The organism is Streptomyces sp. NPDC096339 (assembly GCF_044762985.1).
Lineage (GTDB): Bacteria > Actinomycetota > Actinomycetes > Streptomycetales > Streptomycetaceae > Streptomyces.
Genome location: NZ_JBIWFI010000010.1, coordinates 49,833 through 93,536 on the forward strand (window position 1 = coordinate 49,833; position 43,704 = coordinate 93,536).

Sequence of the window (43,704 nt, forward strand, 5' to 3'; positions counted from 1 at the left end):
CGGCCCCGGCCTCCCGGCCCCGGCCTCCCGGCCCCGGCCTCCCGGCCCCGGCCTCCCGGCCCCGGCCTCCCGGCCCCGGCCTCCCGGCCCCGGCCTCCCGGCCCCGGCCTGGCTGGCCTGCCCGCCCGGTCCGGCCCGCCTGCCCGCCCGGTCCGGCCCGCCTGCCCGGGGCGGGACCGGCAGGTTGGGGCGGTGGCCCTCCGGAGGGTCTCCTCGTCCTCGCGCCTGCGGGCACCGCATGACGCGGAGGGCGGTTGCGCGCTCGTCCTGCGGGACCCTCCTGCGGACCCCCGCCCCGGGCCGCCTTGTGCGGCGGGCCGGGTCGGGCCGGCGCGGGCCCGGGTCGGGGAGGGAAAGGGGCTCACCGGCCGGGCGGGGCCGGATGGCCCTGTAGATTCGTCCTACCGCACCCGTATGCCGCAAGGAGCCCCAACATGACCCAGCGCACCCTCGTCATCCTCAAGCCCGACGCCGTCCGTCGCGGCCTGATCGGCGAGATCATCGGCCGTATCGAGCGGAAGGCCGGCTGGACCATTCCCGCACTGGAGCTGCGCACGCTGGGCCAGGAGACCCTTGAGGCCCACTACGGCGAGCACAAGGGCAAGCCGTTCTACGAGCCCCTGATGGGCTTCATGGCGAGCGGTCCCGTCGTCGTCCTGGTGGTGGAAGGGGAACGCGCGATCGAGGGTGTCCGCCGGCTGGCCGGACCCACCGACCCGATCGCCGCGGCGCCCGGCTCCATCCGGGGGGACTTCGGCAGCATCGTGCGTGAGAACCTCATCCACGCCTCGGACTCCGAGGAGTCCGCGGAGCGCGAGCTGAAGCTGTTCTTCCCCGCTCTCTGAGCCCTCATTCCTGACGAGACATCAGCCAAATAGCGCTCTCGACCTGGGGCGACCGAAGTAATTTCGGTCGCCCTTCGGTATTCCGGAGCGGAAGCGGGAACGCCTGGGCAAGACCCGTCGTCACACCTAAGGGGGCGGGTTTCCGATCCGGCGGGATTGCCGGAGTCCCGTCGCGCGGTCTCCGTACTCGCGGCACTACGATGGGGCCTCCACCCACACACCCACCTCGCCGACCTGACAGCAGCCGCTATCAACTGGAAGGCCAGACGCTCCTCATGGGGAACAAGGGGAACAACATGTCGTTCATCGGCCGTGACATGGCGATCGACCTCGGGACCGCCAACACGCTGGTGTACGTGAGGGGCCGGGGGATCGTTCTGAACGAGCCGTCCGTGGTCGCCATCAACACGAACACCGGCGGCATCCTGGCGGTCGGCTCCGAGGCGAAGAAGATGATCGGGCGCACGCCCGGCAACATCGTCGCCGTACGGCCCCTCAAGGACGGCGTGATCGCCGACTTCGAGATCACGGAGCGGATGCTCCGCTACTTCATCCTCAAGATCCACAAGCGCCGCTACCTGGCCCGTCCGCGCGTCGTGGTCTGCGTTCCCTCCGGCATCACGGGAGTCGAGCGCCGCGCCGTCATCGAGGCGTCCACGCAGGCCGGCGCCCGCCAGGTGCACATCATCGAAGAGCCCATGGCCGCCGCCATCGGCTCGGGCCTGCCCGTCCACGAGGCCACCGGCAACATGGTCGTGGACATCGGCGGCGGCACCACCGAGGTGGCCGTCATCTCCCTCGGCGGAATCGTCACGGCACAGTCCATCCGGGTGGCCGGCGACGAGCTCGACAACGCGATCATCCAGCACATCAAGAAGGAGTACTCGCTCCTCCTCGGTGAGCGGACCGCCGAACAGATCAAGATCACCATCGGGTCGGCGTACGACCTCGACAAGGACGAGCACACCGAGATCCGCGGCCGGGACCTGGTCTCCGGCCTCCCGAAGACGGTCGTGATCTCCGCCGCCGAGGTCCGCAAGGCGATCGAGGAGCCCGTCAACGCCATCGTCGACGCCGTCAAGACCACCCTCGACAAGTGCCCGCCGGAGCTCTCCGGCGACATCATGGACCGGGGCATCGTCCTGACCGGCGGAGGCGCCCTGCTGCGCGGCCTCGACGAGCGGCTGCGCCGCGAGACGGGCATGCCGATCCACATCGCCGAGGACCCGCTCGACTCCGTGGCACTCGGCTCGGGCAAGTGCGTCGAGGAGTTCGAGGCCCTCCAGCAGGTCCTGGACGCCCAGCCCCGTCGCTGACCCGTCGTCGATCCGTCTCGGAAACACGCCCCTCCCCTGCCGGAGGGACCATGCGGAACACACAGGGATCCGCCGTACGGGTGCTACCGGGCCCGTGCGGCGGATCGTTGATATACAGGCAAAAGAGAATTCCGACGAGGAAGGCACGGCCGCCGCACGTGAGGGACACACGAGAGAGCCGGCTGCTCCTGGTGCTTCTGATCGCCATCGCGTTCGCACTGATCACGGTGGACATCAGGGCAGGCGAGGAGTCACCGGTCGACGGTGCCCGACAGGCCGCCGCGGCGGTCTTCGGACCCGTCGAGAAGGGCGTGGCGACGGCCGTCGACCCGGTCGCCAACGCCATAGGGGCCGTACGGGACTCCGGGAGCCGCCACAACCGCATCGCCACGCTGGAGCGGGAGAACGCGGCCCTGAAGGCCAAGCTCGGCAGCGACGACCAGACCCGCAGCCGCATCCGCGAACTCGACGAGATGCTCAAGCGCGCCGGAGCCGGACAGTACGGCATCAAGGGCGCCGAGGTCATCGCCATAGGAGCGGCCCAGGGCTTCTCCTGGACCGTCACCATCGACGCCGGCAGCAAGGACGGCATCGAGCGCGACATGACCGTCCTCAACGGGGACGGCCTCGTCGGCCGCGTCACCACCGTCGGCCCCGACACCGCCACCGTCGTCCTCGCCAACGACCCCGACTTCACCGTCGGCACCCGGCTGGAGAAGACCGGCGAACTCGGCTTCGCCACCGGCCAGGGCGACCGCGCCCTGTCCGTCCAGATGCTCAACGGCAAGGCCAAGATCGGCCCCGGCGACCGGCTCGTCACCTTCGGCTCGCGCGGCAACAAGCCCTTCGTGCCCGGCGTGCCGATCGGCGAGGTCGTCAAGGTCGACGACGCCCGCGGCGACCTGACCCGCACCGTCTGGGTGCGTCCGTTCGTCGGCTTCTCGCGCCTGGACATCGTCGGCGTCGTCGTGATGCCGCCGCGCGAGGACCCGCGCGACGCCGTCCTGCCGCCCAAGCCCGAAGCCCCCAAGCCCACCCCGACCGTCACCGTCACGGTCACCCCGTCGGCGAACGCCACCGGCAAGCCGGCCGACGAGTAGGAGCAGCCCCCATGCCCTTCAACCGGATCCTGCTCTCCGCCACCCTCGTCGTGGTGGCCCTCGTCGTCCAGGTCTCCGTCCTGGGCCGGCTCCAACTGCCCGGCGCCGTGCCCGACCTGGTGCTGCTGACCGTCGTCGCCCTCGCACTCGTGTACGGGCACGTCAGCGGCGCGCTCATCGGCTTCACCGCGGGCCTCCTCGCCGACCTCGCCCCGCCCGCCGACCACGCCGCCGGGCGGTACGCGCTCGTCCTGTGCGTCATCGGCTACCTGGTCGGGCTGGTCCGCCCCGACAGCGGGCGGTTCCGCTCCGCCTGGGGCCCCATGCTCACCGTCGTGGCCGCCGCGATCGGCTCCACCCTCCTCTACGCCGGCGTCGGCGCGCTCGTCGGCGACACCGCCGCCCGCCACGTGGGCCTGGTCGGACTGCTGTTCACCGCGACCCTCTACGACCTGCTGCTCGCGCCGTTCACGGTGCCGTTCATCATGGCCCTGGCCCGGCGCGCCGAGAGCGACCCGATGGCCGTCGAGGCCGGCGGAGGCCCCGCCAACAAGGCCGCCGACGTCTCCGCCGGCTGGCTGGCCGGCGGCACCGGCCTGCGCATCGGCAGCCAGCGCGGCGGCCTGCGCCTGAAGACCGCGCGCTTCCGTGCCGACAAGGCCGTCCGGATAAAGGGAGTCAAGGCAGCCAAGGGCGTGAAGAGCATCAGAAAGCTGTAGGGAGGAGCAGGCGTGACGAACATTCCCGAGACCGGCCGCACCTCCCGCGTGCAGATCCGGCTCATCATGATCCAGGTGCTCGTCTTCTCCATGTTCATCACCCTCGGCGGGCGCCTCTGGTACCTCCAGATCCGCAACGGCGACGAGTACTACCACGAGGCGAAGAGCAACCACGTGCAGCGGGTCGTCCGGCCCGCCGTGCGCGGACAGGTCCTCGACGCCCGCGGGGTCGCGCTCGCCGACAACGAGACCCGCCTGGTCGTCTCGGCCAGCCGCACCGCCCTGATGAAGATGCAGGACAAGGGCAAGGGCGTCATGACCCGCCTCGCCGGCGTCCTCGACATGACTCCCAAGGCGGTCATGGACAAGGTCCGGCTCTGCGACTCCCAGACCCCCAAGCCCTGCTGGAACGGTTCCCCCTACCAGCCGATCCCCGTCACCCTCGAAGCCACCACCCAGCAGGCCCTGACGATCCGCGAACGCCCCGAGGACTTCCCCGGCATCACCGCCGAACCCACCGCCGTGCGCCGCTACCCGGCGCCCGGCGGGGCCCGCACCTCCCAGGTGCTCGGCTACCTCTCGCCCGTCACCGACGACGAGATCCAGAAGGCCAAGGACACCGACTCGCCCCACCTGCGCTCCGACCAGGTCGGGCGCTCCGGGATCGAACGCACCTACGACCGACAGCTGCGCGGCAAGGCGATGGTCACCTCCTACGAGGTCGACAACCTCGGCCGGGTCATGCACCAGACCCAGTCCGACTACGGCGTCCCCGGCTCCACCCTCGTCACCAGCATCGACGCCCGGGTCCAGGCCGTCGCCGAATTCGAGCTCCAGCAGGCGATGAAGACCGTCCGCCACGAGGTCGACAACATCACCAACCGCCCGTACGAGGCCGACTCGGGCGCCGTCGTCGTCATGGAGGCCAAGACCGGCCGCGTCGTCGCCATGGCCTCCCAGCCCGACTACGACCCCAACGCCTGGGTCGGCGGCATCAACGCCAAGGACTACGCCAACCTCACCAGCAAGGGCTCCAACTACCCGCTGCTCAACCGGGCCATCCAGGGCCAGGCCCCCGCCGGCTCCATCTTCAAGGTGGTCTCCGCGAGCGCCGCCGTCCGGGCCGGCTACGACTTCGACGGCAAGTACAACTGCAGCGCCTCCTACGACATGGGCGGCCGCAGCTTCGCGAACTTCGAGTCCAAGGGCCACGGCCCCATCACCCTCGGCGAGGCCCTCAAGTTCTCCTGCAACACCGTCTTCTACGCCCTCGGGCACAAGGAATGGAAGAAGGACGGCGGCCTCACCCCCAAGAAGGACGCCCACGACTGGTTCTACCGGACCGCCCGCGAATTCGGACTCGGCGCCGAGACCCACATCGACCTGCCGAACGAGGTCACCGGCCGCATCCCCGACCGCCGGTGGAAGCAGAACTTCTGGAAGGCCAACAAGGGCGCCTGGTGCAAGCAGGGCAAGAAGGGCGGCACCTACGTCGAGCAGATCGCCTACGAGAGCTGCCTCGAAGGCAACCAGCTGAAGGCCTACGACAGCATCAACTTCGCCATCGGCCAGGGCGACGTGCTCGTCACCCCCATCCAGATGGCCACCGCCTACGCCGCCATCAGCAACGGCGGCACCCTCTACAACCCCACCGTCGGCAAGGCCGTGATCAGCGCCAACGGCAAGCAGGTCGAGATGATCCAGCCCCAGTCCCACGGCCGGCTGCCGATCGACGCGAAGACCATCGCCGACCTCGACAAGGGCCTGCGCATGGTCGTCGAGCCCGGCGGCACCGCCGCCTGGCGGTTCACCGGCTGGCCCATGGACAAGGTCCCGATGCACGCCAAGACGGGCACCGCCCAGGTCTACGGCAAGCAGACCACCTCCTGGCTGGCGACGTACACCAAGGACTTCGTCATCGTCATGACGATCTCCCAGGGCGGCACCGGCTCCGGAGCCTCCGGCCCCGCCGTCCGCAACATCTACAACGCGATGTACGGCTTCGACATGGAGGGCAAGCCGGACCCGAAGAAGGCCCTGCTGCCCCGCCCCGAGGCCCAGCTCCCCAAGATCCGCCCCGACGGCTCCATCGACGCCCCCGAGATCCGGCCGTACGTGCCGCCGTCCCCGGAGGTACCGGAACCGCCCGCACTCGCCGGGCCGCCTGCCGCGCGCCCCGCACGGCCAGACTGAGGACCGAAAGACATGCAGACCGCCAACAAGTTCTCCGTCTCGCGGTACGCGCCCGAGCGCGGGGCGCTGGCCAAGCTCACCGCCCGCGACTCCGTCGTGCGCCGGCTCGACTGGCCGATACTCCTGTCCTCCGTCGCCCTGTCCTTCATCGGCGCCCTGCTGGTGTGGTCGGCGACCCGCAACAGGACCACCCTGAACCAGGGAGACCCGTACTACTTCCTGGCCCGGCACGCCCTGAACACCGGCATCGGCCTCGTGCTGATGATCGGCACGATCTGGCTCGGCCACCGCACCCTGCGCGGCGCCGTGCCGATCCTCTACGGGATCTCGCTCCTGCTGATCCTCGCCGTGCTCACCCCGCTCGGCGCCACCATCAACGGTGCCCACGCGTGGATCGTGATCGGCGGCGGGTTCTCCCTCCAGCCCTCCGAGTTCGTGAAGATCACGATCATCCTGGTCATGGCGGTGCTGCTGGCCGCCCGGGTGGACGCGGGCGACCTCGTCCACCCCGACCACCGCACCGTCGTCAAGGCGCTCTGCCTGGCCGCCGCCCCGATGGGCATCGTCATGCTGATGCCCGACCTCGGCTCCGTGATGGTCATGGTCGTCATCGTGCTCGGCGTCCTGCTCGCCTCCGGCGCCTCCAACCGCTGGGTGCTCGGCCTGATCGGCGCCGGCGCGGCCGGCGCCATCCTGATCTGGCAGCTCGGCGTCCTCGACGAGTACCAGATCAACCGCTTCGCCGCCTTCGCCAACCCCGAGCTCGACCCCGCCGGCGTCGGCTACAACACCAACCAGGCACGCATCGCGATCGGCTCCGGCGGGCTGCTGGGCTCGGGTCTCTTCAAGGGCTCGCAGACCACCGGCCAGTTCGTCCCCGAGCAGCAGACCGACTTCGTCTTCACCGTCGCGGGGGAGGAGCTGGGCTTCGTCGGGGCCGGGCTGATTCTCGTACTCCTCGGCGTCATCCTCTGGCGCGCCTGCATGATCGCCCGCGAGACCACCGAGCTGTACGGGACGATCGTGTGCGCCGGGATCATCGCCTGGTTCGCCTTCCAGTCCTTCGAGAACATCGGCATGACCCTCGGGATCATGCCCGTGGCCGGGCTCCCACTGCCGTTCGTCTCCTACGGAGGGTCCTCGATGTTCGCCGTGTGGGTGGCCATCGGACTACTCCAATCGATCAAGGTGCAACGGCCCCTGTCGGCCTGACCTTCCCTGACCCGCCCTGATCCGGCCTGACCCGCCCTGATCCGGCCCGATCCGCCTCGATCCGGACCGATCCGGACCCGATGTCGCCCGAATCCGCCGTTCACCCTGCCGACGTGATCCGTTCAGGACTACGGTCGATCCATGGTGGACACGAAGCGCGAGATCGAGCGGAAATTCGAGTTCTCTAAGGCCAAGAACGCCCGGCGCGGGGTGCCGGACCTGACGGGGACGGCCGCCATCGCGGCCGTCACCGACCAGGGCACCGTCGACCTCGACGCCGTCTACTACGACACTCCCGACCAGCGGCTCGCCGCCGACGGACTCACCCTGCGCCGCCGCACCGGCGGCGCCGACGAGGGCTGGCACCTCAAACTGCCCGTCTCCCCGGGCGTGCGCGACGAGGTCGCCGCCCCCCTCGGCGACACCATCCCGCGCCCGCTCGCGGCCCTGCTGCGCTCCCGCGTACGCGACTCCGACCTGGAACCGCAGGTCAGGCTCCTCTCCTCGCGCAAGGTCAGCCACCTCCTCGACGCCGACGGGGCCCTGCTCGCCGAACTGAGCACCGACCAGGTCCGCGCCGAGCGCGGCGAGACCGCCGTCGCCTGGACCGAGGTCGAGGTGGAACTCGCCGACGGCATCGACCCCGCACTGCTCGACGCCGTCGAGGAAACCTTCCGCAAGGGCGGACTGAAGGTCTCCGACGCCCCCTCGAAGCTCGCCCGCGCCCTCACCGAGACCGGCACCGCACCCCCCGCCCGACCCGCCGCCACCGCCGAAGACGACACGGCCGGCGCGCACGTGCTCGCGTACCTGCGCGAACAGAGGGACGCCCTGATCGCCCAGGACCCGGCCGTCCGCCGCAACCTCCCGGACTCCGTCCACCAGATGCGCGTCGCCTCCCGCCGCATGCGCAGCGCCTTCAAGACCCACCACAAGGTCCTCGACCGCGCCGCCACCGACCCCATCGGCGAGGAGCTGCGCTGGCTCGCCGGCGAACTCGGCGTCGACCGCGACCAGGAAGTACTGCTGGAGCGCATCCGTACCCGCCTCGACGAACTCCCGCGCACCCTGCAGCTCGGCCCCGTCCGCGCCCGGCTGCGCGTCTGGAACACCGCCCGCCGCTCGGCGTCGCGCCGCCGGGCCGTCGCCGTGCTCGACACCCCGCGCTACCTGGCCCTGCTCGACACCGTGGACGCCCTGCTGACCGAGCCGCCGCTGCGGGGGCGCGCCGCCGACCCCGCCCCGAAGGTGCTGTCCAAGGCGATCCTGCGCGACTACGAACGGCTCGCCGGCCGGGTCGACTCCGCCCTCGCCCTGGAACCCGGGCACGAGCGGGACCTCGCCCTGCACCAGGCCCGCAAGGCGGCCAAGCGCGCCCGCTACGCGGCGGAGGCAGCGGTACCCGCCCTCGGCAAACCGGCCGAGCGCATGGCCAAGGCCGTCAAGAAGGTCCAGGGCCTGCTCGGAGACCACCAGGACGGCGTGGTCGCCCGCGAGGCCCTGCGCGGCATCGGCGCCCAGGCGGCGGGCGGCGGCGAGTCGGCCTTCACCTGGGGCGTGCTGTACGCCCGCGAGGAGACCCTGGCCGAGCAGCGGGAGCGGGAACTGCCCGACGTGTGGGCCGCCGCCTCGAAGCCGGGGCTGCGGGCCGCCCTGAGGTGATCATGTGAGTGGGGGCGGCTGGGGCTCGGGGTACGCTAGATAGCTGCCCCCTGCCCGCTTCACGAAAGTCGCGTGATGGCCGAGTCGGTCTTCCCTCAGCTTGAGGCCCTGCTTCCGCATGTGCAGAAGCCCATTCAGTACGTCGGCGGTGAACTCAACTCCACCGTGAAGCCGTGGGAGTCCTGCGACGTCCGCTGGGCTCTCATGTACCCGGACGCGTACGAAGTCGGGCTGCCCAACCAGGGCGTCATGATCCTCTACGAAGTGCTCAACGAGCGCGAGGGCGTGCTCGCGGAGCGCACCTACAGCGTCTGGCCCGACCTCGAAGAACTGATGCGCAAGCACAACGTGCCGCAGTTCACCGTGGACAGCCACCGCCCCGTCTCGGCCTTCGACGTGTTCGGCCTGTCCTTCTCCACGGAGCTGGGCTACACGAACATGCTCGCGGCCCTGGACCTCGCGGGCATCCCGCTGGAGGCCAGGAACCGTACGGTCGACCACCCGATCGTCCTCGCGGGCGGCCACGCGGCCTTCAACCCCGAGCCGATCGCGGAGTTCATCGACTGCGCGGTCATCGGCGACGGCGAGCAGGCCGTGCTCGACATGACCGAGATCATCCGCACCTGGAAGGCCGAGGGGCGGCCGGGCGGGCGCGAGGAAGTCCTCTTCCGGCTGGCCAAGACCGGCCAGGTCTATGTGCCGGGCTTCTACGACGTCGACTACCTCCCGGACGGCCGCATCGCGCGCGTCGCCCCGAACAAGTCCGGCGTCCCCTACCGCGTGTCCAAGCACACGGTCATGGACCTCGACGAGTGGCCTTACCCCAAGCAGCCGCTGGTCCCGCTCGCCGAGACCGTCCACGAGCGGATGTCCGTGGAGATCTTCCGCGGCTGCACCCGCGGCTGCCGTTTCTGCCAGGCCGGCATGATCACGCGCCCCGTGCGGGAGCGAAGCATCACCGGCATCGGCGAGATGGTGGAGCGGGGTCTGAAGGCCACCGGCTTCGAAGAGGTGGGCCTGCTCTCCCTCTCCTCCGCGGACCACACCGAGATCGCGGACATCGCCAAGGGCCTCGCGGACCGCTACACGGACGACAAGGTGGGCCTGTCCCTCCCGTCGACCCGCGTGGACGCGTTCAACGTGGACCTCGCGAACGAGCTGACCCGCAACGGCCGCCGGTCGGGCCTCACCTTCGCCCCCGAGGGCGGCTCCGAGCGCATGCGCAAGGTCATCAACAAGATGGTCTCGGAAGAGGACCTGATCCGCACCGTCGCCACCGCCTACGGCAACGGCTGGCGCCAGGTGAAGCTGTACTTCATGTGCGGCCTGCCGACCGAGACCGACGAGGACGTGCTCCAGATCGGCGACATGGCGGTCAACGTCATCGCCAAGGGCCGCGAGGTCTCCGGCCAGAACGACATCCGCTGCACCGTCTCCATCGGCGGTTTCGTCCCCAAGCCGCACACCCCCTTCCAGTGGGCCCCGCAGCTGTCGGCCGAGGAGACGGACGCCCGCCTGGGCAAGCTCCGCGACAAGATCCGCGGCGACAAGAAGTACGGCCGCTCCATCGGCTTCCGCTACCACGACGGCAAGCCGGGCATCGTCGAGGGCCTCCTCTCCCGCGGCGACCGCCGCATCGGCGACGTGATCCGCGCGGTGTACGAGTCGGGCGGCCGCTTCGACGGCTGGCGCGAGCACTTCTCGTACGACCGCTGGATGGAGGCGGCGGAGAAGACGCTGCCCGCGTACGGCGTGGACGTGGCCTGGTACACGACGCGCGAGCGCACCTACGAGGAGGTCCTGCCCTGGGACCACCTGGACTCCGGTCTCGACAAGGACTGGCTCTGGGAGGACTGGCAGGACGCCCTCGACGAGACCGAGGTCGACGACTGCCGCTGGACCCCGTGCTTCGACTGTGGCGTCTGTCCTCAGATGCAGACCGAGATCCAGATCGGCCCCACCGGCAAGAAGCTGCTGCCGCTGACGGTCGTGAAGTAACCCTTGGGTCACGACAGGCCCCCGCCCGCAACGGGTGGGGGCCTTCGTCGTGTCCTTCACGGCATGGAACCGGACAAGCGGCACCCCGTCGGCGACGGTGAGGGCGGTGACGGGTGCCTGGTGGGTGTCATCAGGATCCCCGTGAAGGTCGTCGCCGTACTCGTCGTGCTGCCCGTACGAGTGGTTTGGGAACTCCTCGTCGCCGGCGGCCGGGCCCTGCGCCGGCACGTCCTCGGGCCGTTGTACGCGCACGTCGTCGAGCCGGTGCTGCGCGGGCTGGGATGGCTGCTGGGCACCCTGCTCAAGCTGGTGTTCGTGTGGCCGTGGGTCGGGCTGTGGCGATACGTGCTCGTGCCCGTCGGGCAGGGCGTCGCGTGGCTGTGCCGCGGCACGTACGACCACCTGCTCGCGCCGGCCGGGCGGTTCCTGGGCGCCTACGTGTTCGGTCCGCTGGGGAAGGCGTTGGCCTGGCTGGGCCGGGGCGGCATGAGGTACCTGCTCGCACCGCTCGCCAAGGGGGTCGCCTGGGTCGGGTGGGTGCTGGGCATGGCGCTGTTCGTGTGGCCGTGGGTCGGGCTGTGGCGGTACGTGCTCGTGCCGGTCGGGCAGGCGATCGGATGGCTGGCCGCCGCCGCCTACCGGTACGTGCTCGTGCCAGTCGGGCAGGGGCTGGTTTGGCTGGTGCTGGCGGTCTACCAGTACGTGTTCACCCCGATCGGGCACGGTCTCGTATGGCTGGTCGTGGCCCTGTTCCGGTATGCGCTGCGGCCCGTCGGGCTGGGGATCGCGTGGCTGGTCGTGGCGCTGTACCGGTACGTGCTGCGGCCGGTGGGGATCGCCGTCGGGTGGGTGGCAGGCGTCCTGTACCGGTACGTGCTCACCCCGCTCGGGCAGGTGCTCGCCTGGGCCTGGCACGTGGCCGGGGTCATCGTCGGGGCCCTGTGGCGCGGGCTCAAGTGGGTGGGGTGGGTGTTCGTCGGGTGGCCCGCGTCCTGGGTGTACCGGCACGTGCTCACCCCCGTCGGGCACGCCGTGCGGGAGGTGTGGCGGACCGGGCGGCAGGCGGTGCGCGAAGTGTGGGCCGTCGGGCGGCAGGCGGTTCGCGAGGTGCGGGCCGGTGTGCGGCAGGCGCTCTTCGGTACTCCTCCCCGGGAACCGGCGAGGTCACGGGCGCGTACTCTGGGTAGTACGACAGCCGCCGACGCGGCACCTGCTGCCGAGATCTCCCTGCGCAAACGCCAGGGGTGAGCCGCAGCGGGTCGACAGACCTCAGGGCGACGCGCGAGCCGCGGAGCCCCGCACAAGGAGAAGAACCACTGGGCAAGCGACAGCCCGAAGGCCCGCCTCCCGCACCGGTGGTGCAGCGCATCCGACTGCGCTACACCAAGCGCGGCCGCCTCCGGTTCACCAGCCACCGTGACTTCCAGCGCGCGTTCGAGCGGGCCCTGCGCCGCGCGGAGGTGCCGATGGCGTACTCGGCCGGCTTCACCCCGCACCCGCGCGTCTCGTACGCGAACGCCGCGCCCACCGGCACCGGCAGCGAGGCCGAGTACCTGGAGATCGGTCTCGCCGAGGCCCGCGACCCCGAGAAGCTCCGTGAGCTCCTCGACGAGTCGATGCCCGTCGGCCTCGACATCATCGACGCCGTGGAGGCCCGCACCTCCGGCCTCGCCGACCGGCTGACCGCCTCCGTGTGGGAGCTGCGCCTGGACGGCGTGGAGCCCGCCGATGCCGAGCGGGCCGTGGAGGCCTTCCTCGCCGCCGAGACGGTGGAGGTGCAGCGCCGCACCAAGAACGGCATGCGGACCTTCGACACCCGTGGTGCCGTGGTGAGTCTCGAGGCGCTTCCTGCCGCTGGTGATAGGCCCCTGGACAATGCCTGTGCGATACTGCGGCTGGTTGTTCGGCATTTGACACCTGCCGTGCGACCCGACGACGTCCTGTCCGGTCTCCGAGCTGTGGCCGACCTGGCGCCGCCGGTCCCCTCTGCGGTGACCAGGCTGGCGCAGGGGCTCTTCGACGAGGAGTCCGGCACGGTGACCGACCCGCTCGCGCCCGACCGCGAGGCTGTCACGGCCGCCCCACCCACGGCCGCCGTAGCCGCCGACGCGAAGGCGCCGGAAGGTCCCGCCGCGTAGGGATCGTCGTCGTAGCGCAGCCCTGGCACTCGGGAGCCACCTGGGCCGGGCCGCGCACAGACCTGAAGACTTCCGCCAGGCCGTACGGAGAATACGTACGGAACCGGCGGCCATGAACTGAGCTCCCGTGTGGCGAACGCGCCCCGGAGGCCGGTTCCGCGTACATCGCGCGGGCCGTGCCGGACCGGATGTCAGCCGCGGCGCCCGGGAGCGTGACGGGAGAACCGCCCGCAATGCTCAACAACGAAAACGACACCACCAACAACAGCCCGAGCGACAACCTGCCCCCGCGCAGGCGTCGCCGCGCCGCTTCCCGGCCCGCCGGTCCGCCCGGTGGGACCACCGCCGAGACGACTCCGGTGACCGAGGCCGCGCCGGCCGCTCCCGCCCCCGAGGCCACTCCGGACGCCGCCCCCGCCCGTCCCCGCCGCCGCGCGACCCGCGCCGTGGCCGCGCCGGTCACCGAGGCCGCGCCGATCGTGGTGGAGACCCCCGCCGCCCCCGTGGCCGAGGAGCCCGCCGCTCCCGCGCCGCGTACCCGCCGCCGCGCCACCCGTGCCGCCGCCGCGCCCGAGGCCCCGGCCGCCGAGGCCGCCCCCGTGGTCGAGGCCGCCCCCGCGGTCGAGGAAGAGGCTCCGGCCGCTCCCGCCCCCCGTACCCGCCGTCGCGCGACCCGCGCCGTGGCCGCGCCGGTCACCGAGGCCGCCCCGGCCGTGGAGACCGCCCCCGCCGTCGTGGAGGAGCCCGCCGCCGAGGAGCCGGTCGCCGAGGAGCCCGCTGCTCCCGCGCCGCGTGCCCGCCGCCGTGCGACCCGCGCCGTGGCCGCGCCGGTCACCGAGGCCGCGCCGATCACCGAGGCCGCCCCGGCCGTCGAGGTCGAGGAGCCCGCCGCCGAGGAGCCGGTCGCCGCCGTCGCCGAGGAGCCCGCCGCTCCGGCCCCGCGCACTCGCCGCCGCGCGACCCGCGCCGCCACCGCCCCGGAGGCTCCGGCCGCCGAGGCCGAGCCCGCCGCCCCGGCCCCCGTCGCGGAGGAGGCCCCCAAGGCCGCCACCCGGACCTTCACCGTCGCCGACGCGCTGGACTCCCCGAAGCGCGGCGGCCGCCGTCGCGCCACCCGTTCCACCACCGCGGCCGCCCCCGCGCAGCCCGCCGCCCAGCCCGCCGAGAGCGCCGAGCCCGTCGCGCCGGCCCGGGCTTCCCGCCGCGCCGCGCGTCCCGCCGTGGCCACCTTCCAGGCCCCGGTCTTCGCCGAGCCGATGTTCCAGACGCCGGAGACCGCCGCCATGGCCGCGGCCGCCGCGCGTGCCGCCGCCCCGGCCGAGGAGCTCGAGGAGGAGGAGCTGGAGGCCGAGGTCGTCGAGGCCGAGGTCGCCCCCGCCCCGCAGCCTGCCGGCCGTCGCCGCCGCCGCGGCCGTGGCGCCGCCGAGGCCGCGCCCGTCGCCGAGACCGCGCCGGTCTCCCTGCCCGAGGTGCTCGCGGAGGAGGAGCCGGAGGCAGAGCTGGAGGAAGAGGCCGCCGAGTTCGAAGAGGGCGACGAGTCGGGCGAGCGCCCGTCGCGCCGTCGCCGTCGCGGTGGCCGTCGCCGCCGCCGTGGCGAGGCCGCGGAGCTCGACGAGGCCGCCGAGGAAGAGGCCGAGGCGGAGGCCGCCGAGCAGGAGGCCGAGGGCGAGGAAGAGGGCGCCGAGTTCGACGAGGCCGAGGATGCCGCTCTCGGTTCCAGCTCCAGCCGGCGCCGTCGTCGCCGTCGCCGTCGCAGCGGTGAGCCCGCCGACATCACCGCCGAGGCGGGCGACGAGGACGGCGTGCGTACCGTCGTCAAGGTCCGCGAGCCCCGCCCGGCCCGCAAGGAGGCCGAGCCGTCCGACGAGGTCCAGTCCATCAAGGGCTCGACCCGCCTGGAGGCGAAGAAGCAGCGCCGCCGCGAGGGCCGCGAGCAGGGCCGTCGCCGCGTGCCGATCATCACCGAGGCCGAATTCCTGGCCCGCCGTGAGGCCGTCGAGCGCGTGATGGTCGTCCGCCAGTCCGGTGAGCGCACCCAGATCGGCGTCCTGGAAGACAACGTGCTCGTCGAGCACTACGTCAACAAGGAAGAGGCCACCTCGTACGTCGGCAACGTCTACCTGGGCAAGGTCCAGAACGTGCTGCCGTCGATGGAGGCCGCCTTCATCGACATCGGCAAGGGCCGCAACGCCGTCCTGTACGCCGGTGAGGTCAACTTCGAGGCGCTCGGCATGGCCAACGGGCCGCGCCGCATCGAGTCCGCCCTGAAGTCCGGCCAGTCGGTCCTGGTGCAGGTCACCAAGGACCCGATCGGTCACAAGGGCGCCCGCCTGACCAGCCAGGTCTCGCTGCCCGGCCGCTACCTGGTCTACGTGCCCGAGGGCTCGATGACCGGCATCAGCCGCAAGCTGCCCGACACCGAGCGCGCGCGTCTGAAGACCATCCTCAAGAAGATCGTCCCCGAGGACGCGGGCGTCATCGTGCGCACCGCCGCCGAGGGCGCGAGCGAGGACGAGCTGCGCCGCGACGTCGAGCGTCTGCAGGCCCAGTGGGAGGACATCCAGAAGAAGTCGAAGCAGATCACGACGTCGTCGCCGAGCCTGCTGTACGGCGAGCCGGACATGACCGTCCGCGTCGTGCGCGACATCTTCAACGAGGACTTCTCCAAGGTCATCGTCAGCGGTGACACCGCCTGGGAGACCATCCACGGCTACGTCTCGCACGTGGCCCCGGACCTGGCCGACCGGCTGTCGCGCTGGACCTCCGAGGTGGACGTCTTCGCGACGTACCGGATCGACGAGCAGCTCGCCAAGGCGCTCGACCGCAAGGTGTGGCTGCCCTCGGGCGGTTCGCTTGTGATCGACAAGACCGAGGCGATGATCGTCATCGACGTCAACACCGGCAAGTTCACCGGTCAGGGCGGCAACCTCGAGGAGACCGTCACCAGGAACAACCTGGAGGCGGCCGAGGAGATCGTGCGCCAGCTGCGGCTGCGCGACCTCGGTGGCATCGTCGTCATCGACTTCATCGACATGGTCCTGGAGTCCAACCGCGACCTGGTCCTGCGGCGCATGCTGGAGTGCCTGGGCCGTGACCGTACGAAGCACCAGGTCGCCGAGGTGACCTCGCTGGGCCTGGTCCAGATGACCCGCAAGCGGGTGGGCCAGGGTCTGCTGGAGTCCTTCTCCGAGACCTGCGTCCACTGCAACGGCCGCGGTGTGATCGTGCACATGGAGAGCCCGACCTCGATCGGTGGCGGCGGCAACGGCGGCAAGCGCGCCAAGCGTCGCGGCGGCCGGGCGGAGTCCGACCACCACGAGCACGAGCACGAGGTGGTCGAGACCGTCGAGGCTGAGGGCTTCGAGACCGAGGCCGAGGTGGCCGCGGAGATCGCGGCGCCGGTGGCGCTGCCCGAGCCGGAGTTCGTCGCGGGCGAGGAGCTGTACGGCAGCCCGGCCGAGGCGGAGGCGGCGGCGGGCCTGAGCGGCCGTCGCAACCGGCGCCGTGCGACCCGCAAGGCGACCGCTCCGGCGGGTGCCCCGCGCGGTGCGGTCGTCCCGACCCCGGCGCCCGTGGCCGAGGCGGCCCCGGTGGCCGAGGCCGAGCCGGTGACCGAGCCCGCCGACACCGTTCTGGAGCCGGCCGCCGAGGTCGTCGCCCAGGTCGAGGTCGAGGCCGAGGCCGAGGTCGTCGCGGAGCCGGTGGTGGAGGAGGCCCCCAAGGGTCGGACCCGTCGTCGTGCGACCCGTAAGGCCACCGCCCCGGCGGGTGCCCCGGCCCCCGCGGCCGAGGTGGCCCCGGAGGCCGAGGCCGAGGCCGAGCCCGAGCCCGAGCCGGTCGTCGAGGCCGTCGTCGAGCCGGAGCCGGTCGTCGCCGAGGCCGTCGTGGAGGCCGAGCCCGTGGTCGAGGCCCCCGTGGCCGAGGCCGCGCCGGCCCGTCCGCGCCGGCGTGCCACCCGTAAGGCCACCGCACCCGCCGGCTCCCCGGCAGGCGCGGCCGAGGCCGCCGTGGTGGTCGTCGAGGCCCCGGTGACCGAGGCGCAGCCGGAGCCGGAGGCCCCGGTCGAGGAGGCCGCCCCGGCGAAGAAGGCCGCCAAGAAGGCTCCGGCCAAGAAGGCGACCGCGGCGAAGAAGGCCACCACCGCCAAGAAGGCGACGGCGGCCAAGAAGACCGTGGCCAAGAAGGCGGCCACGACCAAGAAGACCGTGGCGAAGCGGGCGACGAAGAAGACCGCGGCGGCGGAGCAGCAGACGCCTCCGTCCGTCTCGGCTCCGACCGAAGGCTGACCTGCGGATCCTGTTCCATCCGGCCCCGCCCGGCACCGGAAAGGTGCCGGGCGGGGCCGTTTTCGCACGGCGCCGTGGGACCCGGTTTGACCTCGTCGAGCCGGGGCCCGTAGTCTTGACCGTCGACGTGTCCTGGACGCGTCGCGCTCCTGAGCACCTTCCTCCCGCTGAGCACCACTGCGGGAGAGGCCGCTCGTCCAATCCGGATCAGTTCGGGCTCCGGCCCGCCTGAGCGGCTGGCTTCAGGAGCATCCGTCCCGAGTGAGAGAGAGATCCGCGTGTACGCCATCGTGCGCAGCGGTGGTCGCCAGCACAAGGTTGCTGTCGGCGACATCGTTGAGGTTGACAAGATTTCCACTGCCAAGGTTGGCGACACGGTCGAGCTCTCGACCCTGCTCGTTGTCGACGGCGACGCCGTGACCAGCGACCCGTGGGTCCTGGCCGGCATCAAGGTCACGGCCGAGGTCGTGGACCACCACAAGGGCGCCAAGATCGACATCCTGCGCTACAAGAACAAGACCGGCTACCGCCGTCGCCAGGGTCACCGCCAGCAGTACACGGCGATCAAGGTCACCGGTATCCCCGCGGCTGCGAAGTAAGAGGGACTGAGACATGGCACACAAGAAGGGCGCATCGTCCACCCGGAACGGGCGCGACTCCAATGCCCAGCGGCTCGGCGTGAAGCGCTTCGGCGGTCAGGTCGTTTCCGCCGGCGAGATCCTCGTCCGCCAGCGCGGCACCCACTTCCACCCGGGTTCGGGTGTCGGTCGTGGTGGCGACGACACGCTGTTCGCGCTGCAGGCCGGTTCGGTCCAGTTCGGCACGCACCGTGGCCGCAAGGTCGTGAACATCGTTCCGGCCGCCTGATCTTCTTGATCTAGGCGTTCGCAACACCTTCGAGGGCGGATCTCAGCTCTTCCCGGCGAAAGCCGGGAAGAGAGGTCCGCCCTCGGCGCGTTGTCACATAGACACGTTTAATGGGCAGTGAGCGCGATCCGCTCGGCCCGGGACATTCCCGTATGTATCTGGAGGAACAACCATGACCACCTTCGTGGACCGCGTCGAGCTGCACGTCGCCGCGGGTAACGGAGGCCACGGCTGCGCCTCCGTTCACCGGGAGAAGTTCAAGCCGCTCGGCGGCCCCGACGGCGGCAACGGCGGCCGTGGCGGTGACGTGATCCTGGTGGTGGAGCAGGCGATCACCACCCTGCTGGACTACCACCACAGCCCGCACCGCAAGGCCACCAACGGCAAGCCCGGCGAGGGCGGCAACCGCTCCGGCAAGGACGGCCAGGACCTGATCCTGCCCGTGCCGGACGGCACCGTCGTCCTCGACAAGGAGGGCAACGTCCTCGCCGACCTCGTCGGCCAGGGCACCACCTACGTCGCCGCCGAGGGCGGCCGCGGCGGACTCGGCAACGCCGCGCTCGCCTCCGCCCGCCGCAAGGCCCCCGGCTTCGCGCTCCTCGGCGTCCCCGGCTCCACCGGTGACATCGTCCTGGAGCTCAAGACCGTCGCCGACGTGGCGCTGGTCGGCTTCCCGAGCGCCGGCAAGTCCTCGCTGATCTCGGTGCTCTCCGCCGCCAAGCCGAAGATCGCCGACTACCCGTTCACGACGCTGGTCCCGAACCTGGGCGTCGTCACCGCCGGCTCGACGGTCTACACGATCGCCGACGTCCCCGGTCTGATCCCCGGCGCCAGCCAGGGCAAGGGCCTCGGTCTGGAGTTCCTGCGCCACGTCGAGCGCTGCTCCGTGCTGGTGCACGTCCTGGACACCGCCACCCTGGAGTCCGACCGCGACCCGGTCGGTGACCTCGACGTCATCGAGGAAGAGCTCAAGATCTACGGCGGCGGCCTGGAGAAGCGCCCGCGCCTGGTGGTGCTGAACAAGGTCGACATCCCCGACGGCCAGGACCTCGCGGACATGGTCCGCCCGGACCTGGAGGCCCGCGGCTACAAGGTCTTCGAGGTCTCCGCGGTGGCCCGCACCGGCCTGAAGGAGCTCTCCTACTTCCTCGCCGAGGTCGTCGCCAAGGCCCGCGCCCGCAAGCCCAAGCAGGAGGCGACCCGTATCGTCATCCGCCCGAAGGCCGTGGACGACGCCGGCTTCACCGTCGCCTACGACGAGGCCGAGGACGTGTACGTGGTGCGCGGCGAGAAGCCGGAGCGCTGGGTCCGCCAGACCGACTTCAACAACGACGAGGCCGTGGGCTACCTGGCCGACCGCCTCAACCGCCTCGGTGTCGAGGACGCGCTGAGGAAGGCCGGCGCCCGTGCCGGTGACGGCGTGGCCATCGGCTCCGACGACAACGCGGTCGTCTTCGACTGGGAGCCGACCATGATGGCCGGCGCCGAGATGCTGGGCCGCCGCGGTGAGGACCACCGCATGGAGGCTCCGCGCCCGGCCACCCAGCGCCGCAAGGAGAAGGAAGCCCGTCGCGGGGACACGGCGCAGCAGGAGTACGACGAGTTCCGGCCGTTCTGATCTTGATCGTGGCGTGCGCTACCCGGGCGTAGCTCTGCCTTGAGGTCCTGTTTACCCGGGTCGCCTAGGATCCACCGGGTGAGCAGCACGAACCCCCCCTCCGTTTCCGTTGTGGTGATCGCGTACAACGACGCCGGGCTCGTGGGCGAAGCCGTCGAATCGGCTCTCGCCCAGGGCCCGGTGGTCGCCGAGGTCATCGCCGTGAACGACGCCTCGTCCGACGGCACCGCGCGGGTGCTGGACGAGCTGGCCGCCCGCCACCCGCGTCTGAAGGTCGTGCACCGCACGGAGAACAGCGGCGGGTGCGGCACCCCGCGCAACGACGGCATCGCAGCCGCGACCTCCCCGTACGTCCTGTTCCTGGACAGCGACGACGTGCTGCCCCCGGGGGCGGCCGACGCCCTGGTGCGGGCCGCCGAGGAGCACCGCGCCCCGGTCACGGTCGGCGCGTGCGTACGCCGAGAGCTTCCGCTCCACCACGACGTGCCGTGGATGCCCGGGCTGTACACCGCGGGCGATGTGATCGAGCAGCCCACGGACCGGCCCGATCTCGTCCGCGACACGCTCTGCGTCAACAAGCTGTACGACCGGTCATTCCTGGATAAGCATTCGATCCGCTTTCCCGACGGCCGCTTCGTCTACGAGGACTTCGCCTTCACCGCGCGCGTCCTGGCAGCCGCCCCCCGCGTCGCGGTGATCGACGACCTCGTCTACGTGTGGCACGTGCGCCGCGACGCCGCGCAGGTGTCGATCTCCCTCGACCGCAAGGACGTCGGCAACTGGCGCGCCCGCATCGAGGCCCACCGCACCGCCGCCCGGACACTCGCCGCCGCCTCCCCGGCGCTGGGCCACGCCTGCCACGTGAAGTTCCTCGAGTACGACCTGCGCATGTACCTGCGCGAGCTCGGCAAGGACCCCGAGTACCAGGCCGCCTGGTGGACCCTGACCCGCGAGTACCTCGACACCTTCGACGACGCCGCCGTCGAGGCCGCCGCCCCGCACGCGCGCTGGATCGTACGCGTGCTGCGCGCCACCCCCACCCCGCCCGCCGACGTGGAGCGGCTGACCAGCTTCGCCGCCGAGCCGCCGAGGCTGCTGCCCCCGTACGCGACCGCCCCCGACGGGGCGCCGGTGTGGAGCGAGGAGCTCCCGGTCGAGCTGGACGGCCTGCGCGAGCTGCCGACGGCCGCGCTGCCGGTGACCATGGACGCCGAACCCGCGGGCAACGCCGCCGTGCGGCTGCGGCTGCACGACCTGTACGGGCGGCTGGCCGCGGCCGGCCCGCGCACCGTGCGGCTGCGCTTCCTGCCCCGCGCCGGCGGAGAACCCGTACCGGCCAAGGCGGTGGAGCTGACCCCGGACGAGGACGGCGGCTGGTCGGTGGTGCTTCCGTTCCGCCTCGGGGACCTGGCCGCCACCGGCCGCAGGATGGGCCTGCGCCGACTGCAGGCGTGGCACGTCGAAGCGGTCGTGGAGTGCGCGGACGGGAGCTCCCTGAAGACCTCCCTGCGTCCGCGGGGAGGCCTGCTGCGCCGCCGCGCCCTGCCCAGCAGCCGGTACGGTGTTCTGCTGACGCAGCCGTACCGCACGGGTTCGGGCTCGCTCGCCCTGCGCCTCGCGCCGGGCGCCGCGGGCGCGATGTTCCTCGTACGGAACCGGATCGACCGCGCCAGGGCAGCGTGCGCGTCGCACTGAACACCGCACACGAAAACGACAGGACAGGGAGTTACACATGACCTTTCTGATCACCGGTGGCGCCGGATACATCGGATCGCACGTCGTCCGCTCGATGGTGCTCGCGGGGCAGAAGGTCGTCGTCTTCGACGACCTCTCCACGGGCAACGAGGACCGTGTGCCGGAGGGCGTCCCGCTGGTGGTCGGATCGGTCCTGGACCGCCTGTCCGTGGACGCGGTCATCCGCGCACACAAGATCACCGGCGTGGTGCACCTCGCGGGCAAGAAGCAGGTCGGCGAGTCCGTCGAGAAGCCGCTGTACTACTACCACGAGAACGTGCAGGGCCTCACGGTCCTGCTCCAGGCCGTGGCCGACGCGGGCGTGCGCAACTTCCTCTTCTCCTCCTCCGCCTCCGTCTACGGCATGCCCGACGTGGACCTGGTCACCGAGGACACCCCGTGCCTGCCGCTGAGCCCCTACGGCGAGACGAAGCTGGCCGGCGAGTGGCTGGTGCGCTCCGCGGGCAGGGCGTACGGCATCTCCACCGCCTGCCTGCGCTACTTCAACGTGGCGGGCGCCGCTACCCCCGAGCTCGCCGACACGGGCGTGTTCAACCTCGTCCCGATGGTCTTCGAGCGGTTCGACAAGGGCGAGGGCGCCCTCATCTTCGGCGACGACTACCCGACGCCCGACGGCACCTGCATCCGCGACTACATCCACGTGGAGGACCTCGCGGAGGCCCACGTGGCGGCGGCCCACAAGCTCGCCGAGTGGGCCGCGGCCGGGGAGTACAAGGACCTCACCGTCAACATCGGGCGCGGTGAGGGCGTCTCCGTCGCCGAGATGGTCGACCTCCTGAACAAGGGGACCGGGCACACCCACGCCCCGGTGATCAGCCCGCGCCGCCCCGGCGACCCGGCGAAGGTCGTCGCCTCGGCCGACAAGATCACCCGTGTGCTCGGCTGGCGGGCCAAGCACGACGTCGAGGAGATGGTGACCTCCGCCTGGGCGGGCTGGCAGGCCAACAAGGAGGCGGCGAAAGCCGGGCACAAGGACCGCCACAAGGACGTCCACGAGCTCTGACCGGGCCCGGTACCACCTCTCGCAGAGCGAAGCCGCCCGCCCCGGGATTCCTCCGGGGCGGGCGGCCTCATGTGCGCGGGGCGGTGTCGGCGCTCGTGTCGGCGCTCGTGTCAGCGCTCCAGGAAGGAGAAGAGCTCCTCCCACCGGTCGGTGATCTCGGCGCTGGAGTAGCGCTTCACCGAACGGAACGCCGTGTCCCCGAGCCGGTCGCGGAGCTCGCCGTCGCTCATCAGCGCGTCCAGGTGCCCGGCCAGCTCCATCGTGTTGCCCAGCCGCGCGAGCAGTCCGTCCTCACCGTGCCGGACGATCTCCCGCACACCCGGCGCGCAGTCGAAGGCCGCGACCGGCAGACCCGCCGCCATCGCCTCCAGCAGGGTGATCGGGAAGCCCTCGGCCCGCGAGGCCTGCGCGAAGACCGAAGCCTCGCGCAGCACGCCCAGCACGTCGTCGGTGCTGCCCATCCACTCCACGGTCTCGTCCAGCCCCAGAGAGGAGCAGTGCGCCCGCAGCGCCGGCTCCTCCACACCCGCCCCGTAGATCCGCAAGGTCCAGTCGGGGTGCTGCGGAGAGGCCTCCGCCCAGGCGTCGAGCAGCAGGTCGACACCCTTCTCGAAGGCGAGACGGCCGACGCACGCCACGACCTTCCCGGTGCGCGCGGCGGGGGAGTCCGGCATGAAGGGCAGCGGGTTCGGCATGCTGCCCACGTTCTCCATGCCCGACCGGATCCAGAGGTCCGCGTCCTCCGGGGTCAGCACCAGCAGCCGGTCGACCTCCGGGTAGTGCCGGCGCACGCGCGCACCGCGGGTGGACTTCTGGCTGGCCTCGAAGGACTCGTGGCTCATCCCGATGACGGTGAGCCCCTTGGTGTCGGCGAGGGCCACCCACTCCATCGCCCAGACCTGGGTGACGATGACCACGCTGCCCGGGCGGGCCGCCCGGAACAGCTCGCTGAGCTTCTCCGCCTTGACCCGCATCTTCGCCCGCCGGGCCGCCTGCCGGCGCCGTTCGGGCGCGTTCAGGCGGCCCTTGATCCCGTGCAGCCTGCGCGCCGCCGGCGGGTGGGCGTCGTACAGGGTGGTCATCCCGTACGGCAGGTCCTGCGGCAGCTTCTGGCGGATCTCCTCGGGGACCGGGGCGATGCCGACGATGTGCACCTCGTGCCCGCGCTCGGTGAACAGCCGGGCCATCTGGTGGGACCAGGTGGTCACGCCGCCGAGCTCGTCGACGTTGTTGGAGACGATGAAGATGTCCCGGCTCACTTGCCGCTCCCGGTGAAGAACTTCTCGACGATCTGGCGGGCGGCGTCCCCGCGGTCGTACTCGCCGAACTCGGTCAGGAAACGCTGCCGGGCCTCCGCGTACTTGGCGTCCGCCTCCTCGAAGGCCGACAGCGCCTGCAGCAGCTCGTCCGCCGTGGCCACCACCGGGCCCGGAGCCTTCTCCTTCAGGTCGAAGTAGGTGCCCCGGATGTCGTTGGCGTACTTCTCGTAGTCGTACGCGAAGAACACCATCGGCCGGTCCAGCACGGCGTAGTCGAACATCACGGACGAGTAGTCGGTGATCAGCCCGTCCGCGAGCGCCAGCAGCGGAGTGATGTCGTGGTGCCGGGACACGTCGATGACGCGGCCCTCGACCGACGGCGGCAGCGAAACGCTGTTGAGGTAGTGCGTGCGCACCAGCAGCGTGAAGCGGTCGCCGAGCCGCTCCGCGAACTCCTCCACGTCGAAGGGGAACACGAACCCCTCGACCGTGCCGTCCGCGGCCGCCCGGAAGGTGGGCGCGTACAGCAGCACCTTCTTCTCCGGGTCGATGCCGAGCTCGGCCGCCAGCGGCCCGCGCACCCGCTCACCGCTCTGCGCCTCGCCGAGCTGCGCCTCGACGAGGGCGTCGTTGCGCGGGTAGCCACTGCGCAGCAGGACCTCGTCGCGCAGCCGGAAGCCCTTGGCGAGGGTGCGGGCGTCGTGCTCGGACCGGATCAGGAAGTGGTCGAAGCGGTCGACGGCCGCCTGGAACTTGTCCTGCCCGGCCTTGCCCTGCGCCTTGGTGCGCGGCTCGTGGAAGCCCATTCGCTTGAGTGCGGAGCCGTGCCAGGTCTGGATGTACGTGGTCCCCGCGCGCTTGGTCAGCGCCAGCGGGAAGCCCTGGTTGTCCACCCAGTACTCGGCCTGGGCCAGCGCCCGCAGGTAGGCCCAGCTCCAGCGGCGCACCAGGGTGGCCTCCTTGGGGAAGCCGGTCGGCTTGCCGCCCGCGTACGACCAGATCGCCTCGAAGGCCACGCCCTGGCGCACCATCTCCTCGTAGATCGCCTTGGGGCTGTCGCTGTACTGCTTGCCCATGTGGCTCTCGAAGACGACCGTGCCCTTCTTGATCGGCAGCTTCGAGAAGACCTCGTGGTAGACCTTCACCTTCTGCTCGCCGGAGCCGATGTTCCGGCGGACCCGCAGGGCCTTGCGCAGGCCCCGCTTGACCACGTTCGCCGCCTTGCCCTGTATGGCGTTGTTGATCAGCGACTGGGTGCGGACCGCGGCGGCGCCCTCGGCGGTGAGGACGTAGGACAGGTTGCCCTTCTTGGTCACCTCGGGCTCGAAGCGGTCGGAGACCAGCCGGGTCAGCCGCGGCCGCACGCGCAGCCGGGCCGCCTTCTCCAGGTCGACCCCGCCGACCGAGACCCGGGTGGTGATCTTGGTGCCCCCGGCGGTCAGCTTGAGGCGGACGTCCCAGACGGCGTCGATGATGCCGAGCGGGCGGACGGTCGAGCCGATGTCGGCGCTGCCGCTCCACTCGATCGTGTCACCGGCGTGGCGCACGGTTGCCACCGGGAAGCTGAAGGAGCGCACGCCGATCTGCCGGCGGGCCCGGAACTCCAGGGAGGCCTTCAGCTCCGCGTCGGCCGGGATCTTCCCCAGCGGGTTCACGACGGCGCCGGACAGGGTGACGGTGCCGCGCCCGTCGTCCTCGTAGGAGGTGAGGCGGTTGCCCAGCTGGAGGGAGGCGAGCGGGGTGGTGTGGAAGCCCTGCTCGGTGACGTCCAGTATCCGCCGGGCCTCCGCCGCGTCGGCCTCGTCGGCGTCGTCGATGTGCCGCGCGCACCAGTAGACGCGGCCGTCGCGCTCCGCGAGGGGGGAGGAGAGCCGGCCCTTGTTGGTCATGGCGTCGGCGGCCGGGAGCAGGTTGTCCCAGTCCTCCTTGCCCAGCAGGTAGGCGCAGATCGCCTGGAGGTGGGTGACGTGCTCGTACGCCGCCGGGTCGATGCCCGCCAGATAGCCGTTGGCGAGCCGGGCGAACTCCTGCCGGTACTCGTCGCTGAGCAGGGGCAGGTCACGCAGGTGCAGCACCAGGTCGTGCTTGAGGAACTTGGCGTCCTTGGCGGACTTGATGTCCGTGTGGCCCTTGGAGGCGAGCAGTTCGTCGACGCGGCGGTGGATCTCCATCCGGTGGACGAAGTTCGCGATCTCGTGGCGCCGGTTGCTGATCGACTTCGCCGCCGCCTTCTCCATCACGTTCCAGAAGTAGACGTGGTTCGGGATCAGCGTGATGCGGCGGGCGGCCACGTAGGCCTGCGCGGAGAACAGCAGGTCCTCGTAGTGGATCCCGACCGGGAACTCCAGGCCCTGCTCCAGCAGGAACTCGCGCCGGTAGCACTTGTTCGTGGAGAGGGTGTCGTAGACCAGCAGGTCCGGGAAGTCGGTGATCGACTCCAGGGTGCGCGTGCGCGAGTAGATCCAGGGGTACCACTCGGTGGTCTTGCCCCAGCGGTTGTCGAGGTGCACGCGGACGCACATGCCCGAGACCAGGTCGGAACCGGTGCGCTCGGCCGCGTCCAGCATGTTCCGGCAGGCGTTGCGCTCGAGCACGTCGTCGCTGTCCAGGAACATGACGTACGTGCCGGTGGCCTGCTGGATCCCGTGGTTGCGGGGCGCACCGCAGCCGCCGCTGTTCTCCGGCAGCCGGAAGGCGCGCACTCTCCCCGGATGCGCCGCTTCCAGCTCCTGGGCGACCGCGTACGAGCGGTCCTTGCTGCAGTCGTCGACGATCACGACTTCGACCCCGTGCAGGGTCTGGTCCAATACCGACTGGACTGCTGTCGACAGACGCTCTGCGTCGTTGTAGACGATGACGACCACGGAGACGTCGGGCACGTGCACCTCGATCCCTTCGTTTCGTTTCGTTCAGCTCATTCCGCTTATCTCGTCAAAGCTACCGTGTGCCGCCCTCCACTCCCGCAGGCCGACCCGACGGCCGGCCGCCCGCCGACCGTCGCCGTGCATACTTCTAAGGAAGAGGTGAGTGGCGGGTCCGGTCGCCCACAATCACCCGTTCGGAGCCAGCAGGAAGTGTCCATGACGAAGCTGTCCGTAGTTGTCCCCTGCTACAACGAAGAAGCCGTCATCGACAGCTTCGACGCCGAGATCCGCAGGGTCCTGGACTCCCTGCCCGTCGAGTACGAGGTCTGCTACGTCGACGACGGCAGCCGCGACGGCACCCTCGACAAGCTCCGGAAGATCGCCGCCGAACACGGCGAGCGGACCCGGTACGTCTCCTTCAGCCGGAACTTCGGCAAGGAGGCCGGCATGCTCGCCGGCCTGCGCGAGACCACCGGCGACGCCGTCGTGATCATGGACGCGGACCTCCAGCACCCGCCGGAGCTCATCGCGACCATGCTCGAATACCACCAGCAGGGCCACGACCAGATCATCGCCCGCCGCACCCGCGAGGGCGACAAGAAGCTCCGCAGCGCGCTGAGCCGCCTCTACTACCGGGGCGTGAACCGCTGGGTCGATGTCGAGCTCACCGACGGGGTCGGCGACTTCCGCATGCTGTCGCGCCCTGCCGTGGACGCCCTGCTGTCGCTGCCGGAGTACAACCGCTTCTCCAAGGGCCTCTTCTCCTGGATCGGCTTCGACACCGTCCACTTCGACTACCAGAACGCCCAGCGCGAGGCCGGCGAGACCAAGTGGAAGTTCGGCTCCCTGCTGAACTACGGCATGGACGGCCTGATCTCCTTCAACAACCGGCCGCTGCGCATCGGGATCTGGCTCGGCGTCTCGCTGGTCGCGCTGACCTGCCTTTACGCGCTGTGGATCACGGTCATGGCGATCACCAACGGGGTCGAGTCGCCGGGCTACGTCACCCTCGTCGCCATAATCACGGGCCTGGGCGGCGTACAGATGATCATGCTGGGTCTGATCGGCGAGTACATCGGACGCATCTACTACGAGACCAAGCGGCGGCCGCACTTCCTGGTGAAGGAGTCCCACGGGGTGGACGCGCTCGCCCGGCCCGCCGCCGCGGTGACGCAGCCGAAGGCCGTGGAGCCGACGGTCGTGGAGCGCAGCTCCCGATGAGCAGAAGAGAAAAACTGGGCCAGGTGTTCCGCTTCGCGCTCGTCGGCGGGGTCAACACCGGCACCTTCTTCGGGCTCTACCTGCTGCTGCACCCGTGGATGCCGTACTTCGCCGCCTACTCGCTGGCCTTCGTGCTGGCGATGGTCGGCTCCTTCTTCATGAACACGTACTTCACGTACCGGACCCGACCCACGTGGAAGAAGTTCCTCCTCTTCCCGCTGACGAACGTCACGAACTACGTGATCCAGTCGGTCGGCCTCTACGCCCTGGTGGCCTGGGCCGGGATGGACACGCGCATCGCCCCCCTGGTCGCGGCGGTCGTGGCCATCCCCTTCACCTTCGTCATCTCCCGCAAGATCCTCATCCCGGGCGCCGCCGGACAGGCCGGGGAACGCGAGCCGGTCGGGACCTCGTCCACGGTCTGAAACCGCCGAGCGGCGGCCCGGCGCGACACCGTAGATTGAGACGGCATGCATTGACGGCAGGTGCATTCCGGCAAGGGGCAAGGGGACAAGACGTGTCAGCGGCTAGGCAAGGTGTCGTGGACGCCCGCAGGATCGTGGTCAAGGTCGGCTCCTCCTCCCTGACCACGGCGGCCGGCGGACTCGACGCCGACCGGGTGGACGCGCTGGTCGACGTCCTGGCCAAGTCCCGCAGCGGCGGCGAGAAGGAGATCGTCCTGGTCTCGTCCGGTGCCATCGCCGCCGGACTCTCCCCGCTCGGCCTGGCCCGCCGCCCCAAGGACCTGGCCCGCCAGCAGGCCGCCGCCAGCGTCGGCCAGGGCCTGCTCGTCGCCCGCTACACCGCCTCCTTCGCCCGCTACGGCGTCCGCGTCGGCCAGGTGCTGCTCACCAGCGACGACACCAGCCGCCGCGCCCACTACCGCAACGCCTACCGCACCCTCGACCAGCTCCTCGCGATGGGCGCCCTGCCCGTCGTCAACGAGAACGACACGGTGGCCACGGACGAGATCCGCTTCGGCGACAACGACCGGCTGGCCGCCCTCGTCGCCCACCTCGTCCGCGCGGACCTCCTCGTCCTCCTCTCGGACGTGGACGGCCTCTACGACGGGGACCCGTCCCTGCCCGGCACCACCCGCATCGACGAGGTCCGCGGGCCCGAGGACATCGCGCACGTCTCCATCGGCAGCGCCGGCAAGGCGGGCGTGGGCACCGGCGGCATGGTCACCAAGGTCGAGGCCGCCCGGATCGCCGCCGCGGCGGGCATCCCCGTCGTCCTCACCTCGGCCAGCCAGGCGGCCGACGCCCTGGCCGGGCGGGCGACCGGCACCCACTTCCATGCCACCGGACGCCGCTCCGCGGACCGGCTGCTGTGGCTCCAGCACGCGTCGACCCCCCAGGGCCACCTCGTCCTCGACGAAGGCGCCGTCCGCGCTGTCACCGAACGCGGCAGCTCGCTGCTGCCCGCCGGGATCGCGGCCGTCGAGGGCGACTTCGCGGCCGGCGACCCGGTCGAACTGCGCTCCGCCGACGGCCGGCCGATCGCCCGCGGCCTGGTCAACTTCGACGCCAAGGAGCTCCCGCAGCTCCTCGGCCGCTCCACCCGCGAGCTCGCGGCGGAACTCGGACCCGAGTACGAACGGGAGGTCGTCCACCGGGACGATCTCGTCCTGCTGCAGGGCTGAGCTTCGGCAAAACCGCCGCGCGGCGGCCCGTGGACTGGTCAACTGTGAGGGGCCCGGGCCCCGGGCGGACACGCGTGGCGGAGACAGGAGGCGGCTGGTGAGACGAGCGCTGACCAGCGTCGGCACGGGGGACGGTGACGGCGGAGACGGGAACGGGCGGGACGAGAACAGCGAACCGAAGGCCGAACCGTCCCGCCTCTGGCACGTCACCCTGAGCGTCTCCGGCAAGCCGGCGCCGCTGTCCGAGGTCCGGCGCGGGCTGGAACAACTGGCCCACGACCACCCCTTCCTCCTGACCAGCCGCTACGCCGACGACCACGCGGAGATCCGCTACTGGGAGGAGGCCCGCGACCTCCACGACGCGGCGGCCGTCGCCCTGCGGCTGTGGGGCGAACACCGCTCCTCGGCGCAGCTGCCGCCGTGGGAGATCGTCGGCCTGGAGGTCATCGACCGCGCCACCTACCACCAGCGGGTCGCAGAGGGCTACGGCCCACCCCCGGCCCACCCGGTGGGCGTGCACCCGTACTAGCCGCTCCGCGCAGCGGCACCCGCCGGCCCGGGGCAGAGCCCCGGGCTCGCGCCCTGCCCCCGGCCGGGGGCCGTCTCGCGAGGTGGAAAGCCCGTCGGCGGGGGGCCGCCCGGGGACTACCCTGGGCGGCATGACCTCGCTCGACGACGCCACCGCCACCGCCACCTCCCCCGTCCTCACCACCGCGGCAGCGGCCCGCACGGCCGCCGCCGCCATCGCCCCACTCCCGCGGTCCGCCAAGGACACGGCCCTGCTGGCGATCGCGGACGCGCTGGAGGCCCGTACGGCCGAGATCATCGCCGCCAACGCCGTCGACACGGACAAGGCCCGGGCCGCCGGCACCAGCGAGACGGTCATCGACCGCCTCACCCTCACCGCGGAGCGCGTCGCGGCCATCGCCTCCGACGTCCGTGACGTCGCGGCCCTGCCCGACCCCGTCGGCGAGGTCGTCCGCGGCAGCACCCTCCCCAACGGCATCGACCTCCGCCAGATCCGCGTCCCCCTCGGCGTCGTCGGCATCATCTACGAGGCCCGTCCCAACGTCACCGTCGACGCCGCCGCCCTCTGCCTCAAGTCCGGCAACGCGGTCCTCCTGCGCGGCAGTTCCTCCGCCTACGCGTCCAACACCGCCCTCGTCGCCATCCTCCGCGACGCCGTCGAGAGCGCCGGCCTGCCGGCCGACGCGGTCCAGCTCGTCCCCGGCGAGTCCCGCGACTCCGTCCGCGAGCTGATGCGCGCCCGCGGTCTCGTCGACGTACTCATCCCGCGCGGCGGCGCCTCGCTCATCAAGACCGTCGTCGAGGAGTCCACCGTCCCGGTCATCGAGACCGGTACCGGCAACTGCCACGTCTACGTGGACGCCCAGGCCGACCTGGACATGGCCGTGGACATCCTCATCAACTCCAAGGCCCAGCGGCCCTCCGTCTGTAACGCCGCCGAGACCCTCCTCGTGCACCGCGACATCGCCGACGCCTTCCTGCCGCGCGCCCTGGACGCCCTCGCCGACGCCGGCGTGACCGTCCACGCCGACGACCGCGTCCTCGCCGCAGCCGAGAACTCCAAGGCGAAGACCCTCCCCGCGACCGACGAGGACTGGGCCGCCGAGTACCTGTCCTACGACATCGCCGCCGCCGTCGTGGACTCCCTCGACGACGCCGTCGCCCACATCCGCCGCTGGACCTCCGGCCACACCGAGGCGATCGTCACCACCTCGCAGGCCGCGGCACGCCGCTTCACCCAGCTGGTCGACTCGACCACGGTTGCCGTGAATGCCTCCACCCGGTTCACCGACGGTGGTCAGTTCGGCTTCGGCGCCGAGATCGGCATCTCCACGCAGAAGCTGCACGCCCGGGGCCCCATGGGCCTTCCCGAGCTGACCTCCACCAAGTACATCGTCACCGGCGACGGTCACATCCGGTAACCACCCGGCGAACACGGTGTGGCCGGATTTGGGCGCACACCCTGCCCAAAGGTGCCCCCCAGGTCTAGGCTGTTCCTGTGCCGGACGACGTGGGGGGCAAGCCGTTCCCGGACGACGGGGAGCCCGACGACGACCGCGGAGGCGCGGATCAGGACTTCGCCTCCGTGGTGTTCGACGAGGCCTTCGTCCGGAACGCCGAGATTCATGAACCGAGTGCCGCCGAGCGACAGCGGGCGGCCGACCGGGCGCGTGCCGAGGCCGAAGCGGCCCGTGCCGTCGCCGGTGGCTGGACGGGCGACGACGACTACGACGGTTACGGCTACGGCCGGCCCGACGGGTACGACGACGCCGACGAACACGGCTGGGACGACGAGCGGGGCCGGTTCCACTACGACGGCCCGTACGGTGCCTACGGCGGCAGCCTGCGCCCGTACCGCGGCCGCTCGCCCTGGCTTCGCCCGGTCGCCTGGGTGCTCGCCTTCGTGATGGGCCTCGGCATGATCGCGCTCGCCTTCAGCGCCGTGTACCGCAGCGCCTCGGGCGAGGCCGACCCCGCTCCGGCGCCCGCCAGCACCCCGCTCAAGGAAGTCACGGGCGTCGGCGCGTTTACGTACCCCTCCGGCCGCCAACCCTGAAGGTACGACCCCACTTGCATCTGCCGGAGCTGGGGGCTTCTCTGAAGCGGGGACAGCGGGAGAAGCGATGGCCGTTCCAGGAGATCCACCCAACGGCACCCCCGACGGCATGGGCGGGGGCGACGACGAGTTCCGCGCGGACGAATACCGGTCCGTCGTGTTCGACGAGGACTTCGTAAGGGCCGCACGGCTCCAGGAGTACTCCGCCCAGGAACGCATGGGCGAGCACGCCCGGGCCGTGCGCAGCCGCTCCATCTGGTCGGGGAGCGGCTCAGCCTCCGGCACCGGCACGCCCGGCAGGGGCGCCCGGCAGGGGATGCTGCTCGTGCTGCTCATCGCCTGTGCCTTCGCGGTCGCCGTCTACATGGGGCTGCGCAATCCGTACGTCCCGCCGCCCGGCGGAACCGCGGAGCCCCTCAGCAGCACCGTCGTCCCGCTGGCGCCCGCGACGGCCGTGCCCGGCGGCCGCCCGGCGGACCTGTACGCGAGCAGCCCCGCGGCCGACTACCGCGTCGGAGCGGCCGGCATCACCCTGCCGGCCGTGCGCCGCACGGACCATTTCACCGAGAGCGAGGTCGTCGCCGCGCTGTCCATCGCCAAGGACTACCTGGTGCAGTCCTCGCTGGACCCGGACATCCTGTCGGGCTCCGCCTCGCGGCCCGTGCGGGTGCTGCTCGACCCCGACCAACTGGACCAGTTCGACCGCAGCATGGGCTCGCCCTCCGGCGACGGCCGCCACGCGGCCACCGGCTGGCTGGTCCGCTTCGACCCGGGCACCGCCGTCATGGCCGACTCCCGGGTCCGGGTGAACGGAACCCTCGCCTTCGCGGAGGTGGCACCCGACGTGCTGGAGGTGATCACCGACCACACCTTCGTCTACGCCGTACGACCCGCCACCGGAGCCCCGGCCGCCGCCGAGGGCGCCTCGCTCTTCACCGTCCGGCGCGAGCTGCGGCTGCGCTTCGACCGGGTGGACCTCACCGCCCGCCGGGCGGAGCTGGTCTCGGCCTATGTGATGGCCGGGCCGCAGGACTGCTCCCAGGACCCGGCGGCAGCCTTCCGCCCCGTCCTCGCCGGAGCCGGCCCCACCACGGTGGGACCGGCCGCCAGCGACCCGTACGCCAGCGGCCATCCCAGGCGTTCCGCCGGGCTGTGCGGCGTACTGGCGCAGCCCTCCCAGGCACCCGCCCAGCCACCCACCCAGGCACCCTCCCAGGTCAGTCCCGGCCCGTAGCCCCGGGCTCGTCCTTGCCCCCGGCGTCGTGGCCCGCCTTGCCGTTCGGACCCGTGCCCGCGGACGACCCGCCCCCGGCTGCCGTGGCGAACTTGTCGCGCAGCTTGCCGCCCAGGTCGTTCGCACCACCCGCGAGGTCGCCGACCAGCTTCATCAGCGGATCCTTGCTGGTCCGCACCGAGTCGGCGTAGTGCGAGGCGGACTGCCGGAAGGAGTCGGTCACCGAGGTGTCCTTGTCCTCCTCCCGCCGCGGGTAGTGGCCGTCCATGATCCGCTGGAAGTCGCGGTTCTCGGACCACTTCTTCAGCTCGGCCGCCCGGACCGTGGTGAAGGGGTGCGTGCGGGGCAGCATGTTGAGGATCTTCAGCACGGAGTCGCGCAGGTCGCCGCCCGCCTCGTACTCCTCGGCCTGGGCGAGGAAGGCGTCCACGTTCATCTCGTGGAGGTGGTTGCCGCCGGCGATCTTCATCAGCCCACGCATCGACGCCTGCACGTCCTGTCCCACCAGCAACCCGGCCCGGTCCGCCGACAGCTCGGACTTGCGGAACCACTCGCGCAGGCCGGTCACCAGCGCCGTGATCGCCACATTGCCCAGCGGGATCCACGCCACCTTCAGCGCCAGGTTCGTCAGGAAGAGCAGGATCGTGCGGTACACGGCGTGCCCGGACAGCGCGTGGCCCACCTCGTGGCCCACCACCGCCCGCATCTCCTCCTCGTCGAGCAGCTCGACCAGGCCCGTGGTCACCACGATGATCGGCTCGTCGAGCCCGATGCACATGGCGTTGGGCTTCGGGTCCTGCTGGACGTACATCTGCGGGACCTTCTCCAGGTCCAGGATGTAACAGGCGTCGCGGAGCATCGCGTGCAGGTGCGGGAACTGGGTCTCGCCCACCCGCACCGAATCCGACAGGAACAGCAGCCGCAGGCTCCGCTCGGGCAACAGCCCGCTCAGAGCCTTGAAGGCCGTGTCGAAGCCGCTCAGCTTGCGCAGCGCCACCAGCGCCGAGCGGTCCGCCGGGTGCTCGTACGCCCGCGACGAGATACCGGGGAACCTCCTGCGGTTCCTCGCGGGTGACTGTCCGAGCCCTGTCTCCGTCATTGCGCCCTCCCCTGGGTCGGCCTGACTGGCGTTGCGTCTATCCTCTCCAACGCCTGAGTCGGCGTGAGCGTGCCCCGGGCCCCCGCATACGATGTGAGCGAAGTCTCCGCCCGCTCCCCGACTCGATAGGTACCTGCCTGATGAGCCTCGCCTCCACCGCCCACAACCTGGTCCTCCTCGCCTCGGAGGAGGTCGAGCAGCACGGCGGCAACCACGACAGCCTCAGCCCCTACCTGACCGGCGGCGCAGCGCTCGGCATCCTGCTGCTCATGCTCTGGGTGACCACGCGCCTGAACCGCGACCGCTAGGCCGGTCCGGCGCGTCCGCCGGGCCAGTAGGCTCTGCGCTCATGGGAGAGCAGGAAGTGCCTACGGGCCCGGTCAAGCGCCGCCTCGGCGTGATGGGCGGGACGTTCGACCCGATCCACCACGGACACCTGGTGGCCGCCAGCGAGGTGGCCGCCCTTTTCCACCTCGACGAGGTGATGTTCGTACCGACCGGCGAGCCGTGGCAGAAGTCCCAGCGGGCGGTCTCGCCCGCCGAAGACCGCTACCTGATGACGGTCATCGCCACCGCGTCGAACCCCCAGTTCTCGGTGAGCCGCATCGACATCGACCGCGGCGGGCCGACGTACACGATCGACACCCTGCGCGACCTGAAGGCGCTGAACGACGACGCCGACCTGTTCTTCATCACCGGCGCCGACGCGCTCGCCCAGATCCTGACCTGGCGCAACGCCGACGAGCTGTTCTCGCTCGCCCACTTCATCGGAGTCACCCGGCCGGGCCACGTGCTCACCGACGACGGACTGCCCAAGGGCGGAGTCTCGCTCGTCGAGGTACCGGCGCTGGCGATCTCCTCCACGGACTGCCGTGCGAGGGTGGCCCAGGGGGATCCCGTCTGGTACCTGGTGCCCGATGGTGTCGTGCGTTACATCGACAAGCGTGAGCTGTACCGGGGAGCCTGAGCTTCCGGAGAGAGGGGCCCCGCGGTGAACGACCGACAGGATCCGTACGACCCGTACGGTGTCGCCCAGGAGCAGCAGCTCATCGGCTACGACGCCTACGGACGGCCGGTGTACGGCCAGGCGCCCGCGCGCCCCGGCCGGCCCGCCCCGCAGGCCCCCCAGTACGAGCAGTACGACCCCCGGTACGACACGTACGAGCAGCAGGGCTACGGCTACCAGGGCTACGCCGAGCAGCAGCAGTACTACCCGCAGCAGCAGCCCGCCCCGGAGTACGGCGGGCAGGAGTACCAGCAGCAGGCGCCCGGCTACGGGTACGACACCCAGGCGACCCAGCAGTGGATCCCGCAGCAGACCGCCCCCGAGCCGCCCTCGGCCCCCGCGCCCGCCGAGTCCCAGGCCCCGCCGGCCCCGGCCGAGCGCCCGGCCGTCCAGGTCCCCGAGCCGCGCCGTCCCCAGTCCGAGTCCGGGCCGGGGGCCGGGTCCGAGGCGGGCCGGGACTACCGCACCGAGATGTTCGCCTTCATCGACCAGCCGGACGAGGAGTCCGACGACGTCATCGACTGGCTGAAGTTCACCGAGAGCCGGACCGAGCGCCGTGAGGAGGCCCGCCGCCGCGGCCGCAACCGGGTGGTGGCGCTGATCGTCGTCCTCGCCCTCTTCGTCGTCGCCGGTCTCGGCTACCTCTGGTACGCGGGCAAGCTGCCCTTCCTCGACGGCCCGGGGGAGAAGAAGAACGCGGCGACCGCGGACGCCGGCGCGCAGAAGCGCGACATGATCGTCGTCCACCTGCACAACACCAAGAAGGGCGGCACCGCCTCCGCGCTGCTCGTCGACAACGTCACCACCAAGCAGGGCGCCACCGTCCTGCTGCCCAACGCCCTCGGCGTCCCCGGCCAGGACGGGACGACCACGCCGCTCGGCAAGGCCGTCGAAGGGGGCGGCCTCGGCACCCGCGAGGCCCTCGACTCGGTCCTCGGCACCCACATCGGCGGCACCTGGCGGCTGGACACCCCCTTCCTGGAGAACCTCGTCGAGCTGGTCGGCGGCATCGAGGTCGACACCGACACCGCGGTCCCGGCGGACGACGCGGCCAAGGCCCCGGCCGTGGCCCAGGGCCAGAAGCAGAGCCTGAGCGGCCCCATGGCCGTCGCGTACGCCACGTACCGCGCACAGGGGGAGCCGGAGACCAAGCCGCTGGAACGCATGGGCAAGGTGCTCCACGCGGTCCTGCGCAAGATCCCGAGCGACCCGAAGGCCGCGGCCGTCACGGTCGAGAGCATGGGCCAGATCCTCGACCCGGGCCTGAACGCGCAGACGCTCGGAGCCCTGCTCTCCCGGCTCGGCGCGCACGCCAAGGTGGGCGCGTACCGCACCGACCTCCTCGGGCTGAAGGCGGACGGCACCCTCACCGACGACGCCAACAAGAAGGTGGTCAAGGAGGTCCTGGGCGGCACGCTCTCGGCGGCGCAGCCAGGAGCGGCCCCGCGCGTCGGCCTGAGGGACGCCACGGGCGACGACAAGACGCAGGTCGCGGCGAAGGCGGCGCTCCTGAACGGCGGCTACACCTTCGTGGACGGCGGCAAGGCCGACAAGCAGGCCGCCACCTCGCAGATCACCTACCAGGACGACGCGACGAAGGACCGAGCGATCGAGGTCGCCAAGACGCTGGGTCTGCCGGAGACGGTCGTGAAGAAGGCCGAGAACGCGGTGAACGCCGACGTCGTGGTGATCCTGGGCAAGGACTACAAGCCGTCCTGACCCGGGCCGCGGGTGGTGGCCGCGCCCGCGCGGGATATTCCGCGCGGGCGGTGACGGCGGTACGTGAGACCCTTGTATGGATCTGCCCGCCAACCCGAAAGCATGGCCAGTGACCGCCACGGACCGCTCCATCGAGCTCATCACCACCGCCGCCCAGGCGGCGGCCGACCGGCTCGCGCACGACATCATCGCCTACGACGTCAGCGACGTGCTGTCGATCACCGACGCCTTCCTGCTCGCCTCGGCCCCCAACGACCGCCAGGTCAAGTCGATCGTGGACGAGATCGAGGAGCGCCTCCTCAAGGAGCTCGGCGCCAAGCCGGTGCGCCGCGAGGGCGACCGCGACGCCCGCTGGATCCTGCTCGACTACGTCGACATCGTCGTCCACGTGCAGCACAGCGAGGAGCGGGTCTTCTACGCGCTGGAGCGCCTGTGGAAGGACTGCCCCGAGATCGAGCTGCCCGAGGACGCCAAGCTCACCATCGGCAAGGCCGAGGAGCACGCCAAGCTGCGCGAGGCCGCCGGCGACGACGATCTGGACGGTGATCTGTTCTGAGCACGACCGAAACGGGCAAGACCGGCCGCAAGATCGTCCTGTGGCGGCACGGCCAGACCTCGTGGAACCTGGAGCGCCGCTTCCAGGGCTCCACGGACATCGAGCTGACCGAGACGGGTGTGGCGCAGGCGCGCCGCGCGGCCCGGCTGCTCGCCTCGCTGAAGCCGGACGCCATCGTCGCCTCCGACCTCCGGCGGGCCTCCGCCACTGCCGGCGAGCTGTCGGCCGTCACGGGCCTGCCCGTGGCGCACACCGAGGCGCTGCGCGAGACGTACGCCGGTGAGTGGCAGGGCCTCACGCACGACGAGATCCTCGAGAAGTACGGCGAGCAGTACGCGGCGTGGAAGCGCGGCGAGCCGGTCCGCCGCGGGGGCGGCGAGCTGGAGACCGAGGTCGCCGACCGCGCCGCGCCGGTGGTGCTGGAGCACGCCGACGCGCTGCCGCAGGGCGGCACGCTCGTCGTGGTCAGCCACGGCGGCACCATCCGTACGACCATCGGCCGTCTGCTGGGCCTGGACTCGTACCACTGGGAGAGCCTGGGCGGGCTCTCCAACTGCTGCTGGTCCGTCCTCGGCGAGGGCGCGCGCGGCTGGCGCCTGCTGGAGCACAACGCCGGCACCCTGCCGGAACCGGTGCTCGGCGACGACGACTGAGAGCGGCTCCCTGCCGCTTCCTGCCGGGGCTCCGACCCGGATTTCACTTTCCGGCTGGTCACAGGCTAGAGTTCTTCTTGTTCGCAGCGAAGAACACCGGAAACGGGGGGAAGCGCAGCGGAGAGCGGGGCTATAGCTCAGTTGGTAGAGCGCCTGCATGGCATGCAGGAGGTCAGGAGTTCAATTCTCCTTAGCTCCACAATCAGGATCCCGTCCCCAACAGGGGGCGGGATCCTTGCTTTTGTACCCTTTGCGCTTACTGCCCAGGCGCGCGCCGGCGTGGCAGAATCGGACCGCCGGAGGGGGAGTCGACGGCCCGACGCGGGAGGGAGTCGCTGACGGATGGGTGCACACCGGCGGCGGTGCGACTGGTGCAACAACGGCACGCCGATCGTGCGGGACATGGAACCGGTCAACCCCGATTACCAGTACTGGTGCGAGGAATGCGCGCGGGCGCTGATCATAAAGGGCGACCCGATCGAGACGTACCGTGAGCTGGAGGGCGAGCCGATCTACGGCCGCCTGCTCGACGAGCACTGCACGCTGAAGCGGTTCTATCAGTTCGCGACAGCGTGACAAGACGGGTCAAATCGGGCGTGGCGCTTGGTCGATGGAAACCGATTTTTGGACCAGGGCCATGACCGTGTAATGTTTGGGACGTCGCCAAGGGGAACCGGCAAGGGAAACCGAAGCGGCAAGCAAGGCAAGGGGCTATAGCTCAGTTGGTAGAGCGCCTGCATGGCATGCAGGAGGTCAGGAGTTCAATTCTCCTTAGCTCCACAGTGAAGAAGCGGGCCACCCGGATCGGGTGGCCCGCTTCTCGTTGTGCCGACACGTCAATGTGCCGATGTGTCCACGTGCCCACCTGCCCATGTGTCGACGTGTGGAACGACCGGGCATCGGCGGTGGCCCCTGCGGTACCCTGACGCCATGCGTGCCGTACGCCTTCTGCTTACCGAGCCGCGCTGATCAGCGCCGACCCACGAGACGGTCGGCATCGGCGCGGCGTCCCCTCCTGTGCGAGGGGCTTTTTCGTTTGGGCAGGCAGAGACGGCAGAGACGATCGATGGAGCTTCAGGAATCATGAGCGAGACGAACACCCCGGCCCCCGAGGCGGCCGAGGCGCACCGTTACACGGCTGCCATGGCCGCCGACATCGAGGCACGCTGGCAGGACGTATGGGACGCGCAGGGCACCTACGAGGCCCCGAACCCGACCGGTGACCTGGCCGGGGACGCGGCGGTCGTCGCACGGCCCAAGAAGTTCATCATGGACATGTTCCCGTACCCGTCCGGCGCGGGCCTGCACGTCGGTCACCCGCTCGGGTACATCGCCACCGACGTCTTCGCCCGCCACCAGCGGATGTCCGGCCACAACGTCCTGCACACCCTGGGCTTCGACGCCTTCGGCCTGCCGGCCGAGCAGTACGCCGTGCAGACCGGCACGCACCCGCGCGTGTCGACCGAGGCCAACATCGAGAACATGAAGGTCCAGCTGCGCCGCCTGGGCCTGGGCCACGACAAGCGCCGGTCCTTCGCGACGATCGACCCGGACTACTACAAGTGGACCCAGTGGATCTTCCTGCAGATCTACAACTCCTTCTACGACGCCGACGCGAAGAAGGCCCGGCCGATCACCGAGCTGGTCGCCGCCTTCGAGAACGGCTCCCGTGAGGTCCCCGGCGGCCGCGCCTGGGCCGAGCTGACCGCCGGCGAGCGGGCCGACGTGCTGAACCAGTTCCGCCTGGCGTACTCCTCGGACGCGCCCGTGAACTGGTGCCCCGGCCTGGGCACCGTACTGGCCAACGAGGAGGTCACCGCCGACGGCCGTTCCGAGCGCGGCAACTTCCCCGTCTTCAAGTCCCGGCTGAGCCAGTGGAACATGCGGATCACCGCCTACGCCGACCGGCTGCTGGACGACCTGGACGGGCTGGACTGGCCCGAGGCCATCAAGCTGCAGCAGCGGAACTGGATCGGCCGCAGCGAGGGCGCGCGCGTCGACTTCGCCCTGGGCGACGAGGCGATCACCGTCTTCACCACCCGTCAGGACACCCTGTTCGGCGCGACCTACATGGTCCTGGCGCCGGAGCACCCGCTGGTCGAGAAGTTCGTCCCGGCCGCCTGGCCCGAGGGCACCCACGAGGTGTGGACCGGCGGGCACGCCACCCCGGCCGAGGCCGTGGCCGCGTACCGCGCCTTCTCCGCCGCCAAGTCGGACGTCGAGCGGCAGGCCGACGCCAAGGAGAAGACCGGCGTCTTCACCGGCGAGTACGCGATCAACCCGGTCAGCGGCGAGAAGGTCCCCGTCTTCATCGCGGACTACGTGCTGATGGGCTACGGCACCGGCGCGATCATGGCCGTCCCGGCGCACGACAGCCGTGACTTCGAGTTCGCGCGCGCCTTCGAGCTGCCGATGCGCTGCGTCGTGCAGCCCTCCGACGGCCGTGGCACCGACCCGGCCGAGTGGGACGACGCCTTCGCCTCCTACGAGGCCAAGCTGATCAACTCCGCGAACGAGGACATCTCGCTGGACGGGCTGGGCGTCGTCGAGGCGAAGGCCGCGATCACCGACTGGCTGTCCGAGCGCGGCATCGGCGAGGGCACGGTCAACTTCCGGCTGCGCGACTGGCTGTTCAGCCGCCAGCGCTACTGGGGCGAGCCGTTCCCGATCGTCTACGACGAGGACGGCGTCGCGCACTCGCTGCCCGAGTCGATGCTGCCGCTGGAACTGCCCGAGGTCGAGGACTACTCGCCGCGCACCTTCGAGCCGGACGACGCCGCCTCCAAGCCGGAGACCCCGCTGTCCCGCAACGAGGCGTGGGTCAACGTCGAGCTGGACCTGGGCGACGGCGTGAAGTCGTACCGCCGCGAGACCAACACCATGCCGAACTGGGCCGGTTCCTGCTGGTACGAGCTGCGCTACCTGGACCCGAACAACGCGTCGGCCCTGGTCGACCCGGAGATCGAGCAGTACTGGATGGGCCCGCGCGAGGGCGCGCCGCACGGCGGCGTCGACCTGTACGTGGGCGGCGCCGAGCACGCGGTGCTGCACCTGCTGTACGCGCGCTTCTGGTCCAAGGTGCTGTTCGACCTGGGGCACGTCTCCTCCGCGGAGCCGTTCCACAAGCTGTTCAACCAGGGCATGATCCAGGCGTACGCCTACACCGACGAGCGTGGCGTCTACGTGCCCGCGGCCGAGGTCGAGGAGCGCGACGGCGGGTACTTCTACGAGGGCCGGCAGGTCAAGCGCGAGCACGGCAAGATGGGCAAGTCCCTGAAGAACGCCGTCACGCCCGACGAGATCTGCGAGGAGTACGGCGCCGACACGCTGCGCCTGTACGAGATGGCGATGGGTCCGCTGGACGTGTCGCGTCCGTGGGACACCCGCGCCGTCGTCGGCCAGTACCGGCTGCTGCAGCGCCTGTGGCGCAACATCGTCGACGAGTCGACGGGCGCCGTCACCGTCGTCGACGCCGAGCCGGGCGAGGACACGCTGCGCGCGCTGCACAAGGCGATCGACGGGGCCGGCTCGGACATGGCGGGGCTGCGCTTCAACACCGCCATCGCCAAGATCACCGAGCTGAACAACTTCCTGACGAAGGCCGGCCGCCCGCTGGAGCGCTCGGTCGCGGAGCGGCTGGTCCTGCTGATCGCGCCGCTGGCCCCGCACATCGCGGAGGAGCTGTGGCAGCGTCTGGGCCACGGCGAGTCGGTGGTCCACCAGGACTTCCCGGTCGCGGACCCGGCGTACGTGGTGGACGAGACCGTGACCTGCGTGGTGCAGGTCAAGGGCAAGGTCAAGGCGCGGCTGGAGGTGCCGCCGACGATCTCGGACGCGGACCTGGAGAAGCTGGCCGTCACCGATGAGGGCGTCGTCGCGGCGCTGGCGGGCGCGGAGATCCGCAAGGTGATCGTGCGCGCCCCGAAGCTGGTGAACATCGTCATCTGAGGGTGATCCCGTACGGGCAGGTTGGGGGTTCGATTGGAACCCCTGACCTGCCTGTGGCGTTTACGGTGGAGGGGACGGCAAAACAGCCGCGGGGATCGGGGAAGGGACGCTCATGGAGGCCGCGTTGATCATCTTCGCGCTGATGGTGCTTTTCACCTTCCTGGGCCTGGGGACGTACGTCACCGTCAAGGTGGTGCAGGCGGCGAAGCGCGGTGTGGACCGTACGATCACGCAGGCGCGGCGGACGGTCGAGGACACCACGCTGCGGGCCAAGAGCCTGGGGCAGGTCGGGGTCACGGCGTCGCTGGCGCAGCTGCGCATCGACCTGCGGACGTCGATGCGGTCCACGCAGCAGGCGCTGTACGACGGGGTCCGGACGGACGCCTCGCTCAAGGAGTCGATCGGGCTGTTCGAGCGGCTGAGCGCGCACGGGCACGAGCTGGACGACGAGCTGAAGCGGCTGGAGCAGGAGCCCGACCGCAAGCGGATCGCGGAGCTCCTGCCCGACCTGCGGGAACGCACGGCCAAGATCACCGAGGCCGCGGACTCGCTGCGGTGGGCGGCGCGTGACCGGGCCCGGCGGTTCGCGGAGGACGACCTGTCCGTGCTCTCGGAGCAGATCGAGGTCGAGTCCGGGGCGCTGCGGGACTGGTCCCGCCCGCCGGTGGACGACCTGACGGCAACGGCGGCGGCCTGGGACGCGGGGCAGCGACAGCCCCAGCCCCAGCCGCAGCCCCAGCCGTCGGCCCCGGCCCCGGCCCCGACGGCCCTGAATCCGGCGGCGCCGGCGACTCCGTACCCCTGGGAGAAGGCGCGACGCCCGGAGAGCACGACGTAGGTTTCCGCGGCTGCGGCCCCACCGACGCGGGCGTTCGATGCTCGGGAGCGGGCGGAGCGGAGCCCCGCGACTCCGGGCGCAGCCCTTGCCGGGTCTGAGGCTGAGCCCGCCCCGGGGACGGGGCGGGCTCAGGTGGAGCCCTGGCCGGGTCTGGGGGCGGTGCCGCCGCTGAGGGGCGAGGGAGTTTTCCGGTTCGGGTGTAGTTCCCGCCGGGTCCCTTTCCGGGTTCGGGTGGAGCTCTGGCCGGGTCTGGGGGCGGTGCCGCCGCGCAGGGGCGAGGGAGTTTTCCGGTTCGGGTGTAGTTCCCGCCGGGTCCCTTTCCGGGTTCGGGTGGAGCTCTGGCCGGGTCTGGGGGCGGTGCCGCCG

General features: G+C 71.2%; 34 protein-coding genes and 2 tRNA genes. 33 read left to right on the forward strand and 3 right to left on the reverse strand.

Going from position 1 to position 43,704, the window contains the following annotated elements:
* The first annotated feature begins 434 nt into the window (after window positions 1-434).
* From ndk to galE, 16 genes are all read left to right on the forward strand, one after another.
* On the forward strand, window positions 435-845 hold the full coding sequence (gene ndk / locus ACIQ5Y_RS15880; protein WP_403880082.1) for a nucleoside-diphosphate kinase: 411 nt from the start codon (window positions 435-437) through the stop codon (window positions 843-845).
* Window positions 846-1,141: 296 nt separating this feature from the next.
* Window positions 1,142-2,161, forward strand: a complete 1,020-nt coding sequence (locus ACIQ5Y_RS15885; protein ID WP_008738981.1) for a rod shape-determining protein — start codon at window positions 1,142-1,144, stop codon at window positions 2,159-2,161.
* A 158-nt stretch (window positions 2,162-2,319) separates the two neighbouring features.
* The gene (gene mreC / locus ACIQ5Y_RS15890; RefSeq protein ID WP_403880084.1) at window positions 2,320-3,261 is read left to right on the forward strand and encodes a rod shape-determining protein MreC; all 942 of its coding nucleotides are present in this window, start codon (window positions 2,320-2,322) and stop codon (window positions 3,259-3,261) included.
* 11 nt (window positions 3,262-3,272) lie between these two features.
* Complete coding sequence (gene mreD / locus ACIQ5Y_RS15895) at window positions 3,273-3,980, forward strand: rod shape-determining protein MreD (RefSeq protein ID WP_403880086.1); 708 nt, start codon at window positions 3,273-3,275, stop codon at window positions 3,978-3,980.
* Between the two features lie 12 nt (window positions 3,981-3,992).
* Window positions 3,993-6,173, forward strand: coding sequence for a penicillin-binding protein 2 (gene mrdA / locus ACIQ5Y_RS15900; protein ID WP_403880088.1), 2,181 nt, complete (start codon window positions 3,993-3,995; stop codon window positions 6,171-6,173).
* A 12-nt stretch (window positions 6,174-6,185) separates the two neighbouring features.
* On the forward strand, window positions 6,186-7,385 hold the full coding sequence (gene rodA / locus ACIQ5Y_RS15905) for a rod shape-determining protein RodA (RefSeq protein WP_403880090.1): 1,200 nt from the start codon (window positions 6,186-6,188) through the stop codon (window positions 7,383-7,385).
* A gap of 141 nt (window positions 7,386-7,526) precedes the next feature.
* The gene (locus ACIQ5Y_RS15910) at window positions 7,527-9,047 is read left to right on the forward strand and encodes a CHAD domain-containing protein (protein ID WP_403880092.1); all 1,521 of its coding nucleotides are present in this window, start codon (window positions 7,527-7,529) and stop codon (window positions 9,045-9,047) included.
* A gap of 72 nt (window positions 9,048-9,119) precedes the next feature.
* A complete protein-coding gene (locus ACIQ5Y_RS15915) occupies window positions 9,120-11,045 on the forward strand; it encodes a TIGR03960 family B12-binding radical SAM protein (RefSeq protein ID WP_403880094.1) in 1,926 nt (641 codons plus the stop codon).
* Window positions 11,046-11,108: 63 nt separating this feature from the next.
* Complete coding sequence (locus ACIQ5Y_RS15920) at window positions 11,109-12,293, forward strand: hypothetical protein (protein WP_403880096.1); 1,185 nt, start codon at window positions 11,109-11,111, stop codon at window positions 12,291-12,293.
* Between the two features lie 110 nt (window positions 12,294-12,403).
* Window positions 12,404-13,183: a TIGR03936 family radical SAM-associated protein gene (locus ACIQ5Y_RS15925; RefSeq protein WP_403880098.1), complete on the forward strand. Its 780-nt coding sequence runs from the start codon at window positions 12,404-12,406 to the stop codon at window positions 13,181-13,183.
* Window positions 13,184-13,416: 233 nt separating this feature from the next.
* Window positions 13,417-17,469 (forward strand): ribonuclease E/G, encoded by a 4,053-nt coding sequence (locus ACIQ5Y_RS15930; protein ID WP_403880100.1) that lies wholly within the window; start codon window positions 13,417-13,419, stop codon window positions 17,467-17,469.
* 278 nt (window positions 17,470-17,747) lie between these two features.
* Window positions 17,748-18,068, forward strand: a complete 321-nt coding sequence (gene rplU / locus ACIQ5Y_RS15935; protein ID WP_015033583.1) for a 50S ribosomal protein L21 — start codon at window positions 17,748-17,750, stop codon at window positions 18,066-18,068.
* Window positions 18,069-18,081: 13 nt separating this feature from the next.
* A complete protein-coding gene (gene rpmA / locus ACIQ5Y_RS15940) occupies window positions 18,082-18,336 on the forward strand; it encodes a 50S ribosomal protein L27 (RefSeq protein WP_030840805.1) in 255 nt (84 codons plus the stop codon).
* A gap of 172 nt (window positions 18,337-18,508) precedes the next feature.
* Window positions 18,509-19,954: a GTPase ObgE gene (gene obgE / locus ACIQ5Y_RS15945; protein ID WP_403880102.1), complete on the forward strand. Its 1,446-nt coding sequence runs from the start codon at window positions 18,509-18,511 to the stop codon at window positions 19,952-19,954.
* A 78-nt stretch (window positions 19,955-20,032) separates the two neighbouring features.
* Entirely contained in the window at window positions 20,033-21,649 is a 1,617-nt protein-coding gene (locus ACIQ5Y_RS15950) for a glycosyltransferase family 2 protein (protein WP_403880104.1), read from the forward strand.
* Window positions 21,650-21,686: 37 nt separating this feature from the next.
* A complete protein-coding gene (gene galE / locus ACIQ5Y_RS15955; protein ID WP_403880106.1) occupies window positions 21,687-22,712 on the forward strand; it encodes a UDP-glucose 4-epimerase GalE in 1,026 nt (341 codons plus the stop codon).
* A 110-nt stretch (window positions 22,713-22,822) separates the two neighbouring features.
* On the opposite strand, the gene ACIQ5Y_RS15960 is transcribed toward galE, so the two are convergent.
* Window positions 22,823-23,971, reverse strand: a complete 1,149-nt coding sequence (locus ACIQ5Y_RS15960; protein WP_403880108.1) for a glycosyltransferase — start codon at window positions 23,969-23,971, stop codon at window positions 22,823-22,825.
* Entirely contained in the window at window positions 23,968-26,856 is a 2,889-nt protein-coding gene (locus ACIQ5Y_RS15965) for a CDP-glycerol glycerophosphotransferase family protein (RefSeq protein ID WP_403880109.1), read from the reverse strand. Before ACIQ5Y_RS15965 ends, ACIQ5Y_RS15960 begins: the two co-directional genes overlap by 4 nt.
* Before the next feature lie 195 nt (window positions 26,857-27,051).
* On the opposite strand from ACIQ5Y_RS15965, the gene ACIQ5Y_RS15970 reads away from it, so the two are divergent.
* From ACIQ5Y_RS15970 to ACIQ5Y_RS16000, 7 genes are all read left to right on the forward strand, one after another.
* Window positions 27,052-28,056 carry a glycosyltransferase family 2 protein gene (locus ACIQ5Y_RS15970; protein WP_403880111.1) on the forward strand — a complete coding sequence of 335 codons (1,005 nt, stop codon included), beginning with the start codon at window positions 27,052-27,054 and terminating at the stop codon, window positions 28,054-28,056.
* Window positions 28,053-28,481: a GtrA family protein gene (locus ACIQ5Y_RS15975; protein ID WP_403880112.1), complete on the forward strand. Its 429-nt coding sequence runs from the start codon at window positions 28,053-28,055 to the stop codon at window positions 28,479-28,481. The genes ACIQ5Y_RS15970 and ACIQ5Y_RS15975 overlap by 4 nt, the downstream gene beginning before the upstream one ends.
* A gap of 92 nt (window positions 28,482-28,573) precedes the next feature.
* Window positions 28,574-29,701 (forward strand): glutamate 5-kinase, encoded by a 1,128-nt coding sequence (proB, locus tag ACIQ5Y_RS15980; RefSeq protein ID WP_403880114.1) that lies wholly within the window; start codon window positions 28,574-28,576, stop codon window positions 29,699-29,701.
* A 34-nt stretch (window positions 29,702-29,735) separates the two neighbouring features.
* Entirely contained in the window at window positions 29,736-30,230 is a 495-nt protein-coding gene (locus ACIQ5Y_RS15985; RefSeq protein ID WP_403880326.1) for a hypothetical protein, read from the forward strand.
* Window positions 30,231-30,360: 130 nt separating this feature from the next.
* Window positions 30,361-31,650 (forward strand): glutamate-5-semialdehyde dehydrogenase, encoded by a 1,290-nt coding sequence (locus ACIQ5Y_RS15990; protein WP_403880116.1) that lies wholly within the window; start codon window positions 30,361-30,363, stop codon window positions 31,648-31,650.
* A 77-nt stretch (window positions 31,651-31,727) separates the two neighbouring features.
* Window positions 31,728-32,285, forward strand: a complete 558-nt coding sequence (locus ACIQ5Y_RS15995) for a hypothetical protein (RefSeq protein ID WP_403880118.1) — start codon at window positions 31,728-31,730, stop codon at window positions 32,283-32,285.
* Between the two features lie 67 nt (window positions 32,286-32,352).
* Window positions 32,353-33,519, forward strand: coding sequence for a hypothetical protein (locus ACIQ5Y_RS16000; protein WP_403880120.1), 1,167 nt, complete (start codon window positions 32,353-32,355; stop codon window positions 33,517-33,519).
* Here the strand turns inward: ACIQ5Y_RS16000 and ACIQ5Y_RS16005 are convergent.
* Window positions 33,503-34,618 (reverse strand): M48 family metallopeptidase, encoded by a 1,116-nt coding sequence (locus ACIQ5Y_RS16005; protein WP_403880122.1) that lies wholly within the window; start codon window positions 34,616-34,618, stop codon window positions 33,503-33,505. The two genes, ACIQ5Y_RS16000 and ACIQ5Y_RS16005, sit on opposite strands and share 17 nt — an antisense overlap.
* A gap of 140 nt (window positions 34,619-34,758) precedes the next feature.
* On the opposite strand from ACIQ5Y_RS16005, the gene ACIQ5Y_RS16010 reads away from it, so the two are divergent.
* The 10 genes from ACIQ5Y_RS16010 (at window position 34,759) to ACIQ5Y_RS16055 (ending at window position 43,338) form a co-directional block, all read left to right on the forward strand.
* Window positions 34,759-34,926 carry a hypothetical protein gene (locus ACIQ5Y_RS16010; RefSeq protein ID WP_384757629.1) on the forward strand — a complete coding sequence of 56 codons (168 nt, stop codon included), beginning with the start codon at window positions 34,759-34,761 and terminating at the stop codon, window positions 34,924-34,926.
* A 41-nt stretch (window positions 34,927-34,967) separates the two neighbouring features.
* Complete coding sequence (nadD, locus tag ACIQ5Y_RS16015) at window positions 34,968-35,585, forward strand: nicotinate-nucleotide adenylyltransferase (RefSeq protein ID WP_403880124.1); 618 nt, start codon at window positions 34,968-34,970, stop codon at window positions 35,583-35,585.
* A 24-nt stretch (window positions 35,586-35,609) separates the two neighbouring features.
* On the forward strand, window positions 35,610-37,343 hold the full coding sequence (locus ACIQ5Y_RS16020; RefSeq protein ID WP_403880126.1) for an LCP family protein: 1,734 nt from the start codon (window positions 35,610-35,612) through the stop codon (window positions 37,341-37,343).
* A gap of 109 nt (window positions 37,344-37,452) precedes the next feature.
* A complete protein-coding gene (rsfS, locus tag ACIQ5Y_RS16025) occupies window positions 37,453-37,899 on the forward strand; it encodes a ribosome silencing factor (protein ID WP_328925687.1) in 447 nt (148 codons plus the stop codon).
* Complete coding sequence (locus ACIQ5Y_RS16030; RefSeq protein WP_403880328.1) at window positions 37,896-38,552, forward strand: histidine phosphatase family protein; 657 nt, start codon at window positions 37,896-37,898, stop codon at window positions 38,550-38,552. Before rsfS ends, ACIQ5Y_RS16030 begins: the two co-directional genes overlap by 4 nt.
* A gap of 126 nt (window positions 38,553-38,678) precedes the next feature.
* A tRNA-Ala gene (locus tag ACIQ5Y_RS16035) sits at window positions 38,679-38,751 on the forward strand.
* Window positions 38,752-38,894: 143 nt separating this feature from the next.
* Window positions 38,895-39,128, forward strand: coding sequence for a hypothetical protein (locus ACIQ5Y_RS16040; protein WP_069920247.1), 234 nt, complete (start codon window positions 38,895-38,897; stop codon window positions 39,126-39,128).
* Between the two features lie 131 nt (window positions 39,129-39,259).
* Window positions 39,260-39,332: transfer RNA gene (locus ACIQ5Y_RS16045), tRNA-Ala, on the forward strand.
* 303 nt (window positions 39,333-39,635) lie between these two features.
* Window positions 39,636-42,500, forward strand: coding sequence for a leucine--tRNA ligase (gene leuS, locus ACIQ5Y_RS16050; protein ID WP_403880128.1), 2,865 nt, complete (start codon window positions 39,636-39,638; stop codon window positions 42,498-42,500).
* Between the two features lie 112 nt (window positions 42,501-42,612).
* Window positions 42,613-43,338 (forward strand): hypothetical protein, encoded by a 726-nt coding sequence (locus ACIQ5Y_RS16055; protein ID WP_403880130.1) that lies wholly within the window; start codon window positions 42,613-42,615, stop codon window positions 43,336-43,338.
* Window positions 43,339-43,704: the final 366 nt, after the last annotated feature.

Excerpts from the sequence above, each read along its gene's own strand:
- galE (WP_403880106.1), top strand. The coding sequence starts at position 21,687 with ATGACCTTTCTGATCACCGGTGGCGCCGGATACATCGGATCGCACGTC.
- ACIQ5Y_RS16055 (WP_403880130.1), top strand. The coding sequence starts at position 42,613 with ATGGAGGCCGCGTTGATCATCTTCGCGCTGATGGTGCTTTTCACCTTC.
- ACIQ5Y_RS15885 (WP_008738981.1), top strand. The coding sequence starts at position 1,142 with ATGTCGTTCATCGGCCGTGACATGGCGATCGACCTCGGGACCGCCAAC.
- rodA (WP_403880090.1), top strand. The coding sequence starts at position 6,186 with ATGCAGACCGCCAACAAGTTCTCCGTCTCGCGGTACGCGCCCGAGCGC.
- leuS (WP_403880128.1), top strand. The coding sequence starts at position 39,636 with ATGAGCGAGACGAACACCCCGGCCCCCGAGGCGGCCGAGGCGCACCGT.
- ACIQ5Y_RS16040 (WP_069920247.1), top strand. The coding sequence starts at position 38,895 with ATGGGTGCACACCGGCGGCGGTGCGACTGGTGCAACAACGGCACGCCG.
- rpmA (WP_030840805.1), top strand. The coding sequence starts at position 18,082 with ATGGCACACAAGAAGGGCGCATCGTCCACCCGGAACGGGCGCGACTCC.
- ACIQ5Y_RS15920 (WP_403880096.1), top strand. The coding sequence starts at position 11,109 with ATGGAACCGGACAAGCGGCACCCCGTCGGCGACGGTGAGGGCGGTGAC.
- ACIQ5Y_RS15910 (WP_403880092.1), top strand. The coding sequence starts at position 7,527 with ATGGTGGACACGAAGCGCGAGATCGAGCGGAAATTCGAGTTCTCTAAG.
- ACIQ5Y_RS16005 (WP_403880122.1), bottom strand. The coding sequence starts at position 34,618 with ATGACGGAGACAGGGCTCGGACAGTCACCCGCGAGGAACCGCAGGAGG.
- obgE (WP_403880102.1), top strand. The coding sequence starts at position 18,509 with ATGACCACCTTCGTGGACCGCGTCGAGCTGCACGTCGCCGCGGGTAAC.
- ACIQ5Y_RS15975 (WP_403880112.1), top strand. The coding sequence starts at position 28,053 with ATGAGCAGAAGAGAAAAACTGGGCCAGGTGTTCCGCTTCGCGCTCGTC.
- ACIQ5Y_RS15930 (WP_403880100.1), top strand. The coding sequence starts at position 13,417 with ATGCTCAACAACGAAAACGACACCACCAACAACAGCCCGAGCGACAAC.
- nadD (WP_403880124.1), top strand. The coding sequence starts at position 34,968 with ATGGGAGAGCAGGAAGTGCCTACGGGCCCGGTCAAGCGCCGCCTCGGC.
- ACIQ5Y_RS15990 (WP_403880116.1), top strand. The coding sequence starts at position 30,361 with ATGACCTCGCTCGACGACGCCACCGCCACCGCCACCTCCCCCGTCCTC.
- ACIQ5Y_RS16010 (WP_384757629.1), top strand. The coding sequence starts at position 34,759 with ATGAGCCTCGCCTCCACCGCCCACAACCTGGTCCTCCTCGCCTCGGAG.
- ACIQ5Y_RS15970 (WP_403880111.1), top strand. The coding sequence starts at position 27,052 with ATGACGAAGCTGTCCGTAGTTGTCCCCTGCTACAACGAAGAAGCCGTC.
- mreD (WP_403880086.1), top strand. The coding sequence starts at position 3,273 with ATGCCCTTCAACCGGATCCTGCTCTCCGCCACCCTCGTCGTGGTGGCC.
- ndk (WP_403880082.1), top strand. The coding sequence starts at position 435 with ATGACCCAGCGCACCCTCGTCATCCTCAAGCCCGACGCCGTCCGTCGC.
- ACIQ5Y_RS16000 (WP_403880120.1), top strand. The coding sequence starts at position 32,353 with ATGGCCGTTCCAGGAGATCCACCCAACGGCACCCCCGACGGCATGGGC.